51 protein-coding genes and 8 pseudogenes (1 of these 59 cut by a window edge) are annotated in these 56,940 nt (G+C 69.8%); 34 read left to right on the top strand and 25 right to left on the bottom strand.

The genetic code is table 11. The features are described from left to right. Window positions 1-46: 46 nt before the first annotated feature. Together PSED_RS35880 and PSED_RS34110 are read right to left on the bottom strand one after the other, a co-directional pair. Window positions 47-473, bottom strand: a pseudogene (locus PSED_RS35880) (transposase). Window positions 474-547: 74 nt separating this feature from the next. Then, window positions 548-760 (bottom strand): annotated as a pseudogene (locus PSED_RS34110) (transposase); the annotation flags it as partial. Between the two features lie 325 nt (window positions 761-1,085). Here PSED_RS34110 and PSED_RS34105 point away from each other — a divergent pair. The 7 genes and pseudogenes from PSED_RS34105 to PSED_RS34085 all read left to right on the top strand — a co-directional run bounded on the left by PSED_RS34105 (window position 1,086) and on the right by PSED_RS34085 (window position 5,591). Beyond that, complete coding sequence (locus PSED_RS34105) at window positions 1,086-1,535, top strand: Tn3 family transposase (RefSeq protein WP_041763338.1); 450 nt, start codon at window positions 1,086-1,088, stop codon at window positions 1,533-1,535. Between the two features lie 20 nt (window positions 1,536-1,555). Next, the gene (locus PSED_RS34100) at window positions 1,556-1,885 is read left to right on the top strand and encodes a hypothetical protein (RefSeq protein ID WP_041763336.1); all 330 of its coding nucleotides are present in this window, start codon (window positions 1,556-1,558) and stop codon (window positions 1,883-1,885) included. Window positions 1,886-2,062: 177 nt separating this feature from the next. Beyond that, entirely contained in the window at window positions 2,063-2,734 is a 672-nt protein-coding gene (locus tag PSED_RS35440) for a CoA transferase (protein WP_083845524.1), read from the top strand. Beyond that, window positions 2,712-2,882: pseudogene (locus PSED_RS35845) on the top strand (CoA transferase); the annotation flags it as partial. The gene PSED_RS35440 and the pseudogene PSED_RS35845, both read left to right, overlap by 23 nt. Before the next feature lie 25 nt (window positions 2,883-2,907). Further along, a pseudogene (locus tag PSED_RS35435) lies at window positions 2,908-3,228 on the top strand (CoA transferase); the annotation flags it as partial. A gap of 78 nt (window positions 3,229-3,306) precedes the next feature. After that, window positions 3,307-4,365, top strand: a complete 1,059-nt coding sequence (locus PSED_RS34090; RefSeq protein WP_013678762.1) for an enoyl-CoA hydratase/isomerase family protein — start codon at window positions 3,307-3,309, stop codon at window positions 4,363-4,365. Beyond that, a complete protein-coding gene (locus PSED_RS34085) occupies window positions 4,362-5,591 on the top strand; it encodes a CaiB/BaiF CoA transferase family protein (protein ID WP_013678761.1) in 1,230 nt (409 codons plus the stop codon). The genes PSED_RS34090 and PSED_RS34085 overlap by 4 nt, the downstream gene beginning before the upstream one ends. Window positions 5,592-5,810: 219 nt before the next feature. Here the strand turns inward: PSED_RS34085 and PSED_RS34080 are convergent, their stop codons facing one another. Continuing rightward, complete coding sequence (locus PSED_RS34080; RefSeq protein ID WP_013678760.1) at window positions 5,811-6,818, bottom strand: hypothetical protein; 1,008 nt, start codon at window positions 6,816-6,818, stop codon at window positions 5,811-5,813. Window positions 6,819-7,991: 1,173 nt separating this feature from the next. On the opposite strand from PSED_RS34080, the pseudogene istB reads away from it, so the two are divergent. The 3 genes and pseudogenes from istB to PSED_RS34065 all read left to right on the top strand — a co-directional run. Continuing rightward, window positions 7,992-8,781 (top strand): annotated as a pseudogene (istB, locus tag PSED_RS34075) (IS21-like element helper ATPase IstB). Between the two features lie 141 nt (window positions 8,782-8,922). Next, window positions 8,923-9,171, top strand: a complete 249-nt coding sequence (locus tag PSED_RS34070; protein ID WP_013678758.1) for a hypothetical protein — start codon at window positions 8,923-8,925, stop codon at window positions 9,169-9,171. A gap of 154 nt (window positions 9,172-9,325) precedes the next feature. Then, window positions 9,326-9,887: pseudogene (locus tag PSED_RS34065) on the top strand (transposase family protein); the annotation flags it as partial. Between the two features lie 325 nt (window positions 9,888-10,212). On the opposite strand, the gene PSED_RS34060 reads toward PSED_RS34065, so the two are convergent. Both PSED_RS34060 and PSED_RS34055 read right to left on the bottom strand, forming a co-directional pair. Continuing rightward, window positions 10,213-10,734 (bottom strand): gamma carbonic anhydrase family protein, encoded by a 522-nt coding sequence (locus tag PSED_RS34060; protein WP_013678757.1) that lies wholly within the window; start codon window positions 10,732-10,734, stop codon window positions 10,213-10,215. 519 nt (window positions 10,735-11,253) lie between these two features. Further along, window positions 11,254-12,375, bottom strand: a complete 1,122-nt coding sequence (locus PSED_RS34055) for a CaiB/BaiF CoA transferase family protein (RefSeq protein WP_013678756.1) — start codon at window positions 12,373-12,375, stop codon at window positions 11,254-11,256. 106 nt (window positions 12,376-12,481) lie between these two features. On the opposite strand from PSED_RS34055, the gene PSED_RS34050 reads away from it, so the two are divergent. From PSED_RS34050 to PSED_RS34025, 6 genes are all read left to right on the top strand, one after another. Further along, the gene (locus tag PSED_RS34050; protein WP_013678755.1) at window positions 12,482-13,255 is read left to right on the top strand and encodes a FadR/GntR family transcriptional regulator; all 774 of its coding nucleotides are present in this window, start codon (window positions 12,482-12,484) and stop codon (window positions 13,253-13,255) included. Between the two features lie 208 nt (window positions 13,256-13,463). Continuing rightward, the gene (locus PSED_RS34045; protein ID WP_083845522.1) at window positions 13,464-14,606 is read left to right on the top strand and encodes an Nramp family divalent metal transporter; all 1,143 of its coding nucleotides are present in this window, start codon (window positions 13,464-13,466) and stop codon (window positions 14,604-14,606) included. A gap of 38 nt (window positions 14,607-14,644) precedes the next feature. Next, a complete protein-coding gene (locus tag PSED_RS34040) occupies window positions 14,645-14,815 on the top strand; it encodes a hypothetical protein (protein ID WP_158511367.1) in 171 nt (56 codons plus the stop codon). 50 nt (window positions 14,816-14,865) lie between these two features. Beyond that, window positions 14,866-16,491: an FAD-binding oxidoreductase gene (locus PSED_RS34035; protein ID WP_013678754.1), complete on the top strand. Its 1,626-nt coding sequence runs from the start codon at window positions 14,866-14,868 to the stop codon at window positions 16,489-16,491. 164 nt (window positions 16,492-16,655) lie between these two features. After that, on the top strand, window positions 16,656-17,798 hold the full coding sequence (locus tag PSED_RS34030; protein ID WP_325176150.1) for a class I adenylate-forming enzyme family protein: 1,143 nt from the start codon (window positions 16,656-16,658) through the stop codon (window positions 17,796-17,798). Window positions 17,799-17,857: 59 nt separating this feature from the next. Continuing rightward, window positions 17,858-19,156, top strand: a complete 1,299-nt coding sequence (locus PSED_RS34025; RefSeq protein WP_013678753.1) for a hydroxyacid-oxoacid transhydrogenase — start codon at window positions 17,858-17,860, stop codon at window positions 19,154-19,156. Between the two features lie 238 nt (window positions 19,157-19,394). On the opposite strand, the pseudogene PSED_RS34020 reads toward PSED_RS34025, so the two are convergent. From PSED_RS34020 to PSED_RS33965, 12 genes and pseudogenes are all read right to left on the bottom strand, one after another. Then, window positions 19,395-19,857 (bottom strand): annotated as a pseudogene (locus PSED_RS34020) (IS110 family transposase); the annotation flags it as partial. 45 nt (window positions 19,858-19,902) lie between these two features. Beyond that, window positions 19,903-20,079 (bottom strand): hypothetical protein, encoded by a 177-nt coding sequence (locus PSED_RS34015; RefSeq protein ID WP_013678752.1) that lies wholly within the window; start codon window positions 20,077-20,079, stop codon window positions 19,903-19,905. Between the two features lie 104 nt (window positions 20,080-20,183). Next, entirely contained in the window at window positions 20,184-21,074 is an 891-nt protein-coding gene (locus PSED_RS34010) for an IS3 family transposase (protein WP_013678751.1), read from the bottom strand. Continuing rightward, window positions 21,071-21,361, bottom strand: a complete 291-nt coding sequence (locus PSED_RS34005; RefSeq protein WP_013678750.1) for a transposase — start codon at window positions 21,359-21,361, stop codon at window positions 21,071-21,073. Before PSED_RS34005 ends, PSED_RS34010 begins: the two co-directional genes overlap by 4 nt. Before the next feature lie 188 nt (window positions 21,362-21,549). Continuing rightward, window positions 21,550-22,773: an acetyl-CoA C-acetyltransferase gene (locus tag PSED_RS34000; protein ID WP_013678749.1), complete on the bottom strand. Its 1,224-nt coding sequence runs from the start codon at window positions 22,771-22,773 to the stop codon at window positions 21,550-21,552. Window positions 22,774-22,889: 116 nt separating this feature from the next. Continuing rightward, entirely contained in the window at window positions 22,890-24,797 is a 1,908-nt protein-coding gene (locus tag PSED_RS33995; protein WP_013678748.1) for an AMP-binding protein, read from the bottom strand. 20 nt (window positions 24,798-24,817) lie between these two features. Next, the gene (locus PSED_RS33990; protein ID WP_013678747.1) at window positions 24,818-25,270 is read right to left on the bottom strand and encodes a MaoC family dehydratase; all 453 of its coding nucleotides are present in this window, start codon (window positions 25,268-25,270) and stop codon (window positions 24,818-24,820) included. Further along, entirely contained in the window at window positions 25,267-26,589 is a 1,323-nt protein-coding gene (locus tag PSED_RS33985) for an MFS transporter (protein ID WP_143771199.1), read from the bottom strand. The genes PSED_RS33990 and PSED_RS33985 overlap by 4 nt, the downstream gene beginning before the upstream one ends. Window positions 26,590-26,703: 114 nt before the next feature. After that, the gene (locus PSED_RS33980) at window positions 26,704-28,815 is read right to left on the bottom strand and encodes a 3-hydroxyacyl-CoA dehydrogenase NAD-binding domain-containing protein (protein WP_013678745.1); all 2,112 of its coding nucleotides are present in this window, start codon (window positions 28,813-28,815) and stop codon (window positions 26,704-26,706) included. A gap of 22 nt (window positions 28,816-28,837) precedes the next feature. Further along, window positions 28,838-29,623 carry a crotonase/enoyl-CoA hydratase family protein gene (locus tag PSED_RS33975; protein WP_013678744.1) on the bottom strand — a complete coding sequence of 262 codons (786 nt, stop codon included), beginning with the start codon at window positions 29,621-29,623 and terminating at the stop codon, window positions 28,838-28,840. A 38-nt stretch (window positions 29,624-29,661) separates the two neighbouring features. Next, entirely contained in the window at window positions 29,662-30,441 is a 780-nt protein-coding gene (locus tag PSED_RS33970) for an SDR family oxidoreductase (protein WP_013678743.1), read from the bottom strand. A 42-nt stretch (window positions 30,442-30,483) separates the two neighbouring features. Continuing rightward, entirely contained in the window at window positions 30,484-32,259 is a 1,776-nt protein-coding gene (locus PSED_RS33965) for an acyl-CoA dehydrogenase C-terminal domain-containing protein (protein WP_013678742.1), read from the bottom strand. Between the two features lie 140 nt (window positions 32,260-32,399). Here PSED_RS33965 and PSED_RS33960 point away from each other — a divergent pair, with 140 nt between their 5' ends. Further along, entirely contained in the window at window positions 32,400-33,473 is a 1,074-nt protein-coding gene (locus PSED_RS33960; RefSeq protein WP_158511366.1) for a PAS domain-containing sensor histidine kinase, read from the top strand. A 148-nt stretch (window positions 33,474-33,621) separates the two neighbouring features. Here PSED_RS33960 and PSED_RS33955 read toward each other — a convergent pair whose 3' ends face one another. Both PSED_RS33955 and PSED_RS33950 read right to left on the bottom strand, forming a co-directional pair. After that, entirely contained in the window at window positions 33,622-34,242 is a 621-nt protein-coding gene (locus PSED_RS33955; RefSeq protein WP_233899517.1) for a response regulator, read from the bottom strand. Window positions 34,243-34,333: 91 nt separating this feature from the next. Continuing rightward, window positions 34,334-34,498: pseudogene (locus PSED_RS33950) on the bottom strand (isopenicillin N synthase family oxygenase); the annotation flags it as partial. Window positions 34,499-34,848: 350 nt separating this feature from the next. Here PSED_RS33950 and PSED_RS33945 point away from each other — a divergent pair. Next, window positions 34,849-35,301, top strand: coding sequence for a hypothetical protein (locus tag PSED_RS33945; RefSeq protein ID WP_013678739.1), 453 nt, complete (start codon window positions 34,849-34,851; stop codon window positions 35,299-35,301). 155 nt (window positions 35,302-35,456) lie between these two features. Further along, on the top strand, window positions 35,457-35,630 hold the full coding sequence (locus PSED_RS33940) for a hypothetical protein (RefSeq protein ID WP_158511365.1): 174 nt from the start codon (window positions 35,457-35,459) through the stop codon (window positions 35,628-35,630). 18 nt (window positions 35,631-35,648) lie between these two features. Here PSED_RS33940 and PSED_RS33935 read toward each other — a convergent pair whose 3' ends face one another. Further along, window positions 35,649-36,044, bottom strand: a complete 396-nt coding sequence (locus tag PSED_RS33935) for a hypothetical protein (RefSeq protein ID WP_041763318.1) — start codon at window positions 36,042-36,044, stop codon at window positions 35,649-35,651. Between the two features lie 90 nt (window positions 36,045-36,134). Further along, entirely contained in the window at window positions 36,135-36,494 is a 360-nt protein-coding gene (locus PSED_RS33930) for a hypothetical protein (protein WP_143771195.1), read from the bottom strand. Window positions 36,495-36,821: 327 nt separating this feature from the next. On the opposite strand from PSED_RS33930, the gene PSED_RS33925 reads away from it, so the two are divergent. Beyond that, window positions 36,822-36,983: a hypothetical protein gene (locus PSED_RS33925; RefSeq protein ID WP_158511364.1), complete on the top strand. Its 162-nt coding sequence runs from the start codon at window positions 36,822-36,824 to the stop codon at window positions 36,981-36,983. Between the two features lie 153 nt (window positions 36,984-37,136). Here the strand turns inward: PSED_RS33925 and PSED_RS33920 are convergent, their stop codons facing one another. Beyond that, window positions 37,137-37,568, bottom strand: coding sequence for a hypothetical protein (locus PSED_RS33920; protein WP_041763315.1), 432 nt, complete (start codon window positions 37,566-37,568; stop codon window positions 37,137-37,139). Window positions 37,569-38,030: 462 nt separating this feature from the next. On the opposite strand from PSED_RS33920, the gene PSED_RS33915 reads away from it, so the two are divergent. The 3 genes from PSED_RS33915 (at window position 38,031) to PSED_RS33905 (ending at window position 40,427) form a co-directional block, all read left to right on the top strand. Next, window positions 38,031-39,527, top strand: a complete 1,497-nt coding sequence (locus PSED_RS33915) for a hypothetical protein (RefSeq protein WP_013678734.1) — start codon at window positions 38,031-38,033, stop codon at window positions 39,525-39,527. A gap of 21 nt (window positions 39,528-39,548) precedes the next feature. Beyond that, window positions 39,549-39,800 (top strand): hypothetical protein, encoded by a 252-nt coding sequence (locus tag PSED_RS33910; protein WP_013678733.1) that lies wholly within the window; start codon window positions 39,549-39,551, stop codon window positions 39,798-39,800. Window positions 39,801-40,001: 201 nt separating this feature from the next. Then, the gene (locus PSED_RS33905; protein ID WP_013678732.1) at window positions 40,002-40,427 is read left to right on the top strand and encodes a hypothetical protein; all 426 of its coding nucleotides are present in this window, start codon (window positions 40,002-40,004) and stop codon (window positions 40,425-40,427) included. 20 nt (window positions 40,428-40,447) lie between these two features. On the opposite strand, the gene PSED_RS33900 is transcribed toward PSED_RS33905, so the two are convergent. The 3 genes from PSED_RS33900 to PSED_RS33890 form a co-directional block, all read right to left on the bottom strand. Continuing rightward, on the bottom strand, window positions 40,448-41,062 hold the full coding sequence (locus tag PSED_RS33900; RefSeq protein ID WP_013678731.1) for an ImmA/IrrE family metallo-endopeptidase: 615 nt from the start codon (window positions 41,060-41,062) through the stop codon (window positions 40,448-40,450). Between the two features lie 64 nt (window positions 41,063-41,126). Further along, window positions 41,127-42,275 carry a DUF6545 domain-containing protein gene (locus tag PSED_RS33895; RefSeq protein WP_013678730.1) on the bottom strand — a complete coding sequence of 383 codons (1,149 nt, stop codon included), beginning with the start codon at window positions 42,273-42,275 and terminating at the stop codon, window positions 41,127-41,129. A gap of 40 nt (window positions 42,276-42,315) precedes the next feature. Further along, window positions 42,316-42,849: a hypothetical protein gene (locus PSED_RS33890; protein ID WP_143771193.1), complete on the bottom strand. Its 534-nt coding sequence runs from the start codon at window positions 42,847-42,849 to the stop codon at window positions 42,316-42,318. Between the two features lie 899 nt (window positions 42,850-43,748). Between PSED_RS33890 and PSED_RS33880 the strand changes: the two genes are divergently transcribed. The 11 genes in view from PSED_RS33880 to PSED_RS33830 are tightly spaced (at most 59 nt apart) and all read left to right on the top strand, a layout consistent with a single transcriptional unit that may run on beyond the window. Then, on the top strand, window positions 43,749-44,348 hold the full coding sequence (locus PSED_RS33880; protein WP_143771191.1) for a hypothetical protein: 600 nt from the start codon (window positions 43,749-43,751) through the stop codon (window positions 44,346-44,348). Continuing rightward, window positions 44,345-46,063: a MinD/ParA family ATP-binding protein gene (locus tag PSED_RS35430; RefSeq protein WP_013678727.1), complete on the top strand. Its 1,719-nt coding sequence runs from the start codon at window positions 44,345-44,347 to the stop codon at window positions 46,061-46,063. The genes PSED_RS33880 and PSED_RS35430 overlap by 4 nt, the downstream gene beginning before the upstream one ends. Window positions 46,064-46,066: 3 nt before the next feature. After that, the gene (locus tag PSED_RS33870; protein ID WP_013678726.1) at window positions 46,067-47,413 is read left to right on the top strand and encodes a hypothetical protein; all 1,347 of its coding nucleotides are present in this window, start codon (window positions 46,067-46,069) and stop codon (window positions 47,411-47,413) included. Between the two features lie 43 nt (window positions 47,414-47,456). Further along, complete coding sequence (locus tag PSED_RS33865; protein ID WP_143771189.1) at window positions 47,457-49,391, top strand: transglycosylase family protein; 1,935 nt, start codon at window positions 47,457-47,459, stop codon at window positions 49,389-49,391. A 59-nt stretch (window positions 49,392-49,450) separates the two neighbouring features. Further along, window positions 49,451-50,434 (top strand): hypothetical protein, encoded by a 984-nt coding sequence (locus PSED_RS33860; protein ID WP_013678723.1) that lies wholly within the window; start codon window positions 49,451-49,453, stop codon window positions 50,432-50,434. After that, a complete protein-coding gene (locus PSED_RS33855; RefSeq protein ID WP_013678722.1) occupies window positions 50,431-50,748 on the top strand; it encodes a hypothetical protein in 318 nt (105 codons plus the stop codon). Before PSED_RS33860 ends, PSED_RS33855 begins: the two co-directional genes overlap by 4 nt. Before the next feature lie 15 nt (window positions 50,749-50,763). Further along, window positions 50,764-51,651 (top strand): hypothetical protein, encoded by an 888-nt coding sequence (locus tag PSED_RS33850; protein WP_013678721.1) that lies wholly within the window; start codon window positions 50,764-50,766, stop codon window positions 51,649-51,651. After that, window positions 51,651-53,144, top strand: a complete 1,494-nt coding sequence (locus tag PSED_RS33845) for a TrbL/VirB6 family protein (RefSeq protein WP_013678720.1) — start codon at window positions 51,651-51,653, stop codon at window positions 53,142-53,144. The genes PSED_RS33850 and PSED_RS33845 overlap by 1 nt, the downstream gene beginning before the upstream one ends. After that, window positions 53,141-54,691, top strand: coding sequence for an SCO6880 family protein (locus tag PSED_RS33840; protein WP_013678719.1), 1,551 nt, complete (start codon window positions 53,141-53,143; stop codon window positions 54,689-54,691). Before PSED_RS33845 ends, PSED_RS33840 begins: the two co-directional genes overlap by 4 nt. Beyond that, the gene (locus tag PSED_RS33835) at window positions 54,691-56,364 is read left to right on the top strand and encodes an ATP-binding protein (protein WP_013678718.1); all 1,674 of its coding nucleotides are present in this window, start codon (window positions 54,691-54,693) and stop codon (window positions 56,362-56,364) included. The genes PSED_RS33840 and PSED_RS33835 overlap by 1 nt, the downstream gene beginning before the upstream one ends. Continuing rightward, on the top strand, window positions 56,361-56,940 hold the start of the coding sequence (locus tag PSED_RS33830) for a right-handed parallel beta-helix repeat-containing protein (protein WP_013678717.1). The gene runs 869 nt beyond the window's last position; 580 of the gene's 1,449 nt are visible here — the first part of the coding sequence; the start codon lies at window positions 56,361-56,363; its stop codon lies beyond the right edge, outside the window. The genes PSED_RS33835 and PSED_RS33830 overlap by 4 nt, the downstream gene beginning before the upstream one ends.

Genomic DNA, 56,940 nt, shown 5'->3' with positions numbered 1-56,940 from the left:
CCGCACGCCCACACGCCGGAACCCGGCACTTCCGGCGACTCCAAGATCAATCAGCGCCGACGTGAATGACCGGGGCTAGCGGTGACAACCATCCCAGAGCACTGTGCCGGCGGCGTCGGTTGTGCCAGATCTCGAGGTATTCGAAGATCGCGTTGGCCAGCTCAATCCGTGTCTTCCACCGCCGCCGGTCGAGCAGCTCCACCTGCATGCGCGACCAGAACGACTCGATCACGGCGTTGTCGAAGCAGTCCGCGATGCTGCCCATCGACGGCACCAACCCGGAGGCCTTGGCCCGGTCGGTGAACGCCCAGGACCCGAACTGGGCCCCGCGGTCGGAATGGATCACCGCACCGGCCGGCGGGGTCCGGGACTCGATCGCCATTCCGAGCGTGTTCGTGACCAGCGCCGCGGTCGGCGAGGCGTCGATCGACCACCCGGCGCGAGTACACGTCGAGCACCACCGCGCAGTACACCTTGCCCTCCCGGGTCGGGTGCTCGGTGATGTCGGTGACCCACAGCTGGTTCGGGCCCTCCCGGACGAAGTCCCGGTCCACCGCCGCCAGCAGGTGACTCCCGAACAGCCCACCAGCCCGGACGGGAGCTGGTTCCAGGTGATGCCGGTCTTGAGTACGAACACGATCCCGGCCAGTGCCGCGCGGCCATCGGCGGGTTTGCGGCCCGGGTACCGGTACCGCGGCGCGCGCTCGGGCCGCGGTACCGGTACCCGCTCCCAGCGGAACGGCGCTGCTAAGCCTTCAACCGTACTACTCGCAGTCCCAGGTGATGCTGCGGCGCAGCTGGTCCGGCACGTGCTGGCGCAACCCCGACCACGACCTCCCGCAGGACTTCGACGACCGCCGCGAGCACTACTACCGCGAGCTCGGCACCCCACACGATCCGGGCGAGTTCATCGAACCGCTACGCAGGGAGATGATCCACGCCCTGCAAGACCTGCACGACGCGCTGCCCGAATTGCCGTGGCTGTCGATCAGCTCCCGCGGTCGTGGCCGGATCACCCTGTCCCCGCTCGAGCCGGTGCCGGAGCCGCGGAACCTGCGGGCACTGAAGGACGAGCTGCGCAGTCGGTGGGGCTGGTGCCGCTGCTGGACATGCTTACCGAGACCGCGCTACGGGTGGGTTTGGTCGACTACTTCGCTCCGGCCGGCTCCCGCACCGGCATCGACCGCACCGCCCTGGCCGAGCGGCTGATCCTGTGCATCTTCGGCTACGGCACCAACCTCGGACTGCGCGCGGTCGCCGCCGGCGAGCACGACCACAGCGAGGAAGACCTGCGCTACGTGCGCAGCCGCTACCTCACCGTCGACGGCGCGCGCTCACTGGCCGCCGCGATCGCTGACGCCACGTTCGCCGCCCGCCGCGAACTCGTCTGGGGCGCCGGCACCGGCGCGGTCGCCTCCGACTCGACCCACTTCGAGGCGTTCGACCAGAACCTGTTCACCCAGTACCACGCCCGCTACGGCGGCCGCGGCGTGCTGACTCGCCGCGGAGAACACGGCCGCCGCGCTGTTCTCTGAACACCACGATCATCCTGAGGGTGGCGGTCAGGGGCCGCGACACCGCGGCGACCGCGATGGCCACGAGTGCGCTGTTGCAGCTGGCTCGGCTGCTGGGTGAGGACGGCGAGGGCTGCAAGTACCGGGTCGCCGCGGAGAACACGGCCGCCGCGCTGGTCAAGGACTACCTCGCTGTCGACGGGAACGCCGGCTTCCCGCAGGGGATGCTTCGAGGCGGCTGCTTCAGACGCCGCCCCGACAGCCGGCCCCAGGACAAGCCGACCCACGACGTGGAACTCGTGTTCGGCAGCTACATGCTGCTCGAGTCGCTCATGGTCCTCGATGGAGCGGTCGATCCCTCCCGGATCTGATCGGGTGAAGGGTGAAGCCCGAGCAGGGTCGATCCGCGCCGACTCGTTCAACGCGACCGCCTCGCCGCCAGTGCTCTACCGCCCGGCAACGCCCGACGATCGACCTAGGGCTGTGACGCCCAACGACATCGCCGTCATCCGGCCGCCGGGACCGCCCGCACCGTTGAGGAGACAATCGTGGAAGCGCAGCATCAGCAGTCAGAAGCGCCGCTGAGCGAGGTCCGGGTCCTGGAGATGGGGCAGATCTTGGCTGCGCCCTACTGCGGTCGGCTTCTCGCCGATGCCGGGGCCGACGTCGTGAAGATCGAATCTCCCCACGGTGACCCCTCGCGGGGGTTGCCCGCAATTCTGAGCGACGAGCACAGCGGCTACTTCATGTGGCTCAACGTCGGGAAGAAGAGCGTCGTCGCTGACCTTCGCAACGACGACGATCTCGCACTGGTCCGCGGTCTCGCGTTGAAGGCCGACGCTGATCGAGAACATGTGGCCCGGAACCCTGGCCAAGAAGGGCCTGAGTTACGAGGACCTGCGTCAGGACAACCCGGGCCTGGTGGCGTGTTCGGTCTCGGCGTTGGCGCCACCGGTGTCTACGCGGACCGGGCCGGTCAAGGCATCGTTGCCGAGGGATGGGCCGGCGCGATCGACATGAACGGCGCCCCCGACCAGCCGCCCGTCCCGCTGGGGATCGCCCTGGCCGATGTCTCCGCTGGTCTGCACGCCTACAGCGCGATCCTCACCGCCTCTACAAGCGGGACCGCACCGACGGCCAGGGCGACTACATCGACGTCTCGTTGTTCGATGCACCCTGCCCTTCCACGAGACCACCTTGCAGGAGGTCGAGTTCGGTGACGGCGAGGTCAATCGGACCCGCAACGGCCTCGAGCACCGCGCCGTGATCCCTTACGGCGTCTACGCCGCACCGGACGGCTACCTCGTCGTCGCCGCGACCACCGAGGCTCTGTGGCAGCGCTTGGACAACCTGATCTCGGCCGAGATCGGCGGCAGCGACCTCGACCTGTCGAGCAAACGCCCTGCGTCTGGCCAACAAGGACGAGGTGCGCAAGCGAATCGAGCGGTGGGTAGCCTTGCAGCACACCCGCGACGACGCCTTGACTGCCCTGACCGAGGCGGGTGTCCCGTCCGGCCCGATCGAGCAGGTCAAGGATGTGGCCGAGGGCGACCTGGCCCGTTCCCGCAACTCGTTCGTCAGGGTCCCGGACCCTGTCAAGGGAGAGGTGTCCGTGGTCAACACCCCGTTCAGGATGCGGAACTCGCGAGTGGGTCCGGCGGGCCCGGCGCCCCGGCTCGGCGAGCACTTCGCCCGTGAGCTGTGGCCTGAGTAGGCGAGTCGAACATGTCGCGGATTCCATCCGGCAGCACGCGGCCAACACCGGCCGTGGCGACGTTCCTGGGGAGATGTCATGGCTGAGCACGACGGCGAATCGATTACCACTCGGCTCCAGGGCGATGTCCTGCACCTCACGATCAACCGGCCCCGAGCGCGCAACGCTCTACGTATCGCGGACAAGCAGGCCCTGACCGCGACGATCGCAGGACGTGCCTCCACCAGTCGAGCGATCGTGCTCTCGGGGGCGGGTGAGGCAGCCTTCTGCGGGGGATCCGACCTCGAGGAGATGTCGGCCCTCGACGTCGAGCAGTACCTGGAGATGCAGTACGTCGAGAACGCGCTCTACGAGTCCATCATGCGTAGCCGTGTCCCCGTCGTCGCCGCGGTCCACGGGTGGGCGCTGGGCACCGGCTGCGTGCTCGCGGCCGCCTGTGACTTCGTCTTCGCCGACACCTCGGCCACCTTCGGTCAGCCCGAGGTCCTCAACGGCGCTCCGACTCCGCTGCACGGGGCCCTGCTCCCGTCGATCATCGGGCTGAACCGGGCGCGGTGGATGGTGCTCACCGGCCGTACGGCCAGCGCCGAGCTCGCCCAGCAGTGGGGAATGGTTCACTCCGTGACCGCCGCCGGAGGGGCGGCCGCGCAGACCATAGTATTCGCCCAGGATCTAGCGGACTCCACGCACCCCAGCTCGATGGCCCTGCAGAAGGGCATCGTCGAGTCCTGGATCCGGCACCCGTTGCGCCGCGGACGCAAGGATGTACATGTCAACCGTCGCCTACGGCTCGGGGCACCCGCAGTCGGCCGCGGAGCGGATGCCTGGGCGGACGCTGCGGGGGACCGACGAATGATGCGCCGCTGTCGCTCTGACGTCGCTGCCCAACAGCGGCGACGTTCAGGGGCGGCAGGGTTCCACATCGGAGGTGGCCCCTGCGTCCGGGCGGACAGGTGGCTCGCCGTCCGGACAGCGACGGTAGTGCTCGGGTCCGGCCCCGTCGGGCTGCTTGCAGCACTTGGGCCAAGGGATACCGGCGGTAGGAACCGCGGACAGATGCCGGTGAGGACCAGGCTGACGGACGGCCCGCGGCGAGCTGGGCCGAGCCGGAGTCAGGTCGGCGAGGGCTCGTCGTGAGCGGCGCCCTCCAGGGTGTGCGGGTCGTCGAGCTCTGCGACCTGATGGAGGGGCCCCTCGCGGGACAGTCCCTCGGAGACCTCGGGGCCGCGGTGATCAAGGTCGAGCAGGGTCCCCAGGGCGACCGGATGCGCGTCCTGGACTGTCAGGCCTCGCAGAACGACTGCGTCTCGGCCCCCTTCGTCGCGCTCAACCGCGACAAGCGCAGCATCGTCCTCAACCTCGAGACCCACGGCGGGATGAACGTCCTGCACCAGCTCATCGCAGACGCCGACGTGCTCGTGCACAACTGCTGCGCCGCCGCGCTCAGCAGCCTCGGTCTGGGCTATCCGAGTCTCGCTGAGAGATACCCGCGCCTGATCGTCGCCGGCATCACCGCATACGGGCACACCGGCCCCTTGGCGCATCGGGCTGGCCACGACCTGCTCGCGCAGTCGATGAGCGGGCTCGCCGGCGCGGCCGGCGACGATGCCGGCACGCCGCGGCTGAACCCGACCGCGCACGTCGCCTACGGAGCGGCATCACAGCTGGTGCAGGGCATCCTCGCGGCGCTACTCGAACGCGGCAGCAGCGGTCTCGGCCAGGAGGTGAATGTCAACCTGCTCGACACAGCCGTGGCGATGCAGGGACTGGAGGCGGCCGCCCGCACCATGTACGGCGCGGAGTTGAACTGGCTGGCCCAGCATTACAGCGGCGTCTTCCGCACCGCCGATGGCGCGATCACCGTTCTCGGGCTCCTCCACGACAACCCCGTCCGCCAGGTATGTGCAGCGCTGGCGATCCCGGACCTGAGCGCGCGGCCCGACCTCACCACCGCCGGGCTCCAGGCACGCAACAAAAAGGTGGTCAACGACGTAGTCGCCCCACTGGTCGCGCGACTGTCCACCGAAGAGGCTCTCGCCCACTTCGACGAGGCGGACCTGCTCTGCGCGCCCCTACTCACCCTTGATCAAGCACTACGCCACCCACAAGTGGAAGCCAACGCGCTTCTGGCCGACGTCGAGGTTCCCGGTCAGATTCCAACGCAGGTCGTCGGCTCCCCGGCACGCCTGTCTCGAAGCGTCGCGGCCGCGCCATCCGAGATACCCCACCTCGGCCAGCACACCGTCGACGTGCTCACCGACCTCGGTTTCCGACGCGAGCAAATTGCCGAGCTCAGCACCCAGCACGCCATCCGGACTCGCGATGACGAAGTCGCCGACGCCTATGCGCGCAACTACCTCTGACCGAGAAAACGGCACGGATCTACCCTGCGGTCAGGCGTGGGGCTTGAAACCGAAGCCCGAGTTGTGCTGGCTCGGACGTCTTGTACCCCCCTCGAGTCGTCTTCACTCCGCCCAGGCGCCGCCTGGGCGGCGGAGTGCCTGCTCGCCCGGTTACCCGGGCAGCGCGGCCATCGCCCGCTGCCGGTCAGCGACCCACCTCGGTCGACCGCGTCGTGGTGGTCATCGTTTGATCCGGGGGCGGCGCAGTCTGCGCGGCAGCACGGCCGCCTCCGGGCGGTGGCCGTGCTGGGTGCCGCGGGCCTCGCGCAGGTGCCGCAGGTGCTCGCTGAGCGCTTCTTGTGCGGCACGTCTGGCGCCGCGGCCGGCGGGACGGTCGAGCAGTGCAGGGTCGACCTTGGCTGTGGGCTTCGCGGCGATCCCGGCGCGCATGCGTCCGATTTGTACGGCCCGGATTTCGCCGAGGCGCCCGTGCCAGGGCCGCAGACGTGCTCCGAGGATCCGCAGCGGATCCCGTGCCCCGGAGGTCAGGTCGCCGCGGCGGTGGTCGGGCCGGTCGGGGTGGTATTCGAGGGCGTGCAGCAGCCCGGTGACGGTGACGCCTTGGTCCCACCACGGTTTGAGCAGGGCCCGGGCTCGCCAGATCTCGATCTTGCCGGTTCTTCGGCCTCCTAGGCCGAGATGTGAGAGCAGGGTGAGGGTTGCTGCGTTTCTGGCTGCGGGGGTGCCGGGGACGTCGTAGGGGTGCCATCTGCGCTCGGAGGTGAGGTGAGTCCGTCGGCCGCCCGTCAAGGGCTTAGTACTCACTGGAGTAGTGGGGAGGTCGCCACTTTCTTCCACAGGGGACTGACCTGCTGACAAGGTGCCCGGCTGCTCGTCGTGCTGGGGGCCGGCGAGGTGGGGGAGCGGGGTGTGGGTCACGAGGGCGTAGGTGGGGGTGCGGCCGGTGTCGGTGCCGAGGAACTCGGCACTGGCGCCGGGCTCGACGACGACGAGCAGGCCGATCTCGCGGGCCCAGGCCAGTACGCGGGACACGGTGCGCGCGGCCCGGGCTCCGGCCGCGGCGAGGTGTCGGGCGGTCAGCCCGGTGATCAGGCCGGTCTCCCAGTCCATGTGGCAGACCAGGCGGCGCAGGATCGCTGACCAGCTGGCGCGTTTGTCGGTGCGCCAGTCTTCGTCGTCGACCAGTCGCGCGAGGTGCTGGAGGGCTTCGGGTTGGGAGGTCAGCACTCGGTAGTCGTGGTCGATGAAGTTCCGCCATCCCGGGTGCGGGGTAAAGGCACACGCGTGCCGGGCGCGGGCCCGGGCGCGGCCACGGGCCCGCGCCCGCGATCTCGGCGGTACCGCCCGGCTGGGCCGGCCGGGCCCGGTGGTCGGGCCCGCCGGGTTGCGGGCGGCCCGGCCGCGGGGTGTGCGGCGCGGCGCGCTGCCGGCACGGATGCCGTATGAGGCCGCGTCGGGCTGATCGCCGAGGGGGAGTTCGTGGAGCAGGCACAGCTCCGAAGCCGGGCCGGGGCCGGAAGTGGTGACGTCGCGGACCAGGGTGAACGCGCCGTGCTCGTAGCAACGGATGCAGAACCCGGTTCCAGCCGCCGGCGAGGCGGACAGGCCTGGTTCTGGGCACGACGAACTCGCTCCGTGTCGGTCGTGACGACTCCCCGGCCCAGGATGTATCCTGGACACGCGAAAGCGCCCCTTCTTGGTCGGAGGGATAGGCCCCGGTTCGCCGGGGCTACGGCGTCACCTCGGGTGAGCTCCGAGTGACGCGAGAACGAACCGAGGCGGCCCCTGTGGCGGGGGCCGCCTCGTTCTCGTCTAGGACGCCTTGTTCAGAGGCAACTCCTGCTGAGATTTCCGCGCCGGCTTCGGGAACTGCACCAGGTCGAGGTTGGCCAGTCCCGCCTCGACCAGTGCGGCCACAACCCGGGCGCGAGAGATCCCGTGCTCGGCTGAGAGGTCTTCTACTTGGTCGCGTACCTCTTCACTCACGCGCCCCCAGACCTGTTCCGGTTGGCCGATCGAGGGCCGCCCTCGGGGATCCTTACGCCGGGTCATAGCCCCGGATCGTGCCGGATGGCACTCCGGGCTGAGGTCCGGACACGCCGACAACTCCCAATTTCATGCCAAGTCAGCGGACTGCGCCCGCCTCAATCGGCACGGCGTCCGGTGTCGAACGAACGTCAGGCCCGGTAGGGCAGCCGGCCAAGGACACCTGCGGGAGGGCCGTGGCCTACCCCGACCCGAACATCGCCGCTGACCGGGAGCTGGGCCGCCGAGCGCCCGAGGGGGTTCGCCGCGCAGGTGGCCGGTGTGGTCGACCAGACCGCGATCGTTACCGTGGCCGCGACCGACGGAGCCTTGACCGCCGCGGTCGACCTGATCTCCGGGCAGGTGCTGTGGTCGGTGCCGGTCTGTCCACGCAGCTGGTCAGCGACCGAACCGTGGTCGTGGCGCAGCGCGACCTGCCGGACGCTGCGACTGCCCACCATCCGCTCGAGCGTCGACGATGTGGTCACCGGCGCCGAGCATGAGCAGCTGACCTACCGCGGGTTCCTGGCCGAGCTGTTGCCGGCCGAGTGCGACGACCGCGACCGTCGTCGCCTGGTCCGCCGGGTCAAGGCCGCCGGATTCCCGCGGGAGAAGTGGCTCGAGGACTTCGACTTCGCCGCCAACCCGAACGTCAACCCGGCCACCATTCATCACCTCGCCGGTGGTGAGTGGATCCGCAAGGGCGACCCACTCTGTCTGATCGGCGACTCCGGGACCGGCAAGTCGCACCTGCTGATCGGACTCGGCACCGCTGCGGCGCAACAGGGCTTCCGGATCAAATACGCGCTGGCCACGAAACTGGTCAACGAGCTGGTCGAAGCCGCCGACGAACGCCAACTGGCCAAGACCATCGCCCGCTACGGCCGCGGTGATCTACTCTGCATCGACGAGCTCGGCTACATGCAGCTCGACCGCCGTGGCGCCGAGATGCTGTTCCAGGTCCTCACCGAACGGGAGGAGACCAACTCGGTGGCCATCGCCTCGAACCAGGCCTTCTCCGGCTGGACCGGCACCTTCCACCGACCCGAAGCTCTGCGCCGCGACCATCGACCGCCTGACCTTCGCCGGGCTGATCATCGAGACCGGCACCGACTCCTACCGCCTGGCCCACGCCACGGCTCAACGCGCTGCCGCAGGCGGCTGAGTTTGGCCGCACTGCCACATTGGCAGCAGATCAAAAGTCCCTGAAAACTCCTGCGGCTCCCCGCTCGCCCCGCCCCGGGCTCGCCGCGCGGAGAGGTGATCTGCGCGGTGCTCGTCGCGGGCGGGCCTAGAGTCGGGCCCCATGTCCGACAACCGCGAATCTGTCGGCCCGATCCGGCTCGACGCCGGCGATGCCGCCGAACTCGTCGAGATGCTCGCCTTCCTCGGCGACTGGCTCGACAGCACAGACACCGCCGACTTCGCCGGGTCGCTGCGTCGGTTCACCAGCGGCGGCTACAGCCTCGCCGACCTCCAAGCCGACCTCGCCCGCTTCACCTTCCTGCTCGGCGACGACGGCGAGCGATTCTTCGACGGGCCAGAACAGCAATAGCCCCCCGCCGGGGGCCAGTTTGGGTTGACACAGCCACCGGGCCGACCACGTCGACGTCACTGCCTTCGACCCTGACCCAGGGCCAGCGCTGCGAACCGTCGCGCAGCGCGAGCCCGCGGATCTCGTCGTCGACCAAGGCACGCTGCGACCCATGCAGCGTGCGGCGGACCCGGTCAGTGGTGGGCACGTGATCGCCGCGCTGGTGCACGGCAGCAGCTACGAACGCCTGGCCGGCCCGGGCTGCTCGGACCGCACCATCCGCCGTCACCTCGACGACTGGGCCCGGGTCGGCGTCGGACAAGCCCAGCTGCGCCGCGCACTGGCCGCCTACGACCGGATGATCGGCCTCGACCTCGAGGACCTGTCCGTGGACGGCGCGATCACCAAGGCACCGTACGGAGGCGAGGTTGCCGGGCGCAGACCGGTCGACCGGGGCAAACAGGGCACAAAAGTGTTCCGTGGCTGCCGGCGGTGCTGGGATCCCACTGCACCTGATCGCCGCCCGCGCAGGCGATCACGATTCACCGCTGCTCGTACCGACCCTGGCCGGAGTCTGCGACATGATCGGCCCGCTCCCCGAGTGCCCGAGCATGCACCTGAACCGCGGCTACGACTCGGGCAAGACTCGCGACCTGCTCGAGATCTTCGGCTACGACGCACACATCATCGCGGTAGCGGTAGGCGGCGGGCCTGCGAGATACCGAACCCGGCAGCGGGCACCGGTCATCTCCTCGTGCTTGCGGAACCACACCAGCCCCAGGATAGCTTCTCGCCGGCAGCTCAAGGTGCGGGTGCGGCGCCCGGTTGCCGCGCCGCCGGCGCTCGGCGCGTAGCAGGCGGGTCCACCCGCTCGATGAGTTCGCGGGGCACGTCGAGCATTGGAAGAGAACCTCCCTATCGAGGACCCCACGCCCACACCAACACCATCCGGGTCATCCAGGATGCCCGTGTCGCTCCGCACCATCTCGCTTTCTCGTTGAGATCACCTTACTGGGAAGCGTTGCAGTTCCTTGCACGTTCGTCACTCGCAAGGGCGTTGCGTCAGAGTTCCTTGGCAGATTGATGAAGGCGAAGTAGTCGGCGGTAGTTCTGAGCATTTTTCCGGATCAATGAGAGTCCATCTGGATCTATCGCACGACGGACTTTCGCCGGCGTCCCGGCCACAAGCGATCCTGGAGGAATTTCCTCGCCTTCAAGTACGACTGCCCCCGCGGCCACAAGCGATCCGTGCCCGATGACCGCTCCATTAAGAATTACAGAACCCATTCCGATAAGGCACGAATCTTGCACTGTTGCACCGTGAACGACTGCTCGGTGGCCAATGCTTACATCGTCGCCAATCCGAACCGGATAGGAGGGGTCGGCATGGATCACAGAGCCGTCTTGCACGTTGCTACCGACGCCGAGCGTGATAAAGTCTTCGTCGGCGCGGAGCACGGCGGCGTACCAAACGCCGGAACCTTCTCCGACCAGAACTTCGCCGATCAGCGTCGCTGTGGGCGCGACCCATGCTGTGTCGGCGATAGCGGGCGAGTAGCCGTTGCAAGTATACAGGTTTGACATTCGGATCGTTTATTCCTTACCGCGGGCTCCGCGATCATACGGGTTATGGAAACGAGTGCGCGAGAGAGGCGAGCGTTGGCGGATCTGAGCAATGAGCATCGACTCTTGGAGTGATGTCTCCCCCGGCAGGAGGAGGAAACGCGGGCGGCTTGATAACTGTGGACCGCCTGGTGGCCAGACTACTGCCAAAATCGTAATGCTAGGTGCTGAGCTGGGTCGTAGCTGCCCCTGGACCGGAATCAAGGTTTGGCAACGCTCAACGTGCGCATCATCGGACATCGGCCGGGAACTGGCACTGCGCGACCGAGCCCATGTAGAGTTGAGCCTGGTGCAGGTGCCAGGCGGAGAGCGGAGGGCCATAGCAGCCGTCGGGAGTCCTTTTTGACCGAACCCAGTTGGTCGAGCCGACCACATCTTGCTGGTCCCGATCGCCGACGATAGCTCCCGTTCGTGGCGTGTCGCCAGCTAGCCATCACCATTATGTCAGAACACCTTGATGGGTCCGCCGGGCGGCCGTACCTAGTCTCGGGCCGGTCCCCGCGCGGGCAGAACTGGCGGCGGGAGCCGATAGCGAACTGGAGTGACCGAGAGACGAATCGGATTAGTGACTTGTGGGATACTGCGATCCCCGACGCTCAGCATCCGGGTGGGGTCCAGGCCTAGCTGCTCTGCCATTTCGAACGCGTCTCCGATCGAATTTACCGGACCGGCCGGGACTCCGGCATCTCGCAGCAACGCGAGAAGGTCAGTTTTGGGGATCGTTGCGCATCGCGACTCTAGGATTTCGATGAGTTCGTCGCAGTGCGCGACACGATCTGCGTTTGTGTGAAATCGCAGATCGTCGGCCAGAGTCGACAGCTGTAGGCTTCTGGCAAGCGATCGGAACTGCTTGTCGTTCCCGCAGGCCAAGGCGATCGAGCCATCCTTGCTGCGCAATGTCTGATAGGGCGCGATCGACGGATGGCGATTGCCAATCCGCCCCGGGGAGACACCCGTGCCGAGGTAAGCCGAGGACTGGTTGACCATGCTGGCCAGCAACGACTGCAGCATCGTCACGTCGACACGCTGTCCTTGCCCGGTCGCCTCCCGGTGCCGCAGCGCCGCAAGGACGCCGACAGCTCCGTGTAACGCCGCGAGGACGTCGACCAGGGCGACCCCCACTTTGGCTGGCCCGCTCTCCTCGGTCCCGGTGATGCTCATCAGGCCGCCAACTGCCTGGACGAGGAGATCGTAGCCCGCAAGATCGCTGGCCTGAGGCTCGTCACCGAATGCCGAGATTGAGCAGTAGACGACGCCGGGATTGTGTCTCTGGACCTGCGAGTATCCCAACCCGAGTCGCTCGGCGACCCCGGGGCGAAAATTCTCCACGACGACGTCCGCTGTGGCAGCGAGCTCAAGCGCCGCCGCTAGATCAGAATCATCACGCAGATCGAGAACGACCGACCGCTTGTTCCGGTTCGCACTCCAGAAGTAGGTCGCCTCTCCGTTGACGAATGGCGGCCCCCAGGAGCGTGTGTCGTCTCCTTCGGGACGCTCGAGTTTGATGACGTCCGCACCAAGATCGCCCAATAACATGGTCAGGTATGGTCCGGCAAGGATCCGTGACAGGTCGAGGACGCGAACTCCCTCGAGACTTCCCATCTTGGAAGAGTCCTGCCTCGTTTGTCCCCACGAAGTGCTAGTCGGCGTCATCATCAACCTTATGGTCAGACCATCAACGTTGGTTACGTACCGTATGTTCCTTCGGGTGGCGACGCAAGATGTTCCGGACCCCGACCCGAGTGCGAAGCGCGGCAGCAGTGCGCGCGCCCACCAACTTGTCATCGACCACATTGAGGCGCTGATCCGGCACGGAAGCCTCCAGCGTGGTGACCGCCTCCCGGGAGAGCGGCAGCTCGCCGACATGCTCGGCGTCAGCCGAGCGTCCGTACGCGAAGCGGTGCGATCGCTGCGAGCCATCGGCGTTCTCGCTGAGCGCACGACGGCTGGTCCAGAGTCTGGGGCCGCGCTGGCGAGCGGGCCCTCCGACGCGCTGACGAGCATGCTTCGCCTCCACATCGCGTTGAGCAACTTCACCGAGACCGAGGTTGTAAGGACGCGTCTGATGGTGGAGCAGTGGGCGGCCCGCGAGGCAGCGGTCCTGGCATCGCGGGAGGACATTCAGCAGCTTGAGGGTGTGCTGGAAGAGATGGAGCGACCAGGGATCGACCGCGCCCGCTTCAACGCTCTCGACTCGAGCTTTCACGCTGGCATCGCCTTGACCTGCCAGAACCGCCTACTCGGATGCTTGGCCGGCGCCCTGCGAGACGCCGTGGAGCGCCACCGCCTCGACGCGATGCAGGCGCTGGGTCCGTGGGAGCAGGTGGCGGCAGACCTGCGGGCTCAGCACCGCGAGATTTTGACCTTCATCGCCGCGGCTCGGCCGGAGGCTGCCGCAGAGGCGCTGCACCACCACCTCGGCTACATGCATCCGGCCATCGTCGACGCTTCGAGGCGTGGGATTCCGCATCGTGGAAGCTGAAGACCGTTATTCGAAATTTCTCTTGCGCGTTCGTGGTTCAGGTCATACCGTCGCTGTCGCGCGAAGATGGCCTGACCAAAGCGGTCGGGCCTGACACGGCAGTCCCTGCGCTCCAGCACCCGCCGTCGTCGACAACTGGCGTGCAGTTCGCGTCCCCAGGTGGGGCGGGCCTTCCGCAACCGACGAACACCACAGAGGAGGCGCTCCCATGGCAGTGAGCGACTCGAATGCCGCCCAAAATGGGATAGGTAGGCGCGAAGGTGTCGGCGCTACCCCACCACGGCGATGGCAGGACTACGTCAAGGGCGTCGGGCCCGGGCTCCTGGTCAGCATGGCCTGGATGGGCGCCGGTGACCTCGTCGACTCAGCGGTGTCCGGCGCAAATTACGGCTACTCGTTGATGTGGGCCTTAGCATTGGCGCTCATCAGTCGGTATTTTTTCACGAGCGCGATTGCGAAGTACGGGCTATGCAACTCTGTCGGCGACGAGACGGTCATCGCTGGCTTCGGTGCTCTGTGGAGCAAACTCCCGGTGATCGTCGGGTCCCTGGCGCTGCTGAGCGGGTTCATCCTGCAGACCTACATGGTCGTCGCTGTGGGCAGCGCACTGCACCACATCTTCCTGGGGTTCGGCGGCGACACCTGGGGTCCGTTCCTGTGGACGCTACTGGTGGCGGCGGTAGCGTGGCTGGTGCTGAGTCGGCCGAAGGCCTATTCGATCCTGGAGATCATCGCGCGGATCAAGGTCGCCATCCTGGTGATTACGTTCCTCTACGCTGCCATCGCCTCGCAGCCGGACCCTGGCGAGATCGTCCACGGCCTCGCCTTCTCTCGCCCGCCGAACAGCGGAGCGTTCGCCACGCTCCTCGTCGCGGCCGCGATAATCGGGGCCATCGGGGGCTCCGCGGGCAACCTGATGTATCCGGAGTTCATTCGCGACAAGGGCTGGCACGGGCCGAGGTTTCTGCGGTTACAGCGGATCGACCTCCTAGCCGGTGTCATCGCTGTCATCGTGGTCAATCTGTCTGTCTGGATCGTGGCCGCCGAAGTCATGCGTCCCGAGGGCCGGCAGATCTCCTCGCTAGAAGACCTCGGTGTGATGATGTCGCTCGCGCTCGGCCCGATCGGGCCGTGGCTACTGTGGTTGGGGCTGGCGATGGCCTCGTTCTGCTCCTTGACCAGTTACGCGCGGGGCTACACGAAGATCTTCTTCAGCGGTTTGCAGAGTCTTTCCCGAAGTACAAGGAAAGGTACCCACAGGTCGACAAAGCGCGTCCTTTCCGAGCCATTCAGCTCGTACTTATGGTCTGCGTGCCTGTGCTGTTTGCGCTGCCAGCATTCCCTGATGTAGTCGTCATGACTGTAGCAGGCAGTGCGACAGCCGGCCTCATGGCTCCGGTGATCATCGTTGGCACACTGGCGCTGACCAACGACAAGAGGAAGATGCTGCCGGGATATACAAATAAGTGGTGGGAGAACATCATTCTTATCGTTGTCGGAGCCGTCGGCCTCTGGTCGGCGTACGGGCTAATCACCGGGCTGCCGCATCTTCTTAGCTAGCTCACCATGTTTGGGGCCAGAAAAGTACCCGCACTACCAGAAGGGGAACCATGACCGAGGGACATCTTGACAACCGGCGTCGGAAGTTCTGGGGGTGGGGCTTCGCTGATACTGGCATCAGCGAAGCGGACGTCCACGCCTTAGGTAGCATGATCCACGGCAAGTTTGGCTTTCCGATCCAGGACCTGGCGCCGGCGCCGGAGATCGGGGAGATCGAGCTTCGGTCGCCTCGTGTTAGTCCGCCGGACTCGCTCGCCGGGATCTGCGCGGCGGACACGTGGGCACGCGCGGAGCACACTCTGGGTAAGAACCTCGGCGACTTTGCCCGCGGTCTGGATCGGAAGTTCGACAATCCGCCGGACTTCGTAGCGTTCCCGCGCACCGAGCAGGATGTCGTCTCGGTGCTGGACTGGGCCCACGAGAATGATGTCGCGGTCGTCCCCTACGGTGGCGGTTCCTCTGTTGCCCAGGGTATCGAGCCGATCGTGTCCGACGACTATCGCGGCGCCATCACCCTCGACCTTCGTCACCTGAACCAGGTGCTGGAGATCGACCACGAATCCCGCTCGGCTCTCATCCAGGGGGGGGTCCTCGGCCCGGATATGGAGAACCAGCTCCGTCCGCACGGGCTGACGATGCGATTCTTCCTGCAGGCGTTCGAGTTCTCGACCCTCGGCGGGTGGGTCGCCACCCGGGCCGCCGGCCACTTCGCTTCGGGGCTGACGCAGATCGATGATTCCGTGCAGGCCCTGCGCGTGGTGACCCCAAAGGGCACGGTCCAGACTCGACGGCTGCCTGCCGATGGTGCCGGTGTGTCGGCCGATCGCCTGTTCATCGGCTCGGAGGGCGCCCTCGGGGTGATCACTCAGGCGTGGATGCGGCTGCAGGACAGGCCGACGTTCCGGGTAGGAACGTCGGTGCCGTTTACGGACTTCGACAAGGCTGTAGCTGCGACGCGTGCGCTCGCCCAGTCCGGACTTACACCGGCGAACTGCCGCCTCCTTGATCCCACCGAGAGCCTGCTCGCGGGCGCGTCCGACGGCACCGAGTCGGTACTAGTCGTAGCGTTCGAGTCGGCGGACCATCCGATGGACACGTGGATGCGGCGGGCCGCGCAGATCTGCGCTGATCATGGTGGCCGAGTGAGCGCAGAGGCGCTGCAGGGCAAATCTGCCCCCGACGCAGCGCGCACTGGCGCTGCAGGCAAGTGGCGGGACTTCTTCGTGCGCGGGCCCTACTACAAAGAGGGCTACACGCGAATGGGGGTTCTGCGGGAGACATTCGAGACCGCCTGCACCTGGAGCGCCTTCCCGGAGCTGCACGCCCGGGTCGTCGAAGCGACGACAAAGGCCGCCCGCAGAGAGTGCGGGGACGGGGTTGTCGCCTGCCGATTCACCCATGTCTACCCTGACGGTCCTGCTCCGTACTACACGGTCGTGGCTCCCGCCAAGCGCGGAGCCGAGACGCATCAGTGGGCGGCGATCAAACAAGCGGCCTCCGAGGCGGTCCTGGCCGCCGGCGGCACGATCACCCACCACCACGCCGTGGGCCGCTTCCACCGGCCCTGGTACGACCAGCAGCGCCCGGACCTGTTCGCCTCCGCGCTCCACGCAGCTAAGTCGGCGGTGGACCCCGGACTGGTGATGAATCCGGGCGTGCTCGTCGACGGCAAGTAGCCCAACGAACGGTGCCAGCGCCGCCGCATGCGGGATCTCACAGGGTCTGGTCCCCTTCTTGACGGCGGGCGTCCGTAGCCGAGGCGACCCGCCGGCGGCCTCGAGGGCCGCGCCAACCCTTGTCTGCCTTGGTGCACCGCGATTCAGGAGGTTTGTGATGGAGCCTGCGCGTTTGCGCGCTGAGTTCGCCGCTGCGGTCGGCGAGGACGGCGTCCGCTCCCGCCCCGAGGGATACGGCCTTTATCATGTACACCAGCGGCACCACCGGCCGCGCTAAGGGAGTGGTCATCCAGCATGGCGCATTAGCCAACGACATCTACAAGTGTGCAATGCCGACAAACCTGACGCAGGGCTACACGTTTCTGCTTCACGCACCCCTCTTCCATATCGCGTCCGTTCGGGGCTTCGGCCTTGCGCCGGCGGCGGGTGCGACGCTGGTGCTCCTGCCTCGCTTCGACCCAAGACGAATCGTGCACGCTATCAAGAGCCATAATGTCACCACTACCAGTTTCATTGCGACGACTGTGCGTGACATGCTGGAGCTTCCGGAGTTCTGTGGGGAGGTACTGCCGAGTCTTACATCGATCGGCTACGGTAGTGCGCCGATGAGCCCTCCGGTGTTGGAACAGCTCATGGCGGCATTTCCCGCCGCGGAGTTCGTTAACTGGTACGGATTGACCGAAACGTGTGGGCATGTTTGTACGCTGACGGGGGACGACCACCGTAATGGGGGGGTGCACCTGAAGTCAGTCGGACGCCCGCTGCCGGGTAATCGGGTGCGAATTGTCGACCAGGATGGGCGCGTCCAGCCCAGGGGCACATCTGGCGAGATCGCTGTCGCTGGCGACAATCTCATGGCGGGATATTGGAATCAGCCCGAACTTACATGCGACGCGGACGGCTCAATATGGCACCGAACCGGCGATGCAGGTTATCTTGATAACGGAGGATACCTGTACCTCGCGGGACGTGCTCGCGATGTGATCATCACGGGTGGAGAGAAGGTGGTGCCATCCGAGGTGGAAGCTGTTCTCGCCGACTATCCTCACGTTTCGCAGGCGGTTGTGATGGGAGTCCCGGACGACAAGTGGGGTGAAGCCGTGCACGCCTGCGTTTCAGTCCACGACGGTGCTCTAGTGGACGAGGAGGAACTGCGCGACCATTGTCGCTCGCAGGTCGCTGGTTACAAGGTGCCTAAGCGAATCGAGATTCGGTGCACGCCGTTTCCCATGACGGGGTCACATAAGATTGACCGAAAGCAGTTGATTACGGACTACCGAGACCGCATCGCAATGCAAGATTCGTAAGTGTGACTACGGTTTGTCACGATAGCGCTGCCACATTGGCAGTCGGGAGGTAGTACGAAATGAGCACGCAACTTGAGTACCAGCCGGCCAACCCCGAGGCAGTGTTTACGTACGGCGCGCCTCAGTTGAAGTTCGGCCCAGGTGCGGCCGATGAAATCGGTTACGACCTTAGCCGGATGGGTGCACAGCGGGTCCTCGTGATCACAGACTCCGGCGTCGCGGCGGCAGGAATCCCTCAACGCGTGGCGGAGGGCATTCGAGGGTTCAATATTGAGGCGGTCGTTTACGACGGGGTACACATCGAGCCTAGCGACGCTAGCCTCGTGCAGGCCATCGAGTATGCCCGCGAATCCGGCCCGTGGGACGCGTTCGTCGCAGTCGGTGGCGGTTCGAGCATCGACACCGCCAAGGCGGTCAATCTGCTCACGACCAACCCCGGCGAGCTGATGGATTACGTGAACGTCCCGATCGGGAAGGGCAAATCCCCCGATCACCCGCTCAATCCCCTGGTCGCGGTCCCGACCACGACGGGAACGGGCAGCGAGAGCACTACCATTTGTGTTCTCGACGTGCTTGATCTGAAGGTGAAGACCGGGATTAGTCATGCGTCTTTGCGACCGCGCCTTGCAGTGGTTGACCCCGGTCTAACCGTCACTCAGCCATCCGGTGTCACTGCAGCAGCTGGCATGGACATCCTCTGCCATGCGCTGGAGAGCTTCACTGCTCGCCCCTACACCTCGTATCAGAGGAAGCAGCCACAGGAACGGGTGCCGTACTGCGGGTCTAACCCGGTGTCTGACATGTGGGCGGAGAAGGCATTGACGCTGATGGCGACGTCGTTCCGTCGTGCGGTGCAACACGGCGAGGACGAGGACGCCCGTGCGTCGATGGCACTCGCCGCCACGTTTGCTGGACTTGGCTTCGGTAATGCTGGGGTGCACATCCCGCACGCCAACGCTTACCCCATTGCAGGTCGAGTCAAGGACTTTCGCCCGAAGGACTATCCGGACAGCATTCCTATGGTGCCGCACGGCATGGCGGTGGCGCTCACCGCCCCCGAGGCATTCCGATTCACTTTTGAGACGGCTCCGGAGCGCCATCTGCGTGCAGCGGCATTGCTCTCGCCCGAGACCGACAAGCCGAACGATCTGAGTTCGTTTCTGCCGGAAGTGTTGACTCGACTTATGCGCGATGTTGGCATTCCCAATGGAGTCGGTGACGTGGGCTATAACAGCGACGACGTGGATGGCCTTGTAGAAGGCGCTATCATGCAGCAGCGGGTACTGGCAGCTGCACCTCGCGATGTTCGCGAGGAGGACCTCGCCTTGATTTTCACCCGGTCGATGAGTCTGTGGTAAGCGTCCAGCGTGCGGAGCTCGGGGGGCGGGGGTCGTATTGCGTCTCTTCCCTCCGTTTGCTGTCAGACCCGATTCTTGATTAGTCAGAGAGCCGACCTACTCCGATCGGAGTTGGTCGTCAGGGATCGCTTATCGGGTTCCGGACAGCACGAGTGCCCGAGTGTCGCCTCGGGCGGGCGTAGTTCCGAAGGGTTGGTCAGGGCCGTGTGACCGGGGGTGTCCGGGGACATGCGAGCGGGCGCAGCAGCAGCTTCGACAGCCGGTGCCGGGCCGGCACCCGATCACCGCGGGTGTCCTCGCGGGAGCGGACCAGGTTTCATGCGGCCTCCTGGGACACGCTCGGCGCCGTGACCGCGACGATCTCGCCCAGGTGCAGCAGCCGGGCCAGGTGCCGGGCATCACGTCGGTCTTGACCCGATCCCCGCACGGGCGCTGCAGCTTCAACGGCGCCGCCACCTGGCAGTCGATGCCCTGCCCGGCCAGGAATCGGGCGAGCCCGAACCCGGTCGGGCCGGCCTCATAGGTGACCGTGAGCGGCCCGGGAAGCACGTGATCCACGCCGCGATCTCGCCATGATCCGGGGTCAGGCGGCGCTCGAACAGCTCCTCGGTCCGCCCGTCGAGGCCGCACGCCACGACCGAGCGTGCGTGCACGTCCAGCCCGATACTCGTATCATTCCCGCTCACTGGAGCCTCCCACATCTGTGGCTCTACCGGCCAGGACCCACTCCTGTCGGCAACCCACGTTCACATGTGAGCGAGGCCCCAGCCCCACTTCCCGGTCACGCCGCCGTCCCAGATCACCCGGCTGGCCGCAGCCTCGCTCCCGGCCAAGAGATCGTCGACGAGGACCAGGTCCAGGTGCAGCGCCCGCAGCGCAGCGAGGACGAACGACCTTGACCTGCGACGAACGACGATCATCATCAAGCCGCGGAGGAAACGCCGGCTCTCATACCGTCTAGACCCACCACCCGCTCGCCCACGACATGGACACTGCTGTGGTTCCCCCGAGATCGTGGAGGGCTTCTCTATGCCGCTTCTCGTTTAAGAGTGGCGATCTCGTAGTTGATCGGTGACTGACCGTCGGCGGCGCTGTGCCGTCGCTGGTGGTTGTAGAACCCGTAGCACCAGTCGATCACGACGGCGCGTGCTTGGGCAACGCCGGCGAACTCGCTGCGGGACAGGACCTCCCACTCGAGGCTGGAGAAGAACGCCTCAGCAGCGGCGTTGTCGAAGCACGATCCGACCCGGCCCATCGACTGGCCGATCTGCAGCCGGCGACACAGCACGGTGAACTTGTCCGCGGTGTAGGTCGAGCCGCGGTCGGTGTGGAAGATGACCTCGGCGATGTGCTCGGCGCCGCCGCGGGCGGCCACGGCCATCGTGATCGCGTCGCAGGCCAACTGGGCATCGGGGTGCAGGCCGGTGGCCGCGCCGAGCAGCCGGCGGGAGTACAGGTCGATCACCGTGGCCAGGTACAGCTTCCCGGCCGCGGTCGGGACCTCGGTCATGTCCCCCACCCAGCGGCTGTTGGGCGCCGATGCGGTGAAGTCCCGGCGGAGCAGGTCGGGGAACTTCGGCGCGCTCTTGTCCTGCCGGGTCAGCCCGTTGCGGCGCCGGATCACCCGGGCCACCAGGCCCTGACGGCGCATCGAGTCGGCCACGGTCTTCTCCGAGACCATCCAGCCGGCCTCGCGCAGATCGGCCACCAGCCGGGGCGAGCCGTGCAGCCCCTTCACATCCTTGAACGCCTTCGCGACCGCGGCGTCGACCTCGGCGCGGCGCTGCTCGGTCGGCGTCGGCGTCCGGGAGATCCACTTGTAGAACCACGAGAGCGACACCCCGAGCAGGGCGCAGGCGATCGTGTGCGGCACCCGGTAGTTGGTCCTCTGGTCGGCGATGAAGCGGGCCACGCTCACTTCGTCGCCTCCTTCACCCACAGGACCACGGATCGCTTGAGGACATCGCGCTCCATCCGCAGCTCGGCGTGCTGCGCCCGCAGCCGTTTGAGCTCGTCGATGTCGCCCTTGGACAGGCCCTCGGTGCCCTCCCGGGCCTCCCGGGCCCGGGCGCACCAGTTGCCCAGGGTGCCCTCGTTGACCCCCAGGTCACCGGCGACCGCAGCGATCGACTTCCCGGTCTCCTCGACGATCCGGACCGCACCCTCGCGGAACTCCCGGTCGTACTTTTTGCGGATCTCTGGCATCGCTACCCCTTATAGCTGATGCCTCCGCGGTCTCGGGGGAACCTCACTGCTGCCGTGGGTGTCCGTGTAGCCAGGTGCACTCTGGGGGGTGTGTCCCGGTCGACCAGCGACACCGACACCCCGGAACCGCCCGGCGCGTCCGGGTCGGTCCGGGTGACCACACCATCTCCGGGCTGGCAGATCCACAGTCAGACGAGTCGCTCGAGGATCATGGCCATGCCCTGGCCTCCGCCGACACACATGGTCTTGAGGCCGTACCGCCTGTCGTGAAACTGCAGGGAGTTAATAAGTGTGGTTGTGATGCGGGCTCCGGTCATGCCGAACGGGTGTCCGACTGCGATCGCGCCGCCGTTGACGTTGAGCTTCTCCAGCGGGATGTTCAGCTCGCGGGCCGACCCGAGTACCTGCACCGCGAAGGCCTCGTTGATCTCAACGAGGTCGATGTCGTCGATGGACATTCCCGCCGTGGTCAAGGCGTTGCGGGTGGCCCGGATCGGGCCGAGGCCCATGATCTCGGGCGATAGCCCGGTGACCCCGGTGGACACGATCCGGGCCAGGGGAGTGAGGCCGAGCTCCTTGGCCTTGGTGTCGCTCATGACAACGACCGCGGCCGCGCCGTCGTTGAGCGGGCAGGCGTTGCCCGCGGTGATCATCCCGTCCGGCCGGAAGACCGGCTTCAGCTGGGAGACCGCCTCGAGGGTGGTACCGGCCCGGGGGCCGTCGTCGCGGCTCATCAGGGTGCCGTCGGGGAGGGGGACGGGCACGATCTCGCGCTCCCAGAAACCGTTGGCCTGCGCCTTCTCGGTGAGGTTCTGCGAGCGGACCCCGAACTCGTCCTGCTCCTGGCGGCTGATGTTCATCAGCTGTGCGACGTTCTCGGCGGTCTGGCCCATGCTGATGTAGACGTCGGGGAGGAGGCCGTCCTGCAGTGGGTCGTGCCAGGTCTCGGCGTCGCCCTGGGCGCGACGTTCGGTGCGGTAGAGCGCGTCGGTGAAGCGAGGGTTCTTCGTGTCCGGCAGGCCGTCGGACCGTCCCGCCGCCGTCGACCGGCTGACCGACTCGACTCCGGCCGAGATAAACACGTCTCCCTCGCCGGCCTTGATCGCGTGGAAGGCCATCCGTGTGGTCTGCAGACTGGATGCGCAGTACCGGTTGACGGTGGTGCCGGGCACCTCGAGCAGTCCCGCCAGGACGGCGACGACGCGCGCCATATTATAGCCGGCCTCGCCCGCGGGCTGGCCGCATCCGAGCATCAGATCGTCGATCTGTGTGTGGTCGAGGGCGGGAACCTGGTCGAGGGCCGCGGTGACCATCTGGGCGGTGAGGTCGTCGGGCCGCACGTCCCGGAGAGATCCCTTGCCGGCTCGTCCGATCGGGGAGCGGGCCGTCGCGACGATGACTGCTTCAGGCATGCGTGGAGTTCTTCCTCGTGATGGCGGTCTCGGCCGCACCGATCAAGGCACTGGCACTGGTGTAGACGGCAGCCTCAGGTGGTCATCGGCGTACGCCTCCGGTGCGTGGTCGGGTGTCAGTGGATCCGGTGCTGGACGGTGAGGGCGGCAAGGGCGGCTCGCGCACGCTCGGCCGAGCAGTGGTCGTAGTCGAGCAGCCGGACGTCCACGACGATGCCCGCGGCACCGTGGTCCTCGGCGGTCAGCTCGTAGCGCCCCACGAGCGCCGCGCCGTCGAGCAGACGCGTGAAGACTCTGCTGGTCGCGTCGAGACGCAGCCGGTTCTTCGCGACCTTGCCGATCGGGGACCTCGGCAGCTCGTCGACAACGATGTACTCCCGCGGCAGGGCGGCCCTCTCCCGCACCCGGTGCCGCGTGTGCTCGGCGAGCTCGGGCAGGCCGAGGTTGGCGCCCCGAGCGGGCACCACGTAGGCAACCGGCACCTCGCCTGCATCGGTGTCGGGCATGCCGACCACGGCGGCGTCTGTAACGCGCGGGTGGGCGAACAGGGCCTCCTCCCCGGCAGCGGGATCAATGTTGTGACCCCCACGGATGATGACGTCCTTGAGACGCCCGGTGATCCGCAGGAAGCCGTTCTCCTCGACGCTGAAGAGATCGCCGGTGTCGAGCCAGCCGTCCTCGAGAAGCGCGCCGTCGTCCTGCGCAGGATCGACGTATCCCGCAAACACCGCCGGGCCGCGCAGGTGCAGGACGCCGGACTCGCCGGGTGCACACGCGACGAGCTTGCCGTCCTCGTCCGTGCGGACCACCCGTGCCTGGGTATACGGGATGGGCATTCCCACGGCTCCCGTGACCGTTACCATACCGCGTGGGCTGGAGACGACCGCCCCCGACGTTTCGGTGAGGCCATAGCCCTCTCTGATCGCGAGCCCGGTCAGCTGCCGGAACCGATTGGCGATCTCGGCGGACAGCAGGGCGGATCCGCTGGTCACTCGTTCGATCGGGTGGTGCGCAGGGATGGCCTCTGGCCGTTGGACCAGGCGGTTCGCAATCGTGGGCAGGAGCGGCACGCTGTCCACGGCGAAGCGCTGCGCGAGGTTCCAGAACTCGTCGACGACACCGGGGCCGCGCCAGCCGCCCGAGGTGGGCAGGACCGCCGTTCCGCCGAGCGCCAGCGCGGTGAGCTGGGTGATGGCCAGGCCGTGAACGTGGAACATCGGGGACCCGCCGAAGCGAACGACGCCGACGGGCACCTGGTGCGAGATGGCCGAGCCCCAGCTGGCGTAGATCTGCCCGCCGTGCGTCACCTTCGCGAGCTTGGGTGCTCCGGTGGTGCCGCCAGTGGCGAAGATGCCGCCGACCGTGTTCCAGCCGATCTCGCGGGGACCCCCGACCGTCTCCCCGTCGTAGCGCTCGAGCTCGTCCTCGAGCTGCAGGAACCGGACCCCGCGAGGGGCGTGGCCCGTGCGGGCACCGCCGGCCCGGATCACGGTGTCGACACAGGGTGCGTGGTCGAGGATCGCGTCGATCTTCGGCCAAGGATCGGTGACGTCGTCGCCGCCGAAGGCGACGAGGACGCGTGAGCCGACGGTGCTGATCAGAACGCCGAGCATGTCCGGATCGAGCATCCAGTTCAGCGGGTTCGCAATGCCGGCGGCCTGGGCACCCCAGAAGGCGACCTGCGGCTCCGGGGCTCCCGCGGTCAGGATCGAGACGGGATCGTCTCCGGTCACGCCGAGATCCCCAAACAGGTTGGCCGCCTGAGTGATCTTCCGGAGAAGTTCCGCGTGGCTGACGTGGACCGCGGAGTCCGGGTCGTGCGCGTCCGGGACGTAGAGGAGCGCGGTTCGCTGTGGAGCGATCCTGGCGCCGTCGCGGATGTAGTCGTACACGCTCGAGGGCAGGCCCCGAGCCGCCAAGGGGGTGCGTTCGTACTCGTCGATGAGCTCGCGGCTGGAGAGGTCGACCGGCTCCCAGTATTCCGGGACCGGTCCGGTGACGTCCTCGACGCGGACTGTGGTCATCGCAGTGCTCTCCTCTATTCTCACTCGACGAGCTGGGCCACGGTCTCGGCGACGCAGACCGGCTTGCCGCCGCCCGCACGCTCGACGGTGACCTTGCTGCGGCACCGAGATCCGGAGGTGCCCCGCTCGACGTGCAGGAGCTCGACGCCTGCTCGGACCCACGAGTCGACGGGGACGATGGCCGGGAACCGCACGGAGTCGGCGCCGTAGTTGATGCCTATCCTGAGTCCGTCGACGCGGTAGACCTGCTGAATCAGGTACGGCAGCAGGGACAGGGTCAGGAACCCGTGTGCGATGGTCGTGCCGAACGGCCCTGCGGCTGCTCGTTCCGGGTCCACGTGGATCCACTGGTCGTCCCCGGTGGCGCGAGCGAACAGGTCGACCTGCTCCTGGGAGATCTGGTGCCAGTCCCTGTAGCCGAGATGGGTGCCGACGGCCTGTTCGAGGTCGACAATTCCGGTGAGGAGCCTCATGCCAGGTCCTCCTTCTTCGCACCGAGCAGACGATCCCGGTCGCGGTCGGGTCTCATGAACAGCAGCGCCAGGACCGCGAAGACACCCGAGGCGGCACCGAGGATCTGGAACGACAGCGCGAACCCATCGGCCGGCGAAGCAGCGTTGTCGACGATGACGCCGGCGAGCCACGGGGCGAAAATTCCCCCGACCGCCATGATCGCCATGTACACACCGAGGGTGCCGGCCAGCTGCTGCTGCGGGCAGATGACCGACACCGCGGTGTTCAGCAGCGGCGCGGCCACGGAAGCGATGCCATACGCGAGGGAGATCAACGCAACCACGGCCATCGGGGAGCCGATGTAGGGAACGAACAGCAGTACGGCCCCACCTACCAGCACCCCGCCGGCGGCCAGAACGCTGCGGGCCTTCCGCACGGTGGCGCCGTGGGCGACCATCCGGTCACTGAGGCGCGTGGCGGTCAGCATGACGGCGAGGGCGACCAGGCTGGGGATGCCGAACATCGATCCTGCCTCGATGGCGGAGAATCCGAGGCCCAGCTCGAAGTACGACGGCAGCCAGGTGAGGATCACGGTCTGCAACGCGTAGTAGGACATGAACAGCAGCGAGCCGAAGACGAACGTGGGAGCCCGGAAGATCGAGGTCCAGCGCACCGACGGAGCTGCGTCCGACGCCGACGCGTCGTGCTTACGGGCGGTGTACGGGCCATCGGACCAGGTCGCCAGCCACAGCACGGACCAGACCAGTCCGAGGACAGCCATCGTGATCAGCGCTGCCCGCCAGCCGTAGGAGACGGTCACCCAGGTCAGGATCGGAGCGAAGATAATCTTCGCTATGGAGACTGCGCTGAGCAGCAGGGCGCTGGGGAAGCCGCGCCTGGCCGGCGCGTGCCATGAGTAAACCGCCGCATGCATGAGTGCCGAGCTCGGTCCCTCGGCGAGCCCGAGGAGCATCCGGCCGGCGATCAGCGCGGCGAGGGTGGCCGCGAGGACGACCGGTAGCATCGCCGCCGACCAGACGATCGCCAGGGCCAGCAGGGCCCACCGGAGCCCCAGCCAGCGGTTCAGCAGGCCCGAGGTGAGACCGCCCAGCGTGAAGATCAGGAAGAACAGGCTGCCGACCATGCCGATCTGCGCGGCCGTCAAGCCAAGTTCGCGCGCGAGCGGCTGGGCGATGATTCCGTACACCGCCTTGTCGGCATAATTGATCATGTAGAGCAGAATGACGACACCGGTCATAGACCAGGCCGTGATGCCGCTGTGGCGCGGGGGCGCCTGCTCGGTACTTTCCGCGCTTTCCGCGACGTGTTCGATAGCCACAGAAATCCGGTCCTTCCGGAGGGAGACCACGATGTGTCCCGATGGCGAGCGGTGGTGGCAACCGGCGCCGCGACTGCTCTCAGCAGGCAGGGCGACGCCGGTTTCCGTAACAGATCAGTCGAATGACTCCTTGCCCTCGGCCACTCGCTGCTCCAGCAGCGGGGCCGGGGCCCAGTACGCACCATGCGCGGCCTCGAACGTCTGAATGCGACGGAGCACCTCGGCGAGCCCCAGGGTCTCGGCGTAGTACATCGGACCGCCCCGATACGCGGGGAAGCCGTACCCGTCGATGTACACCACGTCGATGTCTGAGGCCCGCTGCGCGACGCCGTCACCGAGGATCCGTGCGCCCTCGTTCACGAGCGCGAGCATGCATCGGTCGACGATCTCGGCATCGGTGATCTCACGGCGTTCGACGCCGTCCTCCTCGGCGCACTGCCGAATGATCTGTTCCACGACCGGGTCGGCGACCGGTTTCCGGCTGTCTTCGGCATAGCGGTAGTAGCCGGCACCGGTCTTCTGGCCGAACCGGCCGGCCTCGCAGAGCACGTCGGCCACCCGGGAGTAGCGCAGGCTAGTGTCCCGGGTCGGTGCCAGTCGCTTCCGCGCGGCCCAGCCGATGTCCAGGCCGGCGAGGTCGGACATGCGGAACGGCCCCATCGCGAGGCCGAACGTCTCCAGGGCCCGGTCGACCCGCTCCGGCGTCATCCCCTCCTCCAGCAGGAAATCCGCCTCACGACGGTACGGCGTGAGCATCCGGTTGCCGATGAAGCCCTCGCACACCTTCGACAGCACCGGCACCTTGTTGATCAGGCGGGCCACGGCCATGCTCGTCGCGATGACGTCGTCGGCGGTCGACTCACCGCGGACCACCTCGAGCAGCTTCATCACGTGGGCGGGGCTGAAGAAGTGCAGCCCGATCACGTCCCGGGGGCGCGACACCGAGCGGGCGAGTTCGTCGATGTCGAGACGGGACGTGTTCGATGCCAGCACGGCACCGGGCTTGGCGATGGCATCCAGCTTCGCGAAGACGTCCTTCTTGACGGCCATGTCCTCGAAGACTGCTTCGACGACGAGGTCCGCCTGGGCCACCACGTCCAGATCCAGGCTCGGGGTGATGAGCGCGAGCCGCTGCTCGACCTGGACGGCGTCGAGACGTCTCTTCGCCGCGGTCGCCTCGTAGTTGCGCTGGACCAGCTCGATGCCGCGCTCGAGCGCCGCCCGGTCTTGTTCGATCAGATCGACGGCAAGGCCGCTGTTCGCGAACGCCATCGCGATGCCGGTGCCCATCGTTCCGGCGCCGATCACGGCGATCCGCTCGACCGGCCTGGGCTGCACCGACCGATCGATGTCCAAGACCTTGGCGGCCTGCTTCTCGGCGAAGAAGGTGTGACGCAGAGCTTTGGCCTCGGTGCTCTCGAGCAGTCGGAGGAAGCTCGCGCGCTCGAGCGGAAGACCCTCCTCGATGGGGAGCTGCGTGGCCGCCTCCACGCAGTCGATCGCGGCCAGCTGGGCTACGCCGTTGCGGGTGCTGGGACGGACCCGTCGGCGGGCGGCCGCGAAGTCCGCGTCCCCCGCGGCCGGCGGTGGGAGGTCGTCCAGCCGCGGCTGCGCTCCGGCGACGCCGGTGTCGTCGAGGTAGGCCAGGGCGGCGTCGAGGACGTCGTCGTCGACGCAGGCGTCGATCATGCCGAGCTCGGCGGCACGCGGAGCCGGGACGGTGGTGCCGTTCTGGATCAGCTCCAGCGCCGCGTCGGTGCCGATGAGGCGGGGCAGGCGCTGGGTTCCGCCGGCACCCGGCAGCAGGCCGACGTCGACCTCGGGCAGGCCGATGGTGGCGTCCCGGTGCGCAATGCGGTGGCTGCACACCAGGGCCAGCTCGTAGCCACCGCCGAGCGCGAATCCGTGGATGGCGGCGACGACGGGCTTGGCCAGGTCACGGATTTGCTGGAGGACCTCGGACACGGTCGGCTGTGCCGTCGCTGCGGGGGTCCCGAACTGGCGCAGGTCTGCGCCGCCGCAGAAGCCTTTGCCCTCGCCGACGAGGGTGACGGCGCGGACCGCGTCGTCGGTGGCAGCTGCGGCAATACCTGCCGCCAGCCCGGTGCGGAGCGTGTCACCCAGGCCGTTCACCGGGGGGTTGGTCAGCCGGATGACGGCGACGTCGCCCCGGGTCTCGTAGTGGACGGTGGAGGACAGCTCGCTGGTGTGGGTGATCGGTGGCATGGCTATCTCCGCTCGTGCCGGCTCAACGGCCCTGGAACACCGCGTCGCGGCGCTCGATGAACGACTGGATGCCTTCCTTGCAGTCCTCGGAACTCATCACCGTCTCCCGGATTGTCGGGATCTGGTCGACGGCTGCCTGCTCCGCGGCCTCGAGGAAGGCCCTGGCACCGACCTTGGTCGCACGGATGCCCAGCGGTGCGTTGGTGCAGATCTCGCGGGCTAGCTCGATCGCCCGGTCGATCTGCCGGCCGAACGGGACGACCTCCTGCACGAAACCCAAGCGCAGCGCTTCCTGGGCGTCGAACCGGTCGCACAGGAACAGGTGGTACATCGCGTTCCCCCAGCCGGTCCGAGTGAGGTAGCGGAAGTGGGCGCCACCGATGGGCGCGATGCCACGCTTCGACTCGAGCTGCTGGAACACCGCCGTATCGGCGGCGACGACGATGTCGGCCGCGAGCATCATCTCGATGCCGACCGTGAACGTCAGGCCTTGGACGACGGCGATCACCGGCTTTGTGCACTGGCGACCCAGACCGAACGGGTCCACCTTCGCCGGGTCGCGTGGTTTCGCGGTCGCGTTGGGGCCGAAGAACTTGGGCATGTCGAGGCCAGCGGTCGTGTCCTGGCCGGCCGAGCAGAAGACCGCGGCCCAGAGTTCGTCGTCCTCCTCGAAACTCGTCAGGTGGTCGCTGAGCTGCTCCATCATCTCGGGCGTGTATGCATTCTTCTTCGCCTCGTTCTCGACGGTGATGACGGCGATGCGGCCGTCGCGCCGCATCGTGACCGCGCCGGGGGTGCTGTCGCTCATCGGAATACTCCTCGCGTCGTTGCCGTGGGAATGACCGGTCAGATCGCGGTCGCGCCGCCGTCGACCGCGAGCACCTGCCCGGTGATGTGCTTGCCGGCGTCGCTGGTGAACAGCAGTGCCGCGCCCTTGAGGTCCTCGCCGTCACCGATCTTGCCCTGGGGGACGCGCGCGACGACCTGGTCGAGGCGGTTCGCGAGTGTTCCCCGGGTCATGTCCGAGGGGAAGAAGCCCGGCGCCAGTGCGTTGACGTTGATGCCGTGTGGCGCCCACTCGGCGGCCAGGGCGCGGGTGAAGTTGATGACTGCAGCCTTGCTGGTGTTGTAGGCGATGGTCTTGGTCGAGGAGGGGCCGTTGCCGCGCAGTCCTGCGATCGAGGCGAGGTTCAGGATGCGCCCGGACCCGGCCGGGATCATCGAGAGCTTCCCGATCTGCTGGGAGAGCAGGAACAGCGAGCGGACGTTGAGGTTCATCACCTTGTCCCAGGCGGCCAGCGGGTGGTCTTCGGTGCGCGCTCCCCAGGTGGCGCCGGCGTTGTTGACGAGGATGTCGACCGTGCCGAGGCGCTCCACCGCCTCCTCGGCGAGTCGGACCACCTCGTCCTCCTTGCTGCAGTCGGCAGCGATCCATTCCGCCTTCACGCCGAGCCCGGACAGGTGTTCCTGGGCGCTCTCCAGGGAGTCGGCCTTGCGCGAACTGATCAGGACGCGGGCCCCCTGGGCGCCCAGGGCCTCGGCGATCTGCAGACCGAGCCCACGGGATCCGCCGGTGACCAGCGCAGTACGTCCGTCGAGGCCGAAGAGGTCAGTAGCCATGCTCATGGTCAATCCTTCGTGGTGATGAGGGGAGGGACGGACGGGTGGTCAGCCGGCGATCGCGGCCGGGTTCATGAGCACCGCGGTCGAGGACCGCGCGCGCAGCACCAGGGCAGCCGTGGTGGGCAGCATCTTGTCGATGTAGAAGTGCGCGAGGGCGAGCTGGCGCTCGTGGTATGCGGTGGCGGCGTCGCCGAGCGTCACGACGGTCTCGGCGGCCTGCGCCCAGAACCAGGCGATGAGGTAGTGCCCCACGAGGTCGAGATAGTCGACCGCGCTGGTGCCCACGCGGAGCTCGTCCTGCTCGGCCCCGGCGATCAGTTCCGTGTTCAGTTCGCGGATCTGCTCGGTCAGGGTGGACAGTGCCGTGCCGAACGGCGCGAGCTCGGGCGTCCCGGCGATCCGGTCGGTGAACTGGGACACCATTTCCAGGAGCTGCTTCATCCGGCGCCCACCGTCACCAATGACCTTGCGAGCGAGTAGATCGTGCGCCTGCACCCCGTTGGTGCCTTCGTAGATCGGCAGGATCCGGGCGTCGCGCAGCGACTGCTCGACGCCGTTGTCTGTGATGTACCCCGCGCCGCCAAGCACCTGCATCGCCAAGGACGAGACCTCGACCGCCCGGTCGGAGACGAAGGCCTTGGCCACCGGGGTGAGCAGGGAGAGCAAGTCGTCGGCCTGCACCCGAACCCCGAGGTCGGTCGCTTCCCGGCGCAGATCGGTCTGCAGCGAGAGCCAGTAGAGGAACAGGCGGGACCCGCCCACCCACGCCTGCTGGGTCAGCAGCATGCGACGGACGTCGGGCTGGTCGATGATCGGGTCGGCCGGCTGTGCCGGGTCGTGCAGCGACCCGGGGGCCCGCGACTGCAGTCGTTCCCGGGAGAAGGCGAGCGCCGCCTGGCCCGCCGTTTCGGCGACACCGAGGGCCATCACGCCGGTGCCGAGACGTGCACCGTTCATCATCACGAACATCGCGGCCAGGCCCCGGCTCTCCTCGCCCACGAGGTGGCCGACCGCGTCATCGAACCGCAGGACGCAGGTCGCGCTGCCGTGCAGCCCCATCTTCGACTCGAGGCCGTCGCAATGCACCCCGTTGGCAGGCCCGGGCTCGCCGTCGTCGGTGATCCGGCGCTTGGGCACCGCGAAGAGGCTGATTCCACGGGTACCCGCGGGTGCATCGGGTGTGCGCGCCAGGACGAGGTGGACAATGTTGTCGGTGAGGTCGTGATCACCGGAGGTGATGAAGATCTTGGTGCCCGAGATCCGGTAGGCCCCGTCGCCGCGGGGGACCGCCCGGGTGGTCAGCAGGCCGAGGTCGGTGCCGCAGTGCGGTTCGGTGAGGCACATCGTGCCGGTCCAGCGCCCGGAAGCCAGGTTCGGGAGGAACGCCTGCTTGAGCTCCTCGTCGGCGTTGGCGTTGATGCACCGGTACACACCGGCAGACAGGCTGGTGTAGAGCGCCCAGGAGGGATTGGCCGACGCGAGCATCTCCTTGATCAGGGAGCCGACGACGAGCGGGAGGCCGCCACCACCGTGGTGCTCGTCGGCGTCGACCGACGGCCAGCCGCCGGCGACGTAGCGCTCGTAGGCCTCCTGGAACCCGTCCGGGGTGTGCACACCCTCGTCATCGCGCCGGACACCCTGCACGTCGCCGGGGCCGTTGAGCGGGGCGATCACCCGAGCACAGATCTCGCCGGCGCCCTCGAGGACACCGTCGATCGTGTCGCGATCGATCTCGATCCCGGCCGACGATAGCACCGATGCCGTGTCGAGGACCTCGTGTAGTGCGAAACGCATGTCGCGGAACGGCGGGTGGTAAGTCATCGACACTGTCCTCCAGATAGCGCGTGGCGGTGCGCTCATTCTGTGAAGACCGGTGCCCGTGCCGGAGTCGGAAGACGGCGGGGGTCCCTGTCGGATTTCTCCGACAGGACGCACCAGGCGCTCTGGCTACAGTGCTGGGTGTGGCAGTGCTCGAGGACGGCGATGCCGCCGACATCGTCCAGCTGTTCAACGGGATCGTCGACCAGTCCGGGGCCGGCATCTACCTGATCCAGGACGGCGTCATGCAGTACGTCAACCGGAGCTTCGCCGCGTTCTTCGGAACCACCCCGGACCGGCTGATGCGCCGGCGTCTCGCGGATGTGGCACCGCCCCAACAGCGAGAGACGCTCGTAGCGCAGTACGAGAAGCGGATCGCGGCGGAGGGGCCGGTCGACCACTTCGTCGTCCGCCCCCACGTGCGCGGCCTGGGGCACAGAACCATCGAGCTGCACGGGTCGCAGGTCGACTACCGCGGCCGGCCGGCTGTGGTGGGTATCGGGATCGACGTCACCGAGCGGGAGCAGGCGCACGCCGACCTGCTCGAGTCGCGTGCCCAGCTGCGCCAGCTCGTCTCGATGGTGGAGGCGATCCAGGACGAGGAACGCGGCCGGATCGCCCTTGAGTTACACGACGTGATCGGCGGAATGCTGACGGCAGTGAAGTTCGACCTGACCCGGCTCAGGACGCGCATCGAGAACTCCGGTGGCATGGTCGCCGACGAGGCCAACTGCCTGCTCCGGCTGACCGGCGAGGTCACTGACGCGACGCAGGAGACCATCGAAGCGGTCCGCCGCCTGTCTGATGAACTGCGGCCCCACATGCTCGACCACCTCGGGTTCCACGCGTCGATCCAGGACCTCGCAACCCGGTTCACCGCGCGATACCGCGTGGAGACGACGGTCGACCTGCCCGGCGAACCCTTCGAGCTCGCGCCGGAGGTCGAGCTCGAGCTCTTCAGGATCGTCCAGGAGGCGCTCACCAACGTGGCCCGGCACGCCGAGGCATCGCACGTCCGAATCACGCTCGCGCGGGACGAGGACTCGATACGCCTGGAGGCCGCCGACGACGGGCGTGGGTTCCCCGAGGAGGGACCGGCGCCGACCGGCTTGGGCCTGGTCGGCATCCGGGAGCGGGCCCGGCGGGTCAACGGCGAGGTGACCATCGGCAACGCACCCACCGGCGGCCTGACCATCCAGGTGGCCGTGCGGCCCTGATCCGGTCAGTGCCGATGTTCGCTTCGCACGTTTCCGCTTAGTCTCCATGCCCCTGTCGGGCCGCCGCACCGGCGGGAAAACTGGGGGCGGGACTGCCTGCCCGACGCCGCTTCTTCGCTGGCACTCGAGGCCGCCGCTCAGCTCAGGCTCAGTCGATGAGCCGATGCTGGAGGGCGTACCGCACCAGCTCGACGTTGCCGTCGAGGCCGAGCTTTGTCAGCAGCCGGGTGCGATAGGTGCTCACGGTCTTCACGCTCAGGTGCATCTCCTGCGCGATGCTCGTCAGGCTGGTGCCTGTGGCGATCCTGATCATCACGTTGTACTCACGTTCGGACAGCTGCAGGTGCGGACTGTTCCCAGGCACCGCGTCGATCTTCCGCAGCATCTGATCGGCGACGTCCGGCGTGATGTAACGGCCTCCGGACACCACCTTGCGGATGGCCGCCATCAACACGTCGGCATCCATGTCCTTGGACACGTAAGCACTGGCGCCCGCCTCGTAGGCCCGGAGTGCGTACTGTTCGGCCGAGTACATGCTCAGCATGATCACGGGCAGTCGCGGCGCCACAGCGCGCAGCGCGGGCAGAAGCTCGAGACCGCTCTTGACCGGCAGGTTGATGTCGAGGAGAACGGCGTCGAACGGCTGCTCGCGCACCAGCTCGAGCGCGCCCTGGGCGTCCGTGGCTTGAGCGACCGAATCGACGCTGCAACCCTCCTCGAGAAGCCGGACGAGCCCGGCCCGGAAGATGGTGTGGTCGTCGACGATCAACAGTTTGACCAAGGTCAGGGGCCCTTCGCTGTGTGAGTGCGACGCAAGCCACGGGCACCAGCGCCCTGGGCCCGGCCCGAAGCAGTGATGATCAGCATTGGGTGGCGATCAGATCCGCGTGGTGCTCGGCGGCGACGTCCGAGTGCGCCCGGAGTCTGGCCTTGAGCAGGTTGTCGCCGAAGGCGCCGGAGATGACGTTGGCCGGGTCGGTCGTGATGCCTCGAGCGTGGTGAGCCAGGTCGGCGGGCAGCCCGATTTACCCCCTGCGCGAGCTGCTGCACCTCGCCGCCCTTCGGCGGCTGTACGGAGCGAAGGGCCAGTGCACCGCAGACCTGGCCGCAAGGGAAGCCACGGTCGAGCACGCACTCGGACACGCCCATCCCTGACGAGACAGGACATCACCGATGCATGAGCCCGGCCCACCACCGCTCCACGACGTGACTCAGCCGATCCCCGTCGTCGTAGGTGCAGCCGTCCTGGGTGCAGTCGTCGTGGGTGCCGCTGCGCCCGCCAGAACGACGTCGCCCGCAGCGGGCCCACACCCCACGACTCCCCAGGCTCCGCGGCGAGGTCGTTCCAGTCGGGGCCCGGTGGGAGGGTGTGCTGATGACGGCCCCTGAAGACCCGGACGCCTGGGTGCACGACGCGTTCGCCCTGGACGGCCCGCACACCCCGGAGAGCGTCACCGCGGCCGCGGCCGCGGTGGCGGAGCTGGTGCGCTACCTCAACCGCGCGACCATGACGGTGCGGCTACCGGCCCCGCAGCTGGCGTCGACGCTGCGCAACCTCGGCGTCGCGGCGGCCCGATTGCCGCAGCTCATCGACCAGCTGCACGCCAGCGCGACCCGCCTGGATGAGCACGGCGAGCCGTACTCGGACACCGACCGGCTGGACGTGAACGAGCTGCGGGCGCAGCTCGGCCGCTACCTCGGTGACGGGCGCGTGAAGTCCGACGTGGAGGGGCTACGGCTCGCGCTGGACAGCGCTGCCGAGGCCGCCAGCCACATCGGCCACCGATACGACCCGGCCAGCGACCCCGAGGTCACTACCAACCACTGATCCACCTGCACAAACCGTAGAGCGAGGGGCTCGCACCTGGCCGCGGCGCGTGCTGTCTGCGAGCTCGTCCCCGAACCCGTACCGCAGAGTGCAGTGGCGCGTCATGGAGCCGCCACGGTCAGGGGGCATGTGCCCCGGTCCGACATGCTGACCTGGTGACCGAGGAATCCACGCGCACCGTCCGCGAGTTCGCCCTCGCTGCCGGGCTGTCCGAGGAGAGCATCGAGCGGCACCACGCGGCCGGACGACTCCGCCTCGACGGGGAACCGGTACCCGATCTCGACACGCCCGTTCCGGGCGGAAGCAGAGTCCTCGTCGCGGGCTCCTGAGGCCGCCCCAGGCTTCGTTCACCGCCGGCGCGAACGGGGTCCTGAACGCCGCTGCGCGAGCGTGGGCCGGTTGCTGGCCTTGCCCTGTTGCCGGCGGCCGGTGCCGGGCCGGCGCCGCGTAATGGCCCATTGAGGGACGACGGCCGGGGCGGTGAGGACCGGCACGCCGCCGCGCTCCAGCTCGCAAGTGACCACGCCGAGCCAGAACGCGCGCTCGGTCATGACCTGGGCCCACATGATCGCCCGGACGACACCGCCCACGAACACACCACCGGATCGGTGCCCACGCCCGTAACGCTGCTGCTGAGTGAGCGCAGCGAGGTCCACCCACACCGGCACCGGCGGATCGCAGCGACGGACAGCCGGGTCCGCGCTGTCCAGCACGTCTGGCGCTTCGCCCTCGCGGTCGAACATACGTTCGATTATGAGTCATTGTCGTTGCCTCTGGGTGGCGGGTCGGGGGCCGCCCCGCCGAGCCACAGCCGATGGGTTTCTTCACGGCGATCAGTGCGGCCTCGTGGCCGTCGATCCAGCGGCCGACCCTTGGCGGTGATGCCCTGCGGGATGAGTAGCCCGTCGCGTTTCCACCCGGTACATGTCCCCGGCCAGTTCGTCGGGCGCGGTGTCGTCGCCGTCGACGACGACGACGACGAGGTCGCGGTCGGCGGGGAGCAGGGCGATCATGCCGCCGCGCTGCTTGATGTCGTCGATGTCGGCCACGCCACCCCTCCCGTCGTCGAAGCTGCTCCGAATGGGTGGAACAGGGGCACGAATTTTCACCCCCGATGCAGGCATATATTGCGATAACTGCAGCGACTTAAACATGCCGACAATGACAGAAAAACGGCTTGGCCGGCTTTCCATGGCGAAAAGACATCGGAGAAAGACAGCCCATGTGCGGCGCGACCTGCGGATCTTCCCGGTTGCTCGTTTGCTCGCCCTGCTGACCTGATCTAACCAGCTCAGACCCGGTTGCGTAGAGTCGCGTCCCCCGCGCCAGCTCCCGGTCGAGAATGACAGGACGGCGAGATCATCACCCGGTTGCGCGTCGTTTGCGGGCCCACGCCCCACTCCGGTACACATTGTCCAGAGGCCCCCGCGGCTCGCAAAACAGATACCGGCGAATCGTCCGGTGACGGTTTCTCACCCCTGGAGGGGAAAACGATGTGCAGTAGCGGAATGGGGAGCGGCATGCCTGGACACGGCGCCTGGGCGGCGTTCTGCTCGGCGGTCGCCGCCGACAGTTGGGCCCCCTGGACCCGGTGGATGATCAGCGCCGTCGTGGTGGTCCTGCTGCTGGTGATCCTCTCCGACGTGGGGGTCCTGGAGTGGTGGGGCGGGCTTCGCCGGTGACGATGTCGCCCGGCTGGGCAGGGGGCACTCGGCCGGGCGGCGCCGTGCGTGGATCAGAGGGTCGCGGCGACCTACGGAACGGCGGTCACGATCCGTCGCCCCGGCCCCCGGCCATCGCCTGTAGCTGGCGAACCACGATGACCACGACCGACCTCACCCGAGGTCAGTCGGCGCGTCGGTGAGAGAGGGAGGGCCGAGCCCTTCCCATTCCCGGGCCCGGTCGGCGAACGTGGCGAGGGCGGCGACGGTCTCGGCCGACAGGCCGTAGGCGCGGATGGCGAGGTCACGAACTGCTGGGTCGCGCAGGGCGGCGAGCAGCGCGAGGTCATCACGCAGCGCGGTGGCGGCGTCGTCGTCTAAGAAGTACGCCACGGGCACCTCGAACGCGGCGGCGAGTGCTTCCAGCGAACGCATCGTGGGCCGCTTCTCGGGGTTGTGGCGCAGCTGCCAGACGTAGCTGGGCGAGATCGCGTAGCCGGCCGCGGCGGCGCGTTCGGCGATCTCGGGGTGGGTGTACTCGCGGCCGAGCCCGCCGGCCGGCTTCACAGTCGCGAACAGCCGCTCGACCTTCTCCGGCACGCTCATCCCCGGCGCCCGCTGGGCCGCGGATTTCCTGGTGGAGGCGGTCGTCGGCGGGGATGTCGTGGACGTCGGGGCCCGTCTGGGTGATCTTGGGGCCACGGCGCCTCCCACGCTTCGCAGCCGGCCCCGGGCGGCCAGCATGATCAGTGTGGCCGATGATCACACTGATGGTGGCACTTGTCCCCGGACGGGTCACGGTCTGCTGCACCGCCACCTCGCCGCCGACGGTCGTGCTGATCCGAACGAGCTGCTCGACCGCGCGTTCCATGACCGTCGGTAGCAGTGATGCCGTCGCCGAACGGCGATGATCGCATTCTCAACATTTCCCCAGGCCAGCATGGGTTTGCCAGCACCTGTCTTGTCTGAGGAAAATGGAGATGGGTATTTGGCGCGACTCGCAGTCCCGCGTTGTCGAGATGGTTCGACGTGCTGGAGCGACCGCGCGTGGTGATCTTAGGGGGCGTCGTGGATCGGCCGCAGTGCGCGTTGCCCGACTGCACACAGACCGTGCCGGACGTCGAGGACGGGCGCCCGCCGCGCCGGTACTGCACCCCGGCACATCACGCCGCCCATCGCGCGCTGCTGCGCGGCGCGACCGCGAGCGTCGCCGGCGACATGTCCGCGGCGCGCTCCGCGGGGACGGGGCCGCGACCGGGCATCGGGCTGGCCGTCGACGCGTTGAGCAGCCTGCCCTCGACGGCCGGGCCGGGCCGGCGCCGGAAGGTGCTGGTCGATGCCGAGATCGCCGAGAAGTACCAGCGGAAGGAAGCGGCCCGCGCGGCCCGCGCGCGGGCGACGCGCCGGTTCGTCGGCGTGGTGGCCGCCGCGGGTGTGGTCGCGGCCGGTGGCACGTTCGCGGTGAAGAACCTGCCCGACTGGTTCGACCCCGACCACGCGCCGCGCGTGGTGGCGCAGGCGGACTGGGAGTCCCAGGCCAAGATCTCGCTGGCTTCGATCAACTCCCAGCTCGACTCGATCACCTCGGCCGAGGCGGTGTGGGACAGCCAGATCGCCCCGCTCTACGCCGGGGCGACCCCCGCGGTCGTGCAGGAGCTGCTGGCGCGCAAGACCTTGCTCGAGCAGCAGCGCGCCGCGCTGCAGGGCCAGCTCGCGACCGCCGACCAGCTCGCCCAAGCCCGGGGCCAGCTCGCGGACCTGGACCGCCAGCTCGCCCAGATCACCGCGGTGCTCGACGGGCTGCCCCACGGCAAGCTGACCCCGGATCAGCAGTTCGTGCGCGACTCGCTGACCGCCCGCCGCGACCTGCTCGAGCAGGAGCGGGCCGCGCGGCAGGCCGACCTGGCGCGGCTGCAGCAGAGTGTGTCCGTCGTGTCGAGCAGCCCGGTCCCCGATCCGACCGACCAGACCTCCGCGCTGGCCAGCCAAGTGCTGGACCTGCGCAACCACCGGCCCGCCCCGCCGCCGCCGGTCAGCGGATCGCACACCCCGCCGGTCACCGGGAACAGCGACCGCCGCGACCCCGCGGTGCTGGCCGACGGTGCGCCGTCGCAGGCCCGCAAGCCGGTCACGCCGATCCGCCCGGTCAGCGACACCGTCGGCACCGCCGACTCGGCCACCCAGCCGGTGCGCAACGCCGTCGAGGGCTCCCCCACGCACAGCAGCTCCGGCGCCTCGGGCTCGTCGGACTCGGGCTCCTCGGGGTCGGGCTCGTCCGGGTCGGGCTCGCAGCGCAAGGCCGCGGCCAAGCCCAGCTCGTCGGACTCCGGCTCGGACTCGGGCTCGGACTCGGGCTCGGGCTCGGGCTCGGACTCCGGCAGCAGTGCCAAGCGCTCCTCCGGTGGGGACTCCTCTGGTGGGGACTCCTCGGGTGGGGACTCCGGTGGCTCGGGTGGCTCGGGTGGGGGGATGACGCCGGCCGAGGCCTACAACACCGCGATGAACACCCCGGGTGGGCGGATGGCCCAGTTCGTCGGGGGCACCTCCGGCGCCCCAGTCGGCTGAGCCCAGGCCGCGGACGCGTCGATGTATGGCCACGAGGTGCCCTACGAGCCGGACCGCCAAGACGAACTGATGGGCGATGCCATCGCTGTGGGAGGCCGGGCGTTCATGCACGAGGTGACCTACGCGGCCACCGAGCTCACCACCTCGGACTACCCCTGGACCGACGGGCAGGAGCCGGCCGGGTATCGCGAGGCGTGGCTCGCACACGCCGAGCGGCTCATCGCCCAGCGCCGCGCCCGCCTCCGCCCGTCGTCGCCCCGGCCGTCGTCGTAGTCGCCCTTCCAAGCCTGCGTAGCAGTCGCGCGCTTCCAGGGCGGGGTCGACAGGTGTGCCGGTCGGGCGGACCGTTCGTCGTCACCGGTTGGGCCAGGTGGCCGAACCCAGGTCACGGTGGCGCATCGCGCGTAACGACACGGTCGGTCAAGATCGAACCCGGGAGAGCACGCTCCCCCCGCTCTCCCCCGGAGTCTCTTCGTGAAGATCACCCGCAAGTTCGCGGTCATCGCTGCGGCGGTGGCGATCGCGTCCGGCGCCGCTGTCGTGGTGGCCACCTCGGCGTCGGCGTCCCCCGGCGGCCGCGACGACGACGGCTTCTCCCTGTGGTGCACCCCGATCCGGCCCGGTGACACCGACGCCGGGTTCTTCTGCACGCCCACCGACGACCGGGGCCGTCAGTGGTACGGCAACGGCGGAGGGCGCCAGGCCCCGCGGCCACCCGTTGCGCCTCCGGTGCAGCCCACGGTTCCGCCGCAGGCAACACCGCCCGCTCCGCCGGTGACCACCACAGTTGCGCCGCCGGTGACCACCACCGCCGCACCGCCGACGACGAGGCGCAGCACGGTGGCTCGCACAACAGCGCCCGCCGCCGGCGCGGAATCCCTGGTGGCGCCCGTCGGATAGCGCTGGCGCGGTCGCGAGCCTTAGCGGCGTCCCTTGAGCGCGCGCAGCAGCCCGCGAGAGCGGGCTCGGTCGGGGTCGAGGATGTGCTGGGCGAGGATGCGCCCGGTGAGCTCGGCCTCGCGTTCGCGCTGCCACTCCGGGGAGCCGGGTTCGTAGGGTTCGCCGCAGCGGCCGATGACCGCACTGATCTGGGCGGGGTCGAGCGAGAGCCGGGGAGCGAGCTCGGTGAGCGGCTTTGGGTCGGCGACGGCCTCGCGGGTGGGTTGCGGGTCGTGGCCGCAGATCATGTGGCCGAACTCGTGGCAGGCGACCACGGTGCGGGCGAACGGGCTGGTGCGCCGGTCGACCCAGATCAGGTCGCGGGCGGGCCGGTCACCGGTGGCGCGCAGCTGGCTCCACAACCCGGACGGGAGTTTCAGGGTGCCGGGGTCGGTGATCTGCAGGTCGATCTCACGGCCGCGGATGGCCTCCATCCGCGCGCGGAGCTCCTCGAGGGTGTCGGGCAGCTCGGGCAGCAGGGCGCGCAGGCGCCGCCGGCAGCGGGCCAGGGTGGCGTGGTCGGTCGCCCTCAGATGCTCCCGGGCGTGCTCGGTCACAGCGTCCTCGGCGTCGGGCAGCTGCTCGGCGCGGCTCATCCGGTGCTCCTCGAACTCCTCTGACCTCTGCAGGTGGGGCCTGGGGCGGATCGCACGTTCATGATCACATGGCGCCAGCGTGGCGGGCGGTGGTTCCGTGCAGGATTTCCGCGGCCGCGGCGGCGGCGTAGTGCTCGGTGCGGACGCGCTGGACCTGGGCGAGCCAGGCGATTTCCTGGGCTTGGACGCTGGATCCGCCGAGGGCGCTCAGGTCCGCGCCGCGGGGTTCTTGGGGGTCGTCGGCCTCGACTCCGGCGATGCCGATCTCCAGACAGACGCCGACGGCGAACGCGCGGGCGTCCGGGCCCGACAGCCCGAGGCGGCGGCCGATCGCGACGGCCTGGGTGACCTCGTCGGGGTGGACCCAGCGCTGGACCGCCCAGATCCGGTCGCGGATCTCCACGACCGCGACGAACAGGTCGGCCACCGCGGCGGGGCTGGTGGTGGCGCGGCGGGTGCGGTCGGTGAGCCAGCGGTGCAGCTGCAGGACCTGTTCGTGCTGGACGTCGGGGGCGACGCCGCGCCCGCGCAGCAGTGGGCGGGCCCCGGCGGCGATGCCCAGCCCGACCAGGACGGCGAGGGCGGCGTCGAGCAGCTGGTAGACCCCCGCCGACAGCCCCCCGACGGCGAGCGCGCGGACGGTGAACACGGTGGCGGTCAGGGCCCAGGCCAGCACCGCCCCGGCCAGCGCGGCGGCCGCGGTGAGGTCGCGGCGCAGCGCGCCGGGGGCGAGGTCGAGCAGCGCCCGCGCGGTGGTCTGCACGAACAGCGCCGCGGCGAGCACGACGAACACGCAGAACGCGAGCAGCCCGACCAGCACCCCGGGCCGCCCGAGCAGCGGGAGCACCCCGTCCGGGGCGACAGAGGCCGGGCCGGGAGCGATCCCGACACCCCAGCCCGCGCACACGACGACACCGGCGACGGTGGCGACGGCCAGGAGCCGGGGCCGGCAGCGTTGGCGCAGGTGGGTGCAGGTGAGCAGGGTGACCGCGGCGATCAGCAGCAGGTCCGAGGCCAGGACGCTCAGCGCCAGCCGGCCGGTGAGGATGTCGACGCTGGCCCCGATCGGGCGGATCCGCAGCGTCACCGCCAGGGCCAGCGCCCCGATCCAGCCGAGGGTCCGGAGGCTGGTCAGCCGCACCGTCGCCACGATCAGGGCCGCCCAGAGCAGGATCGCGAGCACCCGGAACGCGACGTCGACGACCCCGCTCACCACATCCCCTTCACGGCGTCGTCCTGGGAGGGCCTGGGAGTCACTTGCGGCGGCGCAGCTTGCCGCGGCGGCTCTTCTCCTCCTGGCCGAGCTGCTCGACGAGGGCCTCGACGGCTTGCAGGGACTCCTCGTCCTCGAGGTCACCGAGGCGGGCCATGATCCCGACGACCTGCGGGCGGCTGTCCATCTGGAAGCCGCTGTCGCGCACGGCGATCGCCTGCTCGAGCTGGGCGTGGATGCCGCGGATGGTGTCGAGGTCCTCGGCGCTTCCTTCGGCCGGGTCCAGGACGAGGTAGGCCGCGAGCGCGGAGGCCCGGCCGGGTTCGGGCTCGGTGCGCGAGAGGTACTCGAATGTGCGGGCCAGGCTGCTGGCGATCTCCACCGACGGCTTGGTGCGGCTGCCATTGCGCAGCGACCGCAGATGCCCGACGGTGCAGATCGGGCGCCCGTGCAGGTGCTCCATGGCCCGCACGACCTGGGTGTTCGTCCACTCCACCCGCTCGCCGATCTCGTTGGGTGGCTGCAGGAACGCGGCGAACACCATGTTCAGCCGGTCCGCGAAGGTCAGTCCCACACCCAGCTCCTCTCCGAGCACACCCATCACCGGTAATCGGCGGCGCGCCCAACCCGTGTCCGGGGCGCGACCTCCGCTCGGCATCGCGTTCCCTCAGCCCGTCACCATCGAACCAGTAGCGGACCTGTTGACTGCACCGTACCCGGGTACACGTCTCGGTAGCTAGATCTGACACGCCTATTGCGCGGAAGAAGCGAATCTGTAGAGTTGCGCCTGCCATCGGGGGATGGCGATGTGATGTCGTTGGAAGGGGGCCTCCGGTGGCACGTGGCCGGGGCAACGGCGGGCGCGGTGGCGTCGCTGCGGGGTGGCAGATCGCCCCGGGCGTCAGCGCACCTCCCGCCGTCGCCCCGGCTCACGCCGTTCCCACGGCTTCTGCGCCTCCCGTCCCGAGGACGCCACCGATGCCGCAGCCAAGCTCGCCACCTCCGCCGCCGAGCTCGCCACCAGCGCCACCGCAGCCGTTTCCGCCCACCGGTCCTGAGTTCGTCCCTGGCGCGGTCCCGACGCGCTCACTGGCCGCTGTGTCGACGCCTGCGCTGCCGCCCGCCCCACCGGCTCCAATGCCGCCGAGGCCGATGTCGCCGGGGCCGGCCTGGTCCGGCCCTCCGCCCTTGGCCCCGTCTGCGGCGCCGGGGCCGGCCGCAGCTGATGCGGGGGTGAGGCTGTCGCCAGGTCCCGGAGCGGTAGGCGCGGCATCGTTGCAGCACCTGTTCACCGGGCCGGCGGCCGGGGCGCCGATCGCGCCGCTGCACGAGGGCGCACGCTGTGTCGCGTCCGATGGCGCCGAGCTGTGGATGCCCTCAGCGGTGGCCCCAGCCCTCATCCCGCGTCCTGATTTCGACCGTCCTGATCTCAACCGGCCCGAGCAGCCGTCACGTGAGCACTCCCGGCGGAGCTTGCGTCGCGGCCCGTGGCGGGCCGCGACGACCCTGCCGATCCCCCTCGTCGCCCCGGCGACCCCCGGCGCGGACGGGAGCCCGCCACCGCCCGATCCCGGTGGTGCCGAGGCGGCGGGGCTGGTCGGTGAGCTCGAGGGCGCGGCGTTCGCCGGGCGGTTCGTCGCGGAGTTCCTGTCCTGGGACGAGGACGACCCGACACGTCGCGCACAGGTCCTGCGGACCCTGCTGCGTGATCCCAGGGGCGCCACCCTGGGCTGGTCGGGCGCGGGCAGGCAGCGCGTGGAAGTGGTCCTTCCGGGGCGGACCCTGCGCACCGAGTGCGGTGGCCTGATCGTCGAGGTCACCGCCCGGGTGCTGAGCTTCCAGCGCACCTGCCCGCGCCCCCACACCATCACGCCCCCCACCGACACCGATCCCGCGGTGATGTCGTGTTGCCCGCCGCCGAGCGGCGCGGGCTGGGCCCCGGGCGAGTCGTCCTGGACCCGGCTGGCACCGCCGGTGGTCCGGCTGCCCTCCGGCGAGCTGAAGATCGACCTGGGGCTTCGTCCCCCGCAGCGCCCGGCCCACCCGCACGGAAGCAGAGGGACGCAGCGATGACCGATCCGTCCGCCTCGTGGATCGAGGATCCGTCTCTGATGCCGTGGCGGTTCAGCCTCAACGAGGCTGCCGGCACGGTGACCGTCAGCGCCCCAAGCGCGGCGGCGACGCCCACCGAGCCCCCGCTCACCGACCTGCCCCAGGCCGCGACGGACCCGGCCGATCCGGCACCACAGACGCCGCCGCCGTCGGCGGCGTCCAGCGCGGACCCGCCGGTACCCGACCCGGCCGCAGCAGAGGTTCCCGCGACGGCGTCCCCCGTGCCGCAGATCCCTGCGCCGCAGATCCCTGCGCCGAAGAACCCTGCCCCGGACGTCCCGGCGTCGGAGAACCCTGCGCCGGATGTCCCTGCGTCGGCGGCTCCCGCGTCGGCCCGGCCGGAGCCGCAGGCCGCCGATGCGGCCCCGGCGGTGTCAGCGGTGGTACCGCCGTGGCGGCGCAAGACCGTCCCGCCGGTGACGTCGTCGGCGTCGCACCCGGAGTGGAGTGCCGCGGTCGTGCCGCTGCGGCCCGTTCCCGCTCGGGAGGCGGCTGACCAGCCCACCGACACCGACACCGGTGGGCCGGGTGCTGCGCCCGCGGCCGCGCCGCGGCCGCCGACACTGCCCGTGGCCGTGCCGGTCCCACCAACTCCCCCACCGCCACCGCCACCGGCGCCTGTGCCCGCGGCGATTCAGCTGACGCCGGCCGCTGCTCGGCCCGCGCCTGACCCGGCGGCGGTGGCGAACGCGCAGGCGCCGACGGTGCCGGTCGGGTTCGACACCTACCTGCGCGCGCAGCTCGCCCCGGCCCCGCCGCCGCGGCGCGGGGTGCGCGGGCTGCTGTATTCGCTGTCGGGTGGTCGGGTCAACCCGGGCGCCTCGACGCGTGAGCTGGCCGAACGCGGCTACCTCGACCGGATCCGGACCCCGCTGTCGGGCTGGCACACCGTCACCGTGGCCAGCACCAAGGGCGGGGTCGGGAAGACCACCACCGCCGCGCTGCTCGGGCTCACCCTTGCCGAGCACCGCGCCGACCGGGTCGTGGCGATGGACGCCAACCCCGACGCCGGGAACCTCGCCGACCGCCTGCTCGGCCACCCGGCCACCGCCACCGTCCGCCAGCTGCTCGACCGGCCCGACCTCGACCAGCTCGTCTCGTTCCCCGACGTCGCCCGGTTCGTCAACACCGCCGGCCGGCTGCAGCTGCTGGCTTCGGATCAGGACGCGGCGAAGTCCGAGGCATTCAACCGCGACGAGTACCGCCGGGTCCTGGCCCTGCTGGTGCGGTTCTTCAACATCGTCATCACCGACTCCGGCACCGGGCTCATCCACTCGGCGATGACCGGCGCGCTGGAGAGCACGCGGAGCCTCATCGTCACCGGCGCCCCGACCATCGACGCCGCCGGACACATCGACAAGACCCTGGACTCGCTGGTCGCGCACGGGTTCGACGAGCTGGTCGCCGACGCGGTCATCGTGCTGACCTGCGACCGGCGGGCCCGCAGCGTGGACCCGGCCGCGTTACGCGCGCACTTCGAACGCCGCTGCCGCGCGGTCGTGGAGATCCCGCGTGACCCGCACCTGATCGAGGGTGGGCGTATCGACCTCGAGGCGCTGCGCCCGCGCACCCGCGCCGCGGCCCGCGAGCTCGCCGCGCACGTCGCCGACGCGTTCACCTGGGACTTCCCCACACCACCCGGGTTCACCACCGGCACCACTGGGTTGGGGAGGTAGGCGATGGGGGTTTCTGCGCTGGCCGCGGCCGCGGTGATCGCCGCGGCGACGCTCACCGGGCCGCTGTTCACCGGCCCGACGGCCACCACCGCACCGGTCCTGCTCGCCGCCTCGACCAGCACGAACGCCGCGGCGGGCGGGTGCGGGTGGCGCCAGACCGCGACCGACCTCTACGCCGCGCTCGCGCACGCCGGCGACGCCGCGGCGGCACGGCTGCGCGACAGCCTCGCCGCCGCCGGGGTCGGCACCCCCACATTCACCACCACCTGCGGCACCGGCACCGGAACCGGCACCGGCAGTACCGGTGGCGATACCGCTGGGAGTACCGGTGGCTCGGCCCGTGGTGCCGGGGCGGGGACCTCGTGTGTGGTCGGGGGACGTCCGTATTTCGGCAAGGCCGACTGGTTGTGGAACCCGATCCCCACCGGGGCCCGGCTGGACCCGCAGTCGAGTGCGATGGCCGGCGAGCTGGCCTCGGGCGATCACAGCCTCAACACCGGCGAGTTCGGCGTCGCGCTGGTCAACCCCGACCAGATCAGCGCCTCCACCCCACGCTCGACGGTGCCGCTGTCGGAGAACTGGGGCGGCAACCCGCTGGCCGGGGTGAAGGTGCCGGTCCCGGCGAACCTGAAAATCCCACCCGGCTCCGACGGCCACGTCGCGATCGCCGACCCGACCACCGACACCGTGGTCAACCTGTGGGTCACCAAGAAGACCGGCTCGGGGCTGGCCGCGAACTGGGGCGCCGCCACCCCGCTCGACGGTGACGGCCGCGAACACAACGGCTCCTCCACCGGCGCCGGGATCGCCCGCTACGCCGCGGTCGTGCGGGCCTCCGAGATCGCCGCAGGCACGATCCCGCACGCCCTGTTCTTCTCCACCAACATGGTCAAACCCGGCGAGGTCCGCTACCCCGCCACCAAGACCGACGGCTCGAACATGGACGGCGCCGGCTCGCCAATCCCCGAGGGCGCGCGGGTGCAGCTCGACCCGAGCATCGACGTCGACACCATCCCCGGGATCAGCAGCGGCGAGAAAGCCATCGCCAAGGCCCTGCAGACCTACGGCGCCTACGTCGGGGACAACGGCGGCGCCCGGATGGCGTTCATCGCCGAGTACGCCCCCGACTCCAACGCCTACTCCCAGGCCGGGCTCTCCGGGGACTTCGTCGCCCTCGACCACATCCCCTGGGCCAAGCTCCGCGTCCTGTCCGACTGGAGCGGCGGCACCCAGACCACCCCCACCGGAACCGACACCACCGACCCCAGCACCAGCTCGGACGCGGGCTCGGGATCGGGCGCGGGCGGGGTCGAGCCCAGCGCGGCGACCTGCGGAAACGGGCAGCGATGACCCTCCACGCCAACCCCATGCCCATGCCCATGCCCGGTGAGGCGTGCCAGGCCCAGCTGTCCTCTCTATTGACACTCAAGGAGCAGTGACCATGCCCGTCACCACCACCGTCGGCACCCTGGCCGTCGCCGCCGCGCTGGCCGCGGGACCGGCCCTGACCACCACCCCCGCGCTCGTCGCCGACCAGACCGACAACCGGACCTGCACCGTCCAGACCACCGCCGGTGACACCACCAGCACCCACACCACCGGCAGCAAGGACTCCGCCACCAGCACCGGCACCGGCACAGGTGGCCCCGGGCAGCTCACGCCCGACCAGGCCGCGAAGCTGCTCGAGCAGACTCGGGAACTGGTGACCTCGCTGACCCTCGCCGGCGCGGATGCCCGCGCGGCAGCGTTGGGCTCGGGCATCCGAGCGCTCGGGATCACCCCGTCAGTGGCCTCGGGCTGGCAGCAGCAGGCCCACGACCTCGCCGACACCACGCTGGCCGCGATGGGCGACGACCCGGCCGCCGGAGCGCTCGCGGTCGCGCTGGCCAAAGCCGGCTACTCCCCCACCCCCGCCGACCTGCGCACCAACACCAGCAAAGCCCCCGACACCAGCCACGCCTCCGACACCAGCCACGCCTCCGACGCCGGTAAGGCGTCCGACACCAGCGCGAGCACGGCCACCGGCACCGCATCGGGACAAGACGCGGCCGCGGATGGTGGGAGCGGGCCGGCGATCGCGCCCAGCGCTGCGGCTGGGTCGGTCCTGCTCGCCGGCGGCGCGCTCGCTGCGGCGATCCGCGCGCTGCCCGCCGACGGTGTCGAGGCCTGCGGCCTCGACTCCACCACCGGCACCAGCACCAACACTGGCTCGTCGGCTGGTGGCGCCGCCGGCACCGGCGACTGGTCGGCCCAGGCAGACGCCCTGCTCGCCCAGCTGACCGGCGACTCCGATCCCGCTGCCCGCCAGCTCGCCCAGATCATCGAGCAGGCCCGCGCCAGCGGGACCGGGACCGGGGCCGGGACCGGCAACACCGTCAACGACCAGGTCACCGAACGCGGCAACAACGGCTCCACCACGAGCGACAGCACCGGCACCAGCGACAGCGGCGCGACCAGCACCGACACCACCAGCACCGACACCGGCAGCAGCGGGACAGGGAGCACCGGACAAGGGAGCACCGGGAGCACCACCGGTGGCGACACCGCCCAGGGCGGCGCCGGAGCCACGGGTTCGGGGGCTACGACCAGCGCTGACGACGCTCCGGCCGATCAGACGTCGACCGGCGGGGCGGGGGCGGCCGGGCAGGCGTGGGAGGCGAAGGCGCAGAAGCTGGCCGACCAGCTGTCCTCCGCCGGTGACGACCCGGTCGCGCGCAACCTCTCCGAGCAGCTCGCCGCCCAGGGCATCACCGGCCGCCCCCAGCAGGCCGGCACCACGAACCCGACCGACACCACCTCAACCGGCACCAACTCCGGGGACAGCTCCTCGACCTCGGACAGTGCCGATCAGGGCGGCGGCGACAACGATCAGGCCAGCGACGGGGCCAGCGACAAGGACACTGACAGCGGCCAGGAGGACGCTGACGACCAGCAGGGCTCCGAGGACCAGGACGACCAGGAGCCCCAGAACGGCGGCGCCCAGGACCAGGGCTCGGCGGACCAGGCCGCGAAGGATGACCAGTCTGCCGGCGGCCAAGGCGGCGGGGACAAGCAGTCCGGCCCGGACGCCGGGACCAGCACGAACACCGTCTGGGATCGCTTGGCTTCCTGCGAATCGGGCAACAATTGGAAGGCCGCGGGCGGGTCGTACAGCGGCGGATTGCAGTTTGATGCCGCCACGTGGCGGGCTTTTGGCGGTGACCAGTACGCGCCGAGCGCGGACCAGGCCACCCGTGAGCAGCAGATCGCGGTGGCGGAGAAGGTCAAGGCCGACCGCGGCGGCTACTCGGCCTGGCCGGCCTGTTCACGCAAGCTCGGGCTGTCGTGACCGCCGTCGGACATGCTGGCCTGCCGCCGGCGGGGAGCTCTGGTGGGCGGCCCGCGACGGTGGCCGAGTTCGTCGCCGACCTCGAGCACGCAGCCCGCGCCGGAGCCGGCCCGACCCGCATCGACCCCGTCGATCTCACCGAGGCCGCGGCCGCCGCGGCCCGCTGCGCGGCCACGGGCCGCGGTGACGTGGGGGCGGTCGCAGCGCGAATGGGGGGCGCCGCGGCCGCCATGACCACCCTGGACCTGCCACCCGCCGCGACCGAGCCGGTGAGCTGGGCCGGGTTCGGCGCGCTGATCCCGGTCCTGTCCGGCTCCCCCGGCGCGGGGGCGTCGGTGGTCGCCGCAGCAATCGCGGACACGCTGCAGCTGGCCGGGCGGTGCGTGCTGCTCATCGACGCCGCCGACCCGGCCCGCTCCGGGCTGGCCGCGGCCGCCGAGGCCGAGGGCCCGTGGACCTCAACACTGACCCCGGATCTGGCGCTGCGGTACTCCTGGCGCGGGCAGGCCCTGCTCGCCCGGCTCGAGTCGAGGCTGCCGGTGATCACGCCGGGGATGGTGCCCCCGCCCCCGCAGTGGCTGCCCGAGGTCGACCCGCTGCACGTCACTGTGGTCGACGTCGGCCACGACGGCTGGCGGGCTGCGGCCAGCCCGCTGGCCGGGGCGGGTGGCTGGCTGCGGTTCGGGACCCCCGCGCAGCGCCCGCTGTTGGTGGTCCGCCCGACCCGCCCGTCGCTGCGCCACGCCGAGCAGGTCCTCGCCCGCCTCGAGCCCTGGGTGGCCGCGGGTGCGGCGACCTTCCCGTACCAGCTGGTCGTGGTCGGGGCCAAGCGCTGGCCCGCCGGGGTGGTCGGCGCGGCCGGGCGGCGGCTGGAACCGATGACCGAGACCGCGGTCTTCCTGCCCCACGACGATGACGTCCTCGTCGCCGGGGTCACCCCCGAGCTGCTGCCCGACCGGCTCCTCGACGCGCTCGCCCCGCTGCTGACCCGCTGGAACCTGCTCCCCCCGCCCGCCTCCCGTTCTCGAAAGGGACCCCGATGAGCCTCACGTTGGCCCTGGCCGACCACACCCTGCACGCACTGCGCGTGCTGCCGGCGCAGATCCCGAACCCGGGCGCCACGGCCCCGCCCGGCGCGGACAAGATCACCCAGGTCATCGGGTACGTGAAGTGGGGTGCCGGGGCGGCGATCGTGCTCGGCTTCTTCGCCGGCGTGGCCATGTTCGCCTGTGGGCGGATCGCCGACCACCACCGCTTCGGCCGGATGGGCGCGATCACCATCTTCGCCTCGGTCGGGTCGGCGTTCCTCTACGCCATCGGCTACGTGCTGCTGTCCACCATCGCCGGCAACGCCTGACCCGGGATGGCGACGATGACCCCCAACGGCGTCCCCTTCCCCCGCGACGAGCAGCCCAGCCCCGGTCCGGGCACGCCGCAGCCGCCGCTGCTGACCCCGGCCAGCTACCTCACCCACCCCGCCCCCGCGCGTCGCCGCCGGGGCGGGTTGCTGATGGCCAGCATCGGCGCGCTGGTCATGCTGCTGCTCATCGGGCTCGTCGCCGTGATCCTCGGGCTGGGCAAAGACCCCGGCCCGTCCGCACCGCCCACCGACCCGATCACCGGGGAACCCGGCTGGGACCTGGCCGCGGAGACCGCGCTGGCCACCCGCCCGATGCCACAGCTGCCCGAGGAAGCGGCCAAGCCGCACGCCTTGAGCACCCGCACACCGCTCGGCTTCATCACCCTCCCGCCGCCGGGAGGCAACAACGGGATCATGCCTGTCCAGTTCCCCCCGACTCCCGAGGGTGCATTGGCCCAGCTCGCTGCGCTGACCAGGGTTGGTTCACAGGGAGCGGACCCGCAGGCCTACGAGCTGGCCTACAACTCGATCGCCGCCCCGGGCGCCCCGCAGGTCGACTCCACCGGCATTCACCGCACCCTGGCCGATGCGCGCAGGGCGGCCCGCCTTCCACAGCAAGGCTCTGTCAACAGCCTCTCCCTGACCTTCACCCCGCTGGCCGGGCTGATCAAGGGCACGACCGACGGCGGCCGTTACGCGGTCGTCTGCGTGCTCGGTCAGGTCGACGCCAACGCCAACGGCGTTCCCTTCAGCGGTGGCGGCGGGGACTGCCAGGCGATGCGGTGGAACGGGCGGACCTGGCAGATCGCCCCCGGGGCGGCGGCCGCCGCCGGGCCCGTCGCATGGCCGGGATCCGACGAGGCTTTCGACGCCGGCTACCTACCCCTCCGGACACCGTGATGCCCACCAGCATCATTCCCAACTTCCCGGGCTTAGGGGACGCCTTCGAGTCGGCGTTCAACACGATCCTCGACTCGATCATGAAGGCGATCTGGTCGGCGTCGGTGTGGCTGCTGCGCACCGCGTTGGAGCTGGTCGACGGGCTGCTGGCGTTCAACACCAACTTGGCCGGGGCCGACGGGAAGCCTGCAGCCGGGTCGCCGTTCTCGGCGGTGTGGCCGACGCTGTTGTGGATTGCCGGGGCGGTCGCGCTCGGGCTGTTCTTCTGGCAGCTCGCGGTCACCGTGCTGCGCGGTGGGGTCGGGTTCTGGCGCGTCGCGTCTGGCCCGGTCGCGTTCGGGGTGGCGTGCGCGCTGAGCCTGGGCGTGGTCACGGTGCTGCTCGGCGGTGCTGACGGGCTGACCCAGCTGCTGCTGCAGAAGGGCCTGGCCTCAGACAACTTCGTCGGCATCCTCGACGGCGCCAAGCTCGGGCAGGTCTTCACCGACACCCCACCGGACCTGGGTGATCAGGTCGACGGCAGCGCGCGGTCGGTCGTGCTGGGCATCGTGAGCGTGTTCGGGGTCATCCCGGCCGCGATCGGCTACCTGCTGGAGATGGTCTTCCGGCAGGCCGTGATCCTCGTGCTCGTCGCGACGCTGCCGATCACCGCGGCCGGGTTGATGACCAACACGACCTCGAGCTGGTTCTGGCGCGCGCTGCGCTGGACGATCGCCGCGATCGTGCTCAAGCCCGCGCTGGCACTCGTGCTGGTCATCGGGGTGAACATGCTCGGCCAGCCCTCGGGGATCGGTGGGCTGCTCGCCGGCGCCGGGGTGCTGCTGGTGTCGCTGTTCTGCCCGCTGGCGGTGTTCCGGCTGCTCGCCTTCGTCGAGCCCGGCACCGCCGCCGGCGCCACGTTCCGCTCCAACCTGTCCGCCGCCTCCGGCTCCGGATCGTCGGGTTCGGCGGGCGCGGCGGCCGGCGAGTCGAGCGCGGAGGAGTCGAACACCTCGCGCTTCGACGCCGCCAGCTCCGGCTCGTCCGGCTCGAGCGGCGGCTCGTCGAGCGGCGGCTCCGGCGGCTCGGGGGGTGGGTTGTCGCAGCTGGGCGGGATGGTCGGTGGCGCGGCCGCGGCCGCCGCGAGCTTCGGCAACGCCCAGATGGACGGCGGCGGGATCGGCTGGGGCTACGGCGGCCCGGCCGGAGCCGGGAACAGCAACAGCAGCAACCAGAACCAGGACCGCTCCCAGCGCGACCCCAACTCGACGAACTCCTCCTCGAGCTCCTCGTCGGGCTCGTCGGGGGCTGATGGGTCCGCCCCGGTCGACGGCGGGCTGCCGGTGTCCCCGGACGCCCCCACGCAGGCGATCGCGCCCCCGACCCTGGGCGGAGCACCGGCCGGCGTGAGCGGCGGCCCCGGCGGTGGATCGGGTGGTGGCCCTGGTGGCGGTTCGGGTGGTCCTGGTGGGGGCGGCGCGGCCGCGGCGGCTGACGTGCCGCCGGTCGCATGAGCACCCGCGCCAGCAGCGACACCTCGGTGCGGTCGCTGCGGGTCTACCGCGAGCTCAACAACCGTGAACGCGCCGGCTGGGTCCTCGGGCTGACCCCGGCCCAGGCCGTGGCCTGCCTGGCCCTGGTCGCCCCGGTCCTGCTGAGCCTGTCGGCGGGGCGGTGGGCCGAGGCGTTCGGCTGGCTGCTCGTCGATGGCCTTCTCGCCGCGCTGATCGTCGTCCCGGTCCGCGGCCGGTCGGCGTTCCGCTGGCTTGCCGACCTGATCTTCTTCCAGACAGGAGTCCTGATGCGCTGGTCGCTGTGGCAGTCCAAGGCCGCCACCGGGCTGCCGGGTCCCCGCGACGAACCCGACCTGCCCGGTGTCCTGGCCCGGGTCGCGTTCCCCGACGGTCCACCGTTTCGTGACCAGGGCCGGTTGTGCCTGATCCACGACACCGGCGGCGGCCGCTGGGGCGCCACCGCGCGGCTGACCCACTCCGGAGTCGGGATGCTGTCCGACGCCGAGTGCGAGCGGCTCGCGGCGAGGCTGGGGAACCTGCTCATCGCGATCGGGCACCGCGAGGTCATCGACCGGATGTCGCTGCTGGTGCGCACCGTGCCCGACGACGGCACCGAGTACGACGTGTGGCGCACCGCCCACGAACACCCGGGCGCCCCGGACCTGGCCCGGCTCGCGACCGACGAGCTCGACGCCACCATCGGCTCGGTGTCGGTGCGCACGGAGCTGTTCGTCACCGTGTCCGGTACCGAGTCCGCGCTGCGCCGGCCCGCGGCCGCCGCGGGCGGGGGCACGGCGGGGCGGGCGGCGGTGCTCTACCGGGTCCTCGACGGCCTCGACGACGCCCTGAAGTCATTGGGCATCCGCACCGTCACCTGGTTGACCAGCGCCGCGATGGCGGAGGCCATCCGCACCGGCTTCAACCCCGCGGCCGCGGCGGTGCTGACCAACCAGCAGCTCACCCACGGCGCAGCCGCTGGTGTCGAGGACTCCGGCCTGCCGCTGGCGGCCGCCGGGCCGACGTTCGCGCCGACCCCGGCCGCCCGCGCGTATCACCACGACGGGTTCTCCTCGGTGTCCTACGCGGTGATGATGCCCGAGGCCGGCACCATCTTCGGCTCCCTCGGCCCGCTGCTCGCGGTCCGGACCGCCGGGGAGCGCCGCACCCTGGCCATCCACTACGAGGTCCTCTCGGCGCGGGCGGCGAACCGGGCGGTGCAGGCCAACCGGTTCCGCAACAACGTCATGACCGACTGGAAGGCCAACAAGGGCTTCAACACCACCGCCGCCGAGGCCCGCAAAGCCGGCGGCGCGCGCAACCAGGAGTCCGCCGTCGCCGCCGGGCACTCGATGGTCCGGTTCACCGTCGCCGCCTCGATCACCGTCCCGGCCGGATGGAACCTCGAGGACCACGCCGCGAAGCTGGAGAACGACGCGAGCGGCCGGTTCCGGCTGCTGCGCCTGGAACTCGCCCAGGACTCCGCGTTCGTCGCCGCCGCGCTGCCGGTCGGGATCGGGCTGCCCCGGCTGCGGGGAGCGCTGGACTGATGCGCCTGCCCCGCTCCCCCCGCCCTGCCCGCTCCGCCCGCTCCGCCCGCGCTGCGGGTGGCCCGCCGTCCGGGCCGCGTGACGCCCACGACCTGATGTCGCTGTTCACCCCCGGCGCCCCGATGAGCATCGGCGGCTCCGCCGACGACGAGCCTGCCGACCGGGGCGGGGAGCGGATCAACCGGGCGCTCGCCCCGCGCCGCGGCCGCGCCGAGACCGGCAACGGGTGGGCGCCGGTCGAGGCCGCCGCCCGGGTGCCGGTCTACCAGGCCACCACCGGCGAGATCGGCGGCCTGTTCCCGCTGCTCGCCGCGAACGGCGTCCCCGCGATCGGCGCCCGCATGGGCTACGACGTCCTCTCCGGCGGCGCGTTCTACTGCCACCCCATCGAATGGCTGCTCCGCGGCCTGTCCACCAACCCGAACATGGTCATCTTCGGCGAACCCGGCCGCGGCAAGAGCAGCACGGTGGTGGCGTTCTGCCTGCGGATGATGCTGTTCGGGATCAAGACGCTGATCTCCGGTGACGTCAAGGGCGAGTACACCCCGCTGCTGCGCGCGCTCGGGATCACCCCGATCGCGCTCGGCCGGGGCAGCGCCGCCCGGCTCAACGCCCTCGACCTCGGCCCGCTCGCGGCCCGCTGGTCGGGATGGTCGGTGGCGCGGCAGCGCGAGGAGCTGACCGGGATCCTGGCTCGCTGGACCAAGCTGCTCGCCGCGCTGGCCGAAACCCAGGGCTATCAGCCCACCGTCACCGACGAGCTCGTGCTCTCGGTGGTGCTGCGCCGCCTGGTCGGCGCCGAGGCCGGCAGCACCCGGCTGCGCCCGATCACCATCCCCGATGTCGCCCGCGCCCTCGCCCACCCCGACGAGGACCTGTGGCAGGTGGCCCGGTTCGCCGACCAGCGCGCCTTCCTCGACCACACCCGCCTGATCACCGACGCCCTGTCCAACCTCGTCCACGGCCCGCTGGCCGGGCTGTTCGACGAGCCGACCAACTTCGCCCTGGACTGGGACGCCCCGATCCAGTCGATGGACCTGTCGCTGCTGCGCTCGCGGGGGGACCAGGCCATCGCCGTCGCGCTGACCTGCCTCGGATCCTGGTCATCGATGATCACCGACCTGCAAGACGACGGCGAGATCCGCATCGTCGTGCGCGACGAGGTCTGGCGGCAGATGCGGCTCGGGCTGCGCGCGGTGCACGCCGTCGACTCCGACCTGCGGCTCTCGCGCGCGGAACGCAAGATCCAGCTGCTGGTCATGCACAAGCCCTCGGACCTGCTCTCGGTCGGCGCCGCCGGCTCGCAGGAGGTCGCGATCGCCAAAGACCTGCTCGCGCTGTGCTCGACCCGGATCCTGCTCGGCCAGTCCACCCGGGTCGCCGACGAGCTGGCCACCGAGCTCGCGCTGTCCGAGCGCGAGCAGGACGTCACCAACGGCTGGGCCATGGAACGCCGCGGCCGCGCCCTGTGGAAGATCGAGAACCACCCCGGGTGGAAGGTCCAGACCGTCCTCTCGGCCACCGAGCAGCGGATCTTCGACACCAACGCCCAGCTCCGCGCCCACACCCCCACAGCCCCCGCGGCGGCATCCCAGCAGCCGGGTCCCGACCCGGTGGGCGCGGCGGCGTTGCTGGGGCGGGTCAACGGCCACCACCTCGGGGCGCCCCGGTGACCAGCCCGCACCTCCGTGTCCTGGTGGGTCGGCGCCGCTGGGTGGTCGCGGCCGCGGCCGCGCTCATCCTGCTCACTACCGGCGCCGGGACCGCACACGCCGCCGACACCCCGCCGCTCGCGAGGGTCGCTCCGGGCGCTGCGGTGTCGTGCGGGTGGCGCGCGGCGGCCGCCGACCTCGCCGCGGCCACCGCCTCCGCGACCGACCCGCGCGCGAAAGCCATCCACGACGCCCTCGTGAAGGCCGGGCTCAGCGCCGGCACCCCCACCACCTGCAGCACCGGGTCCGGCAGCACCTGGTCCAGCACCGCAGCGGGGAAGGACTCGGGAGCGCAGGACGAGACAGCGACCGGGGCCGGGGCGGTGAAGGGCATCGACGACGGCGCCCCTGGCGGCGGCCGGACGTTGACCGTCGGCGCGGGTGGCGCCTACCGCGACATCAGCTCCGCGGTCGCCGCAGCCCAGCCTGGTGACACCGTGCAGGTCGCCGCGGGCACCTACCCCGGGTTCGCCGTGTCCCGCGACGGCGCGCCGGGCAAGTGGCTCACCATCGCCGCCGCACCCGGCGCGAGCGTGG

This window comes from Pseudonocardia benzenivorans CB1190 (genome assembly GCF_000196675.2).
Taxonomy (GTDB): Bacteria; Actinomycetota; Actinomycetes; order Mycobacteriales; family Pseudonocardiaceae; genus Pseudonocardia; species Pseudonocardia benzenivorans.
Note: the sequence above shows the minus strand (reverse complement) of the source record. Positions and strands in the feature narration are given on the sequence as shown.

What these genes read in the sequence shown, in the direction of transcription:
- PSED_RS34090 (WP_013678762.1), top strand. Translation starts at nt 3,307, where the DNA reads ATGGCTGAGCACGACGGCGAATCGATTACCACTCGGCTCCAGGGCGAT.
- PSED_RS34070 (WP_013678758.1), top strand. Translation starts at nt 8,923, where the DNA reads ATGTCCGACAACCGCGAATCTGTCGGCCCGATCCGGCTCGACGCCGGC.
- PSED_RS34060 (WP_013678757.1), bottom strand. Translation starts at nt 10,734, where the DNA reads ATGTCAAACCTGTATACTTGCAACGGCTACTCGCCCGCTATCGCCGAC.
- PSED_RS34055 (WP_013678756.1), bottom strand. Translation starts at nt 12,375, where the DNA reads ATGGGAAGTCTCGAGGGAGTTCGCGTCCTCGACCTGTCACGGATCCTT.
- PSED_RS34045 (WP_083845522.1), top strand. Translation starts at nt 13,464, where the DNA reads ATGGCAGTGAGCGACTCGAATGCCGCCCAAAATGGGATAGGTAGGCGC.
- PSED_RS34040 (WP_158511367.1), top strand. Translation starts at nt 14,645, where the DNA reads ATGGCTCCGGTGATCATCGTTGGCACACTGGCGCTGACCAACGACAAG.
- PSED_RS34035 (WP_013678754.1), top strand. Translation starts at nt 14,866, where the DNA reads ATGACCGAGGGACATCTTGACAACCGGCGTCGGAAGTTCTGGGGGTGG.
- PSED_RS34025 (WP_013678753.1), top strand. Translation starts at nt 17,858, where the DNA reads ATGAGCACGCAACTTGAGTACCAGCCGGCCAACCCCGAGGCAGTGTTT.
- PSED_RS34015 (WP_013678752.1), bottom strand. Translation starts at nt 20,079, where the DNA reads ATGATGATCGTCGTTCGTCGCAGGTCAAGGTCGTTCGTCCTCGCTGCG.
- PSED_RS34005 (WP_013678750.1), bottom strand. Translation starts at nt 21,361, where the DNA reads ATGCCAGAGATCCGCAAAAAGTACGACCGGGAGTTCCGCGAGGGTGCG.
- PSED_RS34000 (WP_013678749.1), bottom strand. Translation starts at nt 22,773, where the DNA reads ATGCCTGAAGCAGTCATCGTCGCGACGGCCCGCTCCCCGATCGGACGA.
- PSED_RS33995 (WP_013678748.1), bottom strand. Translation starts at nt 24,797, where the DNA reads ATGACCACAGTCCGCGTCGAGGACGTCACCGGACCGGTCCCGGAATAC.
- PSED_RS33990 (WP_013678747.1), bottom strand. Translation starts at nt 25,270, where the DNA reads ATGAGGCTCCTCACCGGAATTGTCGACCTCGAACAGGCCGTCGGCACC.
- PSED_RS33980 (WP_013678745.1), bottom strand. Translation starts at nt 28,815, where the DNA reads ATGCCACCGATCACCCACACCAGCGAGCTGTCCTCCACCGTCCACTAC.
- PSED_RS33975 (WP_013678744.1), bottom strand. Translation starts at nt 29,623, where the DNA reads ATGAGCGACAGCACCCCCGGCGCGGTCACGATGCGGCGCGACGGCCGC.
- PSED_RS33970 (WP_013678743.1), bottom strand. Translation starts at nt 30,441, where the DNA reads ATGAGCATGGCTACTGACCTCTTCGGCCTCGACGGACGTACTGCGCTG.
- PSED_RS33965 (WP_013678742.1), bottom strand. Translation starts at nt 32,259, where the DNA reads ATGACTTACCACCCGCCGTTCCGCGACATGCGTTTCGCACTACACGAG.
- PSED_RS33945 (WP_013678739.1), top strand. Translation starts at nt 34,849, where the DNA reads ATGACGGCCCCTGAAGACCCGGACGCCTGGGTGCACGACGCGTTCGCC.
- PSED_RS33935 (WP_041763318.1), bottom strand. Translation starts at nt 36,044, where the DNA reads ATGTTCGACCGCGAGGGCGAAGCGCCAGACGTGCTGGACAGCGCGGAC.
- PSED_RS33930 (WP_143771195.1), bottom strand. Translation starts at nt 36,494, where the DNA reads ATGGAAAGCCGGCCAAGCCGTTTTTCTGTCATTGTCGGCATGTTTAAG.
- PSED_RS33925 (WP_158511364.1), top strand. Translation starts at nt 36,822, where the DNA reads ATGCCTGGACACGGCGCCTGGGCGGCGTTCTGCTCGGCGGTCGCCGCC.
- PSED_RS33920 (WP_041763315.1), bottom strand. Translation starts at nt 37,568, where the DNA reads ATGAGCGTGCCGGAGAAGGTCGAGCGGCTGTTCGCGACTGTGAAGCCG.
- PSED_RS33910 (WP_013678733.1), top strand. Translation starts at nt 39,549, where the DNA reads ATGTATGGCCACGAGGTGCCCTACGAGCCGGACCGCCAAGACGAACTG.
- PSED_RS33900 (WP_013678731.1), bottom strand. Translation starts at nt 41,062, where the DNA reads ATGAGCCGCGCCGAGCAGCTGCCCGACGCCGAGGACGCTGTGACCGAG.
- PSED_RS35430 (WP_013678727.1), top strand. Translation starts at nt 44,345, where the DNA reads ATGACCGATCCGTCCGCCTCGTGGATCGAGGATCCGTCTCTGATGCCG.
- PSED_RS33870 (WP_013678726.1), top strand. Translation starts at nt 46,067, where the DNA reads ATGGGGGTTTCTGCGCTGGCCGCGGCCGCGGTGATCGCCGCGGCGACG.
- PSED_RS33855 (WP_013678722.1), top strand. Translation starts at nt 50,431, where the DNA reads ATGAGCCTCACGTTGGCCCTGGCCGACCACACCCTGCACGCACTGCGC.
- PSED_RS33850 (WP_013678721.1), top strand. Translation starts at nt 50,764, where the DNA reads ATGACCCCCAACGGCGTCCCCTTCCCCCGCGACGAGCAGCCCAGCCCC.
- PSED_RS33845 (WP_013678720.1), top strand. Translation starts at nt 51,651, where the DNA reads ATGCCCACCAGCATCATTCCCAACTTCCCGGGCTTAGGGGACGCCTTC.
- PSED_RS33840 (WP_013678719.1), top strand. Translation starts at nt 53,141, where the DNA reads ATGAGCACCCGCGCCAGCAGCGACACCTCGGTGCGGTCGCTGCGGGTC.
- PSED_RS33835 (WP_013678718.1), top strand. Translation starts at nt 54,691, where the DNA reads ATGCGCCTGCCCCGCTCCCCCCGCCCTGCCCGCTCCGCCCGCTCCGCC.